The sequence below is a fragment of the Aeromonas sp. FL131 genome (genome assembly GCF_049860615.1).
GTDB classification, from domain to species: domain Bacteria; phylum Pseudomonadota; class Gammaproteobacteria; order Enterobacterales; family Aeromonadaceae; genus Aeromonas; species Aeromonas hydrophila.
In genome coordinates this window covers 3,382,036-3,439,519 of record NZ_CP187595.1, presented here as the reverse complement: position 1 = coordinate 3,439,519, position 57,484 = coordinate 3,382,036, and the positions used below count along the sequence as shown (strand labels likewise).

Below are 57,484 nucleotides of genomic sequence, written 5' to 3'. Positions count from 1 at the left end.
GATGCCCGCAATGAAACAAGGATGTTCATGAAAATTTCAAGCAAGTTGCTGCTCAGCTTCTGTTTTATCAATCTGCTGGTGATCCTCTCTTCCAGCCTCGTCTACCATCAGCTCGGCCGCATCGGACAGGCCGGCAGCGCCCTGCTGGAGCAGGCTCTGCCCGCCCTGCAACGGGATGAGGCCAGCCAGAAGGCGCTGGTGGCGACCATCTCCTCTCTGCGGGCCTATCTCATCCTGGGCAAGGATCCGGCGCAGGCCGCCCGCCTCAAACAGGAGTGGGAGGGGGCCTGGCAGGTGATCGAGCATCAGCAGTTCACCGCCGAGCTGACCCGCTCGCTCAAGGCCTTCAAGACCAGCCAGCAGAAGGTGTGGGACATCGCCCATACCGACGAGAACCTGCCCGCCCATACCCTGATGCTGCAGGAGGCCGGGCCGCTGGCGGAGTCGGCCCTCGATCAGCTGCAGTCCTTTGCCAACGAAGAGGTGGCTACCCCGCAGGATCAGCTGCCCGGCGATCGCCGCCTGCTGCTCAAGCAGGTGGGGGATGCCTACAACGGTCTCTCCAATGCGCTCTCCGCCCTGCGCGACTTCCTCATCTCCGGCGATCCGGACTATCGCACCAAATACCAGGATTATTACCAGTTCCACCAGCAGCGGGTGGCCGAGCTGAAGCAGCAGGAGGCCAACTTTACCGAGGCGCAGAAGGGGATCTGGTCGCTGTTCGAGGAGATGTCGGCCCCCTTCGCCGAGCTGGTGGGACAGGTGATCAGCAAGCGCCAGGCACCCGACTGGGATCAGGCCAACCATCTGATGGCGACCGAGATTGAGCCGGCTCTCGGTCAGCTGGCGACCCAGCTGGCCGGCCAGGTGACCCAGACCCGCGCCGAGGTGGAAAGCATGGGCCAGAAGATGACCAGCGCCGGTCAGGCCATCAATCGCACCCTGCTGCTGGCCACCCTGACCGTGATCGTGCTGGGCACCCTGGTGGCGCTGCTGTTCAGCCGCCGCCTGACCCGGGACATCGCCAGCCTGGTGCTGCGGGCCGATCTGGTGGCCAACGGCCGGCTGCCGGCCCGCCCTCTGCCGGTACAGAGCCAGGATGAGCTGGGTGGGCTGACGGGCTCCATCAACCAGATGTCCGGCCAACTGCGCCAGCTGGTGGGGGAGATCCAGGGGGCGGTGGGGCAGGTGGACGGGGCCTGCGGCGAGGTGGGCGGGACCACCCGCGCCATCGTCACCGATCTGGCGAGCCAGAATCAGCGGGTCGATACGGTGGCGGCGGCCATCGAGCAGATGTCGGTCAGTACCCGGGATGTGGCGGGCAATATCGCCGAAGCGGCGCGGGCCGCTCAGCAGGCCGAGCAGCAGACTCGCCAGGGCGGCCACGAGCTGGCCCGCATGACCGCCACCATGCAGCAGATCGCCGCCATGATTGCCGAGGCGAACGAGGCGATGGGCCAGCTCAGCAGCCAGAGCGAGCAGGTGGGACGCGTCACCGAGGTGATCGCCACCATCGCCGAGCAGACCAATCTGCTGGCGCTCAATGCCGCCATCGAGGCGGCGCGGGCCGGCGAGCAGGGGCGCGGGTTTGCCGTGGTGGCCGACGAGGTGCGGCTGCTGGCGAGCCGGACCAGCCAGTCCACCGAGGAGATCAGCCAGACCATCGCCAGCATCCAGCAGCAGACTCGCCAGACCGTCAACACGGTCGGCAGCGGCACCCGCTTGGTGGAGGAGGGGCGCGGCGCCGTCGACTCGGTGACCGGTACCCTGAATGCCATGTTGCAGCTGGTGCAGGATCTGTCGGGCCAGCTGGGGGCCATCGCCACCGCGACCGAGCAGCAGTCACGGGTGGCTCAGGAGGTGGCGGGAACGGTGGAGGAGATCGCCGGCCTGAGCCGGCAGTCGAGCCAGCGCAGCCAGCAGGGGGAGGAGATAGTGGCCAGGCTGGCGCAGGATACCGGCCGCTTGACGGCGGTGATCAGCCGCTTCGAACTGGATGCCTGAGGCTGACAAGGGCCATGAAGACGGGGCAGGCCGCTGGGCCTGCCCCGTTTTTTTAGCCTCGCTGGTGCAAGAGATGGCTGCTCTGGGCTGCCGTGGTTTATTACCGGGTCAGTCCAGCCGGCGGAAGGATTGGTTGTCGAAGCTGCTGCTGGTCTCCTGGTTGAGCAGGCTCACCAGCAGGATCGCCCGCTTGTCGCCGTCCGGCTCCAGATAGATGGCTTCGAAGCCGGCCAGCGGACCGGATTCTATCAGTACCTTGTCGCCCTGGGTCGGCAGGCTGGCGTAGCTGGCGCGCGCCTCGTCGCTGTCGTCCCGGCTCATCAGCTGATAGACCAGCTGGCTGCTGATGGAGGTCCACTCCCGACCGAAGTGGATGATCCGGCTGATGCCGCGGGTCGACTTCAGGGTGACCGGGGTGACCTCTTCCAGATCCACGTAGATGAACAGGTAGTTGGGGAACATGGGCTCCCGCACCGGGACACGCTTGCCCCGCCGCAGTTTTTCAATTTCCACCATGGGGTAATAGGACTCGATCCCCTGGGCTTCGAGATGGGCGCGGGCGCGGGCCTCTTCTTTTGGCTTGCAGTAGGCCAGATACCATTTTTTCATGTGCTGAATATGTTCGTGTTGCCGTGCTCGCCGATATGATAACGGCAGCAAAAAAAAAGGCCACGCATTGCGTGGCCTTTTTTGCCAAGTGAGTGATTACCAACCTTTCACCAGGCCGCCCTTGAACAGTTCCAGCCCTTTCTTGTAGACGTCGTCGGTCTGGAAAGCCTGTACGAACTGTTTGACCTTCTCGTCGTCCTTGTTGTTGTCGCGGGCGACGATCAGGTTGACATAGGGGGATTCTTTATCCTCAACAAACAGACCGTTCTCGGTCGGGGTCAGACCAATCTGACCGGCGAAGGTGTTGTTGATGATGGCCAAGTCCACGTCTTCCAGCGAGCGCGGCAACTGAGCCGCTTCCAGCTCGACGATCTTGAAGTTGCGCGGGTTGCTGGCGATGTCCAGCACGGTCGCTTCCAGACCGGCACCCTCTTTGAGCTTCAGCAGACCTTGCTTCTCCAGCAGGATCAGGGAGCGGCCCAGGTTGGTCGGATCGTTCGGCACCGCGATCTGGGCGCCATCTTTCAGCTCGCTCAGCGCCTTGATCTTCTTGGAATAACCGGCGATCGGGTAGACGAAGGTGTTGCCGACCGGCACCAGCTTAAAGCCGCGATCACGGATCTGGGCATCCAGATAGGGCTTGTGCTGGAAGGCGTTGACGTCGATGCTGCCATCGTTCAGCGCCACGTTCGGGGTGACGTAGTCGGAGAAGTTGACCACCTCGACGGTCAGGCCGTATTTCTCCTTGGCCACTTTGGCGGCCACTTCGACCAGTTCGGTCTCGGGGCCGGCGATGGCGCCTACTTTCAAGGTCTTGTTCTCTTCCTTTTGACCGCAACCGGCCAGTACCAGAGTGGCCAGCAGGGCTGCCGCAACGGATTTGATGCCAAATTTCATAAAACCTCCTGTCAGAAATCGACGATTAACGATGATCACATTTGTTGACCAGGCGCTCACCCGCGCTCTGGATGAGTTGAACCAGTACGACCAGAATAACCACGGTCACCAGCATGACGGTCGGGTCGAAGCGCTGATAGCCGTAACGAATACCCACATCGCCCAGACCACCGCCCCCGATGGCACCGGCCATGGCGGAGTAGTTCACCAGCGTGACGAGGGTGATGGTGACGCTGTTGAGGATGCCGGGCAGGGCCTCGGGCAGCAGCACCTTGGTGATTATTTGCAGGGGCTTGGCGCCCATGGCCTTGGCCGCTTCCAGCAGGCCGTCCGGCACCTCCATCAGGGCCCCTTCCACCAGACGGGCGATGAAGGGAATGCAGCCGACGGTCAGCGGCACGATGGCGGCGATGGTGCCGATGCTGGTGCCGACGATCAGCCGGGTCAGCGGGATGATGGCGACCAGCAGGATGATGAAGGGCACCGAGCGACCCACGTTGACCACCATGCCCAGGGTGCGGTTGAGCAGCGGGTTGGCCAGGATCTGGCCAGCCTTGGTCACGTGCAGCGCCACACCGAGCGGCAGACCGAGCAGGCAGCCGAACAGGGCGGAGGCAAACACCATGATGAGGGTGTCGCCCAGGGCCGTGAACAGCAGATTAATCATGGCTTCGGACATAACCCATTACCTCCAGCTGAATGCGATTGTGATCAGGGACTGCGTCTGGCAGCCCTTGAGGGCAGTGATGAGCAGGTCAGTCATTGCTGCGGACATAACCCATTACCTCCAGCTGAATATGGTTGTCGATGAGGAACTGCTGGGTCGCCTCGCACTGGGCTTCATCCCCGAACAGTTCTGCCAGCAGGAAGCCGAATTTGACGCCCCCGGCGTATTCGATGTCGGCGCTCAGGATGCTGATGTCGATGTTGAAACGGCGGCTCGCCTCGGAGATGAGCGGCGTGTCGACCGTGCTGCCGGTAAAGCCGAGCTTCACCAGTGGATAGCTGCCGGGGACCCGCTCCGCACTCATCCGATCCTGATACTCCTGCGGTACCTCCAGATGGATGGTGGAGTGGATGAAATCTCGCGCCAGCTGGGTCTTGGCATTGCTGAAGAACCAGGCCACTTCACCCTGTTCGATCAGCCGGCCGTCGCTGATGATGGCCACTTCGTCACAGATCCCCTTCACCACGTCCATCTCGTGGGTGATGAGCAGGATGGTGAGCCCCAGCTTGACGTTGATCTCCTTGAGCAGGGTCAGGATCGAGCGGGTGGTCTGCGGGTCGAGGGCCGAGGTGGCCTCGTCGCACAGCAGTACCTTGGGGGCCGGTGCCAGCGCCCGGGCGATGGCGACCCGCTGTTTCTGGCCACCGGAGAGCTCGGACGGATAGGCCTGGGCACGGGCTTCCAGCCCGACCAGCGCCAGCAGCTCTTCGACCCGTTGCTGGATCCTCTCTTTGCTCCAGCCCGCCAGCTCCAGCGGGAAGGCGATGTTGGCGGAGACGGTGCGGGAGGCGAGCAGGTTGAAGTGCTGGAAAATCATCCCGATCTGGCGGCGGGCCTGGGTCAGATCCCGTTCGCTCAGGGCGACCAGATCCTGGCCGTCGACGATGACCTGACCTTCCGTCGGGCGCTCCAGCAGGTTGACGCAGCGGATGAGGGTGCTCTTGCCGGCACCGGAGGCGCCGATCACCCCGAAAATTTTGCCTTGTGGCACATGCAGGCTCACGTCACGCAGGGCGTGCACGGCATCACTGCCTTTACCGTAGACTTTGTTGAGACCGATCAACTTAATCATGGATTCTTCCGTGCTAACAGCCTTAAAGCACAGGGCGCTACAGGCGGGTGAATTGGGCAGAGGTTTCACTGGGTTGCTCTGCCATCATGGAGGATGATGCTAAGATGTCTGGATGGCCGTGTCAACGCATGTTTATACATCTAGACGTCTAAAAAAGTGCTAAGGATTCCCGCCTGCCGACTAACGCCGACGGTGATCTCGCTCACATCAATATTGTATTTGGTGCTATGGCATGATTGCCGAATATCACATGGTAAATATCCGCTTACAACCTCCTTTATTAGCCACCAACCGGATTCACCTGCTCATCCTTTTATTGCCTCCGGGTTGGCACAAATCATTCCACTTTGTATCGATCGCTGCTTTCTTGGCCACTGGCTTGATGCAGCACAACAAGGGCCGCGCTTTGGCTTGGATTGCAATTGCCTGTTTTTTATACTTAAAGGGCACGATATACAGGAGGGCAACCTGATGCGATTTCAACAAATCAAAGACTTGCTGCTCTATCTGGAGCAGGTGCATCACCAGCTTGGACTCGGTTACGGGCGTCTCATGACTCAGGTGGATGGCGAGCGCAGCCGGCTGCTGCTGGCCTATCTGCAGCAGCGCGAGGAGGCGGCAAAGAGCCAGCTGGATGACTACCTGAGTGAACTTGGCGAAGGGGTGAAGGAGACCTGGCTGGAGCGAGGCTTCAGCGAGGATCTGCTGCCCGGGATCCGGCGCCTGAGCCTGCCCGCCACGGCCCAGACCCAGGACATAGTGCAGCTGGTGTGCCGTCAGGAGGAGAAGCTCATCGGCGAGCTCAGCCACCTGGCCCGGGAGTGTCCGACCGAGGAGACGGTGCGGCTGCTCGGCGGCCTGGCCGAGCAGGAGCAGACCCGCCTGACCCGCTTGGTGCACGGCGCCCATCGGCTCGACGACTTATAGGAAATAGCTGGCCGGGCGACATGTCCCCGGGTGACAAGTAGGGTGAAAAACGGGCGCTGAAAACAGCAGAGGCCCGGCAATGCCGGGCCTCTGCTGTTTGTTCACGACGGCATCATGCCGACTGGCGGGCGGCGGTCAGCTCGGCGGCGTGCAGGGCGGCGCCTATGATGCCGGCCTGATTGAGGTTGGCAGCCGCCACCAGCGGGGCCCGGGTCTCAATCTTGTCGATGAACTTGTCGAGCTTGGCAGCGCTGCCGCCGCCCAGAATGAAGAGGTCGGGGGAGAACAGAAACTCGAGGCGAGCCAGGTACTTGTTGAAGCGCTTGCCCCAGCGGCCCCAGGAGAGATCCTCGCGCTTGCGCACCGCGTCCGAGCAGTAGTGCTCCGCCACCATGCCTTCCAGCATCAGATGACCCAGTTCGGTGTTGGGCAGCAGCTGACCGTTGACGAATATGGCGGTGCCGATGCCGGTGCCGACCGTGATGAGGATGATGACCCCCTTGCTGCGATCCTTGCCGGTCCCGAAGCGCATCTCGGCCAGGCCGGCCGCATCGGCGTCGTTCAGCACATGGCAGGGTTGGCCGGTCACGTCGGCGAACAGGTGGGCGACGTCGGTCTCAATCCAGCTCTTGTCGATGTTGGCCGCGCTCTTGGCGATGCCGTTGTGGATGGTGGCGGGAAAGCCGCAGCCCACCGGGCCTTTCCAGTCGAAGTGTTCCACCAGCGCCTTGAGGGTATGAGCCACGGCGGCCGGGGTGGCCGGCTGCGGCGTCACCAGTCGGTGACGTTCGCCAATCAGCTCGCCCGTTGCGGTGTCGACCAGGCATCCCTTGATCCCCGAGCCACCGATATCCACTCCCAACATCTGCATCAGCTTGTTCCTTTTATAGTGCCGACGATCGACCGTCGACCGTCGGCAGAGCATGAAAAAATGGCTTCGATCCGGCAAGGGGCAGATCGTCTATGCGTGATCCGGCAGACCTTTTTCGATGCAGCGGATCAGCAAGCGCGTCTTTTTGTTGTCATCCTGCTGGCGTTTGGCCAGGGTGGCCAGCGCCCATTCGATATGTTCGGCCACCATGGGCTCGGCTGCTGCCAGCGCCTGCTGCAGGGCCGTCATGACCTGCGGGCTGGCCGGGCCGTTGCCAAGGGCCACCGCCAGGTTGCGGCGCCAGCGCTGATAGCCGATGCGGCGGATGGGGCTGCCTTCGGTGTGCTTGAGAAACTCGCTCTCGCTCCAGCCCCACAAGGTCAACAGCGGTGGGCGATGCAGATTGGGGCGCGGGCTGAAGTCGGGCTCCGGGCTGGCGTTGGCATAGCGGTTCCAGGGGCAGATGAGCTGGCAGTCGTCACAGCCATAGATGCGGTTGCCCATCAGCGGCCGGAACTCTTCGGGGATGGGGCCGTCGTTCTCGATGGTGAGATAGGAGATGCAGCGACGACCGTCCACCACGTAGGGGGCTATGATAGCGCCGGTGGGGCAGATGTTGATGCAGGCCACGCACTTGCCGCACTGCTCTTTCTCCACCGGCGCATCCAGCGGCAGCGGCAGGCTGAGCAGCAGCTCCCCCAGAAAGAAGAAGGAGCCCGCCGACTCGTTGAGCAGCAGCGAGTGCTTGCCTACCCAGCCGAGGCCTGCCTTGGCCGCCAGCGGCCGCTCCAGAATGGGGGCCGAGTCGACAAAGGGGCGCCAGCCCAGCGCCTCGCAGCGCTGCTCGATGCGCTCCCCCAACTGCTTGAGCCGGTTGCGCAGCAGCTTGTGGTAGTCGCGACCGAGGGCATAGCGGCTGATGTAGCCGAGGGTGGGATCGCGCAGGGTGGCGGCGAAGCCCGCCTCGAACGGCAGATAGTTCATCCGCACCGACAGCACCCGCAAGGTGCCCGGCAGCAGCTCGTGGGGGCGGGCCCGCATCATGCCGTGGCGTGCCATGTAATCCATGCTGCCGTGATGGCCCGCATCGAGCCAGGCCTGCAGCCTGGGCTCCTCGAGGGTGAGATCCGTGTCGGTGATACCGGCCTGGTCGAATCCTAGCTCGCTCGCCCAGAGCTTGATATCTTGGGCCAGTTGATGGAGTTCGGTGGTGGTCATGGGGCCGTCTGCCTGCCCGGGTGCTGACCGGGATGGAGGTGTACTGTCATGCTGTATCGCATCTCTGGGGTCTTGTTGCCAAGGTTGACCGACGGGCATGGCGGTTGCCGTCATACTGCATCATGTGCCCGGTGCCAGCTGGCCCGGATGAATGGATGAGAGCCAGGAGCCGTCATGGTACAGATCATCGGGGATGCTATCAGCGGGAAAGAGGTGCGCAGTTTACCACAATCACTGTGGCGGGCTGAACAGATCCGTGCCCTGGAGCGGGAGTGGGCCGAGCGCGAGGGGCTGGCACTCTATACCCTGATGGAGCGGGCCGGGGCGGCACTGCGCACCTACGCCACCCACCATTGGCCGCACAGCCGATGCTGGTGGATCTTCACCGGCCCCGGCAACAACGGTGGCGACGGCTATGTATTGGCCCGCCTTGCGAGGCAGTTGGGGCTGGAGCCCCAGGTGATAGCACTGAGGGATCCCGCCGAGCTGACGGGGGACGCCAGGCGGGCCGCCGACGAGTGGCTGGCGACGGGGGGCGCAGTGGTGGCGGCCGAGGTGGGCGAGCTCGACCGGCTGCCGGCGCCGGACTTGGTGGTCGACGCACTGCTCGGCACCGGTGTCCATACCCGGCTGTCACCGCTTATGACAAAGATCGTCGCAACAATCAATGGCTTGCAGGTGCCCGTACTATCGGTGGATCTCCCCTCCGGCCTCAATGCTGACACCGGCTGCGCCATGGGGGCCGTGGTGCACGCCAGCCGCACCCTCACCTTCATCGGCATCAAGCAGGGGATGCTCACCGCCGACGGAGTGGACTGCGTCGGTCACCTCGACTGCGACCCCCTCGGCGTCAGCGTCCCGCCCGGGTGGCAGGTGGCGGCCGAGCGCATCGATTATCCCTCCCTGCACCCCCGACTGACCCCGCGCCAGCGCTCGTCCCACAAGGGCTCCCACGGCAAGGTGCTGCTGGTGGGGGGCAATGTGGGGATGCAGGGGGCCATCGTGCTGGCCGCTCGTGCCTGCCTGCGGGCCGGCGCCGGTCTGGTGCGGGTGTGCCAGCATCCTGACCATCTGCCCGCCAGCCTCTACCAGGCCGAATTGATGGGCAGTCAGGGCGGGGGCGAGGAGAGCTGGGCCTCGGTGCGGGTGGTGGGACCCGGCCTGGGGCAGGATGAGTGGGGGCTGTGCCATTTTGAGTCTTTTGTTAACGAGCAGGTGCCGCTGGTATTGGATGCCGATGGATTGAATTGGCTGGCGCAATGTCCCCGTCATCAGGATAATTGGGTGCTCACGCCCCATCCGGGCGAGGCAGCCCGCCTGCTGGGCTGCACCATTGCCGAGATTGCCGCGGATCGTTTTGCCGCGGTGCAGCGTCTGCAGCAGCGTTTCGGCGGTGTGGTGCTGCTCAAGGGGGCGGGGACGCTGATCCACGATGGCAAGGGGATGGCGCTCTGCGACGAGGGCAATCCCGGCATGGCCAGTGGCGGCATGGGCGACCTGTTATCTGGTATAATCGCCGCCCTTTTGGCCCAGGGCTGGTCTGCCGCCGAGGCAACCCGACTGGGCGCCGTGATCCACGGCGAAGCGGCCGATCTGGCCGCTGCAGACGGAGAGCGGGGCATGCTGGCATCGGACCTGCTGCCCTTTATCCGTCGACTGGTAAATCCCGACACCATAACAAGCTAAAGAAGAACATGGCAAAACAGTTGATGATGACACTGCCGGACGAGGCAGCAACAGTGGCACTGGGTGGCCGACTGGCCCACGCCTGCCAGCAGGCAACCACGGTGTTCTTGCACGGCTCTCTCGGGGCCGGCAAAACCACCCTGACCCGGGGCTGGGTACAGGGGCTGGGGCATGAGGGCAAGGTCAAGAGCCCGACCTATACCCTGGTCGAGCCCTATGAGCTGGCCGACTGGCAGCTCTACCACTTCGATCTCTATCGATTGGCCGACCCGGAGGAGCTGGAGTTCATGGGGATCCGTGACTACTTCGGCGCCAATACCCTCTGTCTGGTGGAGTGGCCGGAGAAAGGGGAAGGCTGGCTGCCTGCTCCCGATCTCGACATTACCCTGAGTTATGCAAACGAGCAGCGCGAGGTCCTGATAGAGGCCCGCACCGCTATTGGCGAAGCCATTCTGGAACGGTTGTCATCTACGTGCGCTTGATCCTTGTTATTGCCCTCTCCCTGCTGGCCTTACCCTCCTGGGCGAATCAGCTCAAGAGCGTGCGGGTGTGGCCGTCGCCGGACAACACCCGGGTGGTGCTCGACATGAGCAGCGCCCCCAATTACAACTACTTCACCCTGACCGGCCCCGACCGGCTGGTCATCGACCTGAAAGGGGCGAGCAACGTCACCAATCTGGCCCGCATCGAGAACAAGAGCGAGCTGGTGCGCAAGATCCGCGAGAGCTCGCCGCTGGAGAAGGGCGGTCTGCGGCTGGTGCTGGATCTCAGCTCCACCATTAAGCCGGTGGTGTTCCCGCTGGCACCGGCGGGACCCTATGGCCACCGTCTGGTGATCGACCTGCCGTACGAAGAGAAGGCCTCCGCCGCGGTGCAAGCCACGCCGGTGGGGGGCAAGGGCAAGGGGGTGGTGATCGCCATCGACCCAGGCCACGGCGGCGAAGACCCTGGCTCCATCGGCCCGCGTCGCACCTACGAGAAGCGGGTAACCCTGGCGGTTTCCCAGAAGCTGGCCGCCCTCATCGACCGCGAGCCCGGCATGCGTGCCGTGCTGACCCGGCGCGGCGACTATTTCGTCGATCTAAACAAGCGCTCCGAGATTGCCCGCAAGGCCAAGGCCGACCTGCTGGTGTCGGTGCACGCCGACAGCTTCCACAACTCGACCCCGCGCGGTGCCTCCGTCTGGGTACTGTCGACCAACCGCGCCAACCGCGAGATGGGCAGCTGGCTGGAGAAACAGGAGAAGCAGGGCGAGCTGCTGGGGGGCGTCGGCAAGGTGTTGGCCGAATCGGACCCGAACCCCTATCTGGCGCAGACCTTCCTCGACCTCTCCATGGACAAGTCCCGTGCCGAGGGCTATGACGTCAGCCGCCAGATCCTGCGCTCGCTGGGCAGGGTGGCCAGGTTGCACAAGAAGGCACCGGAGCACGCCAGTCTGGCGGTGCTGAAGGCGCCGGATATCCCCTCCGTGCTGGTGGAGACGGGCTTTATCTCCAACCACGCCGAAGAGCAGTTGCTGGCCACCGCCAGCTATCAGGATCAGCTGGCCCGCGCCATCTTCGAGGGGATCCGCAACTATTACCGGGCCCATCCGACCAAGGGGGCCATGCTCACCGGCAAGGGGCAGGGCAGCAACAAGCAGGCGGCAGTCAGCCGACCCGCCCCTGCCAGCAAGCCGGTCGCCGTGAGCAAGCCGGCGGCGCAACCGGTACAGCAGGTGGTGACCAACCGGATGCCGGCCACCGAGCCGAATCGCAGCAGCGATGGCGGGGCGCCGGTCAGCAGCGTCGGCGGATCCTCGTCCGGCGCCGGGGTGATCAAGCCCTACGTGGTGGCAGCCAAGGAGCCGAGTGCTCCGGTCGCCAGCGTGCAGAGCAACGACAAGGCCAACATGCTCCGTCATGTGGTCACCCGCGGGCAGAGCCTCTCCCGGCTCGCCGAGAAATACGGGGTCAGCCAGGCGCGGCTGGTGGAGATCAACAAGCTCAAGTCGCGGGACATCCAGATAGGGCAGGTGCTCTATATTCCGCAAAAATAGCGCTGTATGAGACGCCGGGCTCGTCCCTGCCGGTGGCAGGGGCGGGCCCGGTGAACCGTCATCGAGCCCCGCCGATTACCCGCGCCTTCAACCATCAGGAGTCAGCGATGCCGATCCGTAACTTGTCCCCTGTGCTGGCCAGCCAGACGAGCGTGGGCTGTGATACGGCGGCGTGGCTCTCATCCGGGGCGGTGGCCACAGCCACCCCGTTCAACCAGCAGGAGTAAGCGATGCCAATCCGAACCTTGTCCCCTGTTCTGGCCAGCCAGACGAGCGTGGGCTGTGATGCGGCGGCACGGTTCTCATCCGGGGCGATTGCCACAGCCACCCCGTTCAACCAGCAGGAGTAAGCGATGCCAATCCGTATATTGCCGCCGATTCTGGCCAACCAGATTGCTGCCGGTGAGGTGGTTGAGCGGCCCTCCTCCGTGGTCAAGGAGCTGGTGGAAAACAGCCTGGATGCGGGCGCCGACCGGGTCGAAATAGATATCGACAAGGGCGGCTCCAAGCTCATTCGCATTCGCGACAACGGCGGTGGTGTCGCCAAGGATGAGCTGGTGCTGGCACTGTCGCGCCACGCCACCTCCAAGGTGGCGACCCTCGACGATCTGGAAGGGATCAACAGCCTGGGCTTTCGCGGCGAGGCGCTCGCCTCCATCAGTTCGGTCTCCCGGCTCACCTTCACCTCCCGCACTGCGGAGCAGAGTGAGGCCTGGCAGGCGCAGGCCGAGGGGCGCGAGATGAGCGTCACCGTCAAGCCGGCAGCCCACCCGGTGGGCACCACAGTAGAGGTGGTGGATCTCTTCTTCAACACTCCGGCACGGCGCAAGTTCATGCGCAGCGAAAAGACCGAGTTTGCCCACATCGACGAGCTGGTGCGCCGCATCGCGCTCTCCCGCTTCGACGTCACCCTGATCCTGCGCCACAACGGCAAGGTGGTGCGCCAGTACAAGGCCGCCAATACGGTGGCGGAGCAGGAGCGCCGGCTCGCCGCGGTGTGCGGCTCTCCCTTCATGCACCACGCGCTGGCGGTGGAGAGCGAGCACAGCGACGTGCGGCTGTGGGGCTGGCTGGCGACCCCGGAGGGCGCCAGGCCGCAGAACGATTTGCAATACACCTATGTCAACGGCCGCATGATGCGCGACAAGCTCATCAATCATGCCATCCGCCAGGCCTATGACGAGCTGCTGCCGGCCGACCGGTTCGCGGCCTACGTGCTCTACATCGAGCTGGATCCGCGCCAGGTGGACGTCAACGTCCATCCGGCCAAGCACGAGGTGCGCTTTCATCAGGCACGGCTCATCCACGACTTCATCTTCCAGGCGCTGTTTACTGCCCTGCGCCAACCAGGGGCGGCCAGCGACGAGCCCCTGGCCGAGACCCTGGTCGAGCTGCCGGTCAGTGCCCCCATCGAGTACCCGGGCCAGGCCCCCAGAGCCGAGTGGTATGGCGCCGAGCACAGCTACCGGGCGCCGGCCCGGGAAGTGCGGGAAGGCAGCAGTACCGGGCGGGCCGGCAACTACCAGCCGCCCGAGCCCCCCAGCCGGGAGGCGATGCGCGGCATGGGATCGCTGCTCACCACCCTGCCGGCGGTGCAGGGTACGCCGCTGGCAGAGGCTGAAACCGCGCCTGTTGCCGCTGTCGTGCCCGCCAAAGCGGGGACGTGGCGGGCATTGACTCTGGTGGAACAGGCCTATCTGCTGCTGGAGCGAGACAACCGGCTGGCCCTGCTGTCGCTGGTGCGGGCCGAGCGCTTGCTGCTGCGCCACTGGCTGCTGGAAACCTGGGGTCAGGGGCTGGCGGCCCAGCCACTGCTGCTGCCGGTCTCCTTCAAGCTGCCGAAAAATCTGGTCGCGCTGGTCGAACAGCAGGATCGTTTGCTCAAACGGATGGGGCTGGAGTTGAAAAGCGGCGGGCGCGACACCATGATCCTGACTCGGGTACCGGCGTTGCTGCGCCAGACCGATCTGGTGCGCTTATTACCCGAATTGTTGCAACTGATCGAGAGCGGATCTGACAGTGATGCCGGCCAGCAGGCTGAAGTACTATGCCAATGGCTGGTGGAGCAGGGGATAAGTCGCGAAAAAGTATACGATTTTGCCACGGCCAACCGCCTGTTGACGGAACTTGTTGCCGATTTCAGTGACCAACTGGCAGACGTTCGCATGGTGCGCCCGCTGGCGCTGGCGAGCGTGCTGGCCGAGTTCGCCGATGGCCATTGAGGGGAATGCCCCTCTTGAACCCATAAACCAGTTTTTTGCAGGTGCGCCGCACGGGCGGCAACCATGCAAGGGGAGTTTTTCACGTGGCTGACTTGCCGACTGCAATTTTTCTGATGGGGCCGACGGCCTCCGGCAAGACGGATCTCGCCATCGAACTGTGCCAGGCGCTGCCCTGCGACATCATCAGCGTGGATTCCGCGCTCATTTATCGCGGCATGGATATCGGCACCGCCAAGCCGACCGCCGATGAACTGGCACGAGCCCCGCACCGGCTGATCGACATCCTGGACCCCGCCGTGAGCTATTCGGCGGCCGATTTTTGCAAGGATGCGCTGCGGGAGATGAAAGAGATTGCCGACCGCGGCCGGATTCCGCTGCTGGTGGGCGGCACCATGCTCTATTTCAAGGCGCTGCTGGAGGGGCTCTCTCCGCTGCCCTCCGCCGACCCCGTCATTCGGGCCGGCATCGAGGAAGAGGCGGCTCGCCTTGGCTGGCAGGCTCTGCACGATGAACTGGTGCGCATCGACCCGGTGGCCGGTGCCCGCATCCATCCCAATGACCCGCAGCGGCTCAGCCGGGCGCTCGAAGTCTACCGCATCAGCGGCAAGACGCTCACCGAGCTGACTCTGGTGCAGGGGGAGGGGCTGCCCTATCGGGTGCTGCAGTTTGCCATCGCACCGAGCGATCGCGCCGTGCTGCACCAGCGCATCGAGCTGCGCTTTGACAAGATGCTGCAGGGCGGCTTTGAACAGGAAGTCAGGGCGCTCTACCAACGGGGCGATCTCACCCCGGATCTTCCCTCCATCCGCTGCGTGGGATACCGCCAAATGTGGGACTACCTGGCGGGGGAAGTGGAGTATGATGAGATGCGCTATCGCGGAATTGTTGCCACCCGCCAGTTGGCCAAGCGTCAAATGACCTGGTTGCGCGGTTGGTCTGATGTGACCTGGTTGGAATCTGGTGAGTCTGGCAATCTGGTAAGGGTCGTCGCCCGTGCCGGAGTGGCTTGACACTCCTGTATAATCAGGTTGTTATATTGATATCCGGTGTTTAAAAACAACAAACTATAAGGAAAAGAAGATGGCTAAGGGGCAATCTCTCCAAGACCCGTTTTTGAATGCGCTGCGCCGTGAGCGGATTCCTGTTTCTATCTATTTGGTGAACGGCATCAAACTGCAGGGTCAGATCGAATCGTTTGACCAGTTTGTCATTTTGCTGAAGAACACCGTGAGCCAGATGGTCTACAAGCACGCCATCTCTACCGTGGTGCCGGCCCGTGCCGTCAACCACCACCAGCATGCGCCGGGCGCGGCTGGCGAAGAGCAGGGTGAAGCCGAGGCGTGATATCCCAGGACGAGGCGACTCGTCAACCCAGATTCATCATGATTCCTGTCAAGGAGCAAGCGCTTGTTTGACCGTTATGAAGCCGGCGAACAGGCCGTTCTGGTACATGTCAACTTCAGTGATGAGGGTGAGCGGGAGGATCTGGAAGAGCTCAAGATGCTGGTGAGCTCGGCCGGGGTCAATGCGCTGGGGGTGATCACCACCAGCCGCAGTGCGCCCAGCGCCAAATTTTTTGTCGGCAGCGGCAAGGCTGAAGAGATAGCGTCCCAGGTCCAGATGCTGGATGCCGACGTCGTCATCTTCAACCATGCCCTGACCCCTGCCCAGGAGCGCAACCTGGAGCGTCTGTTCCAGTGCCGGGTAGTGGACAGGACCGGCCTGATCCTCGATATCTTTGCCCAGCGCGCCCGTACCCACGAAGGCAAGTTGCAGGTCGAACTGGCCCAGTTACGCCATCTTTCTACTCGCCTGGTGCGAGGCTGGACCCACCTTGAACGTCAGAAGGGCGGGATCGGCCTGCGCGGCCCGGGTGAAACTCAGCTGGAAACCGACCGTCGCCTGTTGCGTGAGCGCATCAAGGCGATTTTGCGTCGGCTCGACAAGGTGGCCAAACAGCGGGAGCAGGGGCGCCGTGCCCGCAACCGCAACGAGGTGCCGACCGTTTCTCTGGTGGGTTACACCAACGCCGGAAAGTCCACTTTGTTCAACCAACTTACAGCTGCCAGCGTGTATGCTGCCGACCAATTGTTCGCAACCCTGGATCCGACCCTGCGCAAATTGGTGATCCAGGATGTGGGTGATGTGATTCTGGCGGATACAGTTGGATTTATTCGACACTTGCCCCATGATCTGGTCGCGGCCTTCAAGGCGACGCTGCAGGAGACCCGCGAAGCGGACCTGCTGCTGCACGTGGTGGACTGTGCCGATGAGCAGATGCAGGAAAATATCGAGTCGGTGCAGCAGGTGCTGGCCGAGATCGAAGCCGATGACCGACCCCAGCTGATGATCTGCAACAAGATCGACAAGCTGGGTGAACATCCGGTCGGGCTGGAGCGTGACGAAGAGGGGCGCCCGGTGCGGGTCTGGCTGTCAGCCCAGACCGGGGAAGGATGTGCAGACCTGTTTACGGCCCTGACTGAATTGCTGGCCGGATCCATGGTGCACCACACCCTGCAGTTGCCGCCTTCGGCCGCCAGATTGCGCAGTGCGCTCTATCGCCTCAAGGGCATCGAGCAGGAAGGTTTCAGCGAGGAGGGGGATTTTGTGTTGGAAGTCCGCCTGCAACTGGCTGACTGGAACCGCCTCATGAAACAAGAAGGTGAGAGTTTACAACGCTTTATCAGGCATTGATTCGTCGATGAGATGAATGTTTGCTGGCTTCATCAACGGTTGATGGCCCGATAGAGATGATATCCATCCGCATGTATTAATGGAGACGCTGATGGCTTGGAATGAGCCTGGTAACAACGGCAAAGACCGTGACCCCTGGGGGAACAACGGCAAGAATCAGGGACCCCCTGATTTGGACGAGATGCTGCGCAAGGTGAGCCGCCGTTTTGGTGGTCTGCTCGGTGGCGGCAAGTCTGGTGGTGGCGATGTAGGCAAGTTTGGCCTCTCCATCGCTCTGGTGGTGGCGGTAGTGGTGTGGGTCGTCAGCGGCTTCTATACCATTCGTGAAGCCGAGCGGGGCGTGGTGCTGCGCTTTGGCGAATACTCCCACAACGTGGATCCCGGCCTGCGCTGGAAGCCGACCTTCATCGACCGGGTGATCCCGGTGGACGTGGAATCGGTCCGCTCCCTGCCGGCTTCCGGCTTCATGCTGACCCAGGACGAGAACGTGGTGCGGGTCGAGATGGACGTGCAGTATCGCGTGGTCGACCCGGAGCAGTATCTGTTCAGCGTGACCAATGCCGACGAGAGTCTGAGCCAGGCCACCGACAGCGCCCTGCGTTACGTGGTGGGCCACACCCGGATGGATGACGTGCTGACCACCGGTCGTGAGAAGGTGCGCCAGGAGACCTGGCAGGTGATCGACAGCATCATCGAGCCTTATCACATGGGTCTGCAGATCGTCGACGTCAACTTCCTGCCGGCACGTCCGCCGGAAGAGGTGAAAGACGCCTTCGATGACGCCATCTCCGCCCAGGAAGATGAACAGCGCTTCATTCGTGAAGCCGAAGCCTATGCCCGTGAAGTGGAACCGAAGGCCCGTGGCCAGGTCAAGCGTCTGGAGCAGGAGGCCGAAGCCTACAAGTCCCAGATTGTGCTGAAGGCCAAGGGTGAAGTCGCTCGCTTCAACGAGTTGCTGCCCCAGTATCAGGCTGCGCCCGAGCTGACCCGCGATCGTATCTACCTGGAGACCATGGAAGAGCTGTATCAGCAGGCCAACAAGGTGGTGGTCGACATGCCGGCTGGCAATAACAGCATGATCTATCTGCCGCTCGACAAGCTTTCCGGCAAGGCGACCGCAGTGCAACCGACCCGTCCGGCAGGTGCGCCGGTGGTGGAACAGACCCCGCCGTCCAACGAAGGGGCCAACTCCACTCCGACTCCGCTGCGTAGCGGCGACCGTTTCAGCTCAGGGAGAAACTAATAGATGAAAAAGATAGCTATTGGTGTCATCGCTGTGGCCGCCATGGTCTGCTTCTCATCGGTCTTCATCGTCGATGAAGGTCAGAAGGGCATCGTGGTGCAGTTCGGCAAGGTGAAGCGGGTCGACTCCGGTGAGCCGCGCCTGTACGAGCCGGGCCTGCACTTCAAAGTGCCGCTCATCGACCAGGTACGCAAGATGGATGCCCGCATCCAGACCCTGGAAGGCCAGGCGGATCGCTTCGTTACGTCCGAGAAGAAAGACCTCATCATCGACTCCTACGTGAAGTGGAAGATCGAGGACTTCTCCAAGTACTACCTGGCGACCGGTGGTGGCAACAAGATCCAGGCCGAAGACTTGCTCAAGCGCAAGATCAACAACGGTCTGCGTTCCGAGATCGGTAACCGTACCATCAAGGACATCGTCTCCGGTGAGCGCAGTACCGTGATGGAAGATGCCCTGATGAAGATGGCGCGCTCCTCCGAGCTCGGCATCAAGGTGGTGGATGTGCGTATCAAGCAGATCAACCTGCCGGTGGAAGTCTCCAGCTCCATCTATCAGCGGATGCGTGCCGAGCGGACTGCGGTAGCCCGTGAGCATCGCTCCCAGGGTCGCGAGCAGGCCGAGATCCTGCGCGCCGACATCGACCGCAAGGTGACCGTGATGATCGCCGATGCCGAGAGTAACGCCCGTCAGCTGCGTGGTGAAGGGGATGCCGAGGCCGCCAAGATCTATGCCGACAGCTACAAGAAAGACCCCGAGTTTTTCAGCTTCGTGCGCAGCATGGAGGCCTATCGCAAGAGCTTCGCCGGTGGCAATGACCTGATGGTCCTCAAGCCGGACAGCGAGTTCTTCCGCTACCTCAAGTCGCCGCACGGCAGCAAGCAGTAAGCGAGTCGCAATGATACCCAAGGGCCTGATGATTCAGGCCCTTTTGTTTGGCGGTCGGGGGCTTGCAGGTGTTCCGGCAGCTTGTGGACGTAGTGGTTGAGAGGAGAGGTGATGCTGACATCCATCTTGATGGGGCTGGGCTTACTGTTGCTGTTCGAGGGGCTGGGACCGCTGCTGATGCCGCGCGCCTGGCAACAGATGCTACGGCTGCTGAGCGAGCAGCCCACCGAGCAACTGCGCCGCATCGGCGGCTGTCTGGTGGTGGCCGGGGCCGTTATTCTGTGGGCGCTGGTACGTTAGAGGATGGTGCTGAGTGAGCCAGACTGTGTTTGCCAGACAATAAAAAAGAGGCCCTTTGGCCTCTTTTTTATTGTCTGGCGACTGGCATCAGGCGCTGCGCTGCACCGCCATGTGGGCCAGTGTTGCCAATGCCTGTTTGTGCTGAGAGTCCGGCAGGATGGCGAGGGCCGCGATGGCTTTGTCGGCCTCTTCCCGAGCCCGCATGCGGGAGTATTCCAGGGCGCCGGTACGGTCGAGGATGGCCAGGATCCGGTCGAGGTGTTCCATGCCGTTGCGGTGCTCGATGGCATCGCGCACCAGTTGGCGCTCTTCCGGGCTACCCACTTCCATGGCTCGCAGCAGCGGCAGGGTGGGTTTGCCTTCGGCCAGATCATCGCCGACGTTCTTGCCCATCTCGTCGCTCTGGGAGCAGTAGTCCATCACGTCGTCAATGATCTGGAAGGCGGTGCCCAGATACTTGCCATAGTCGGTCATGGCCTGCTCGACGGGCGCGGCCTGATGGGTCAGCACGGCAGCGAGTCGGGTGGCCGCCTCGAACAGCTTGGCGGTCTTGCAGTAGATGACCGTCATGTAGCTCTCTTCGGTGGTATCCGGATCGTTGCAGTTCATCAGCTGCAACACTTCCCCTTCGGCGATGGTATTGGTGGCATCGGAGAGGATCTCCATCACCCGCAGGTTGGAGAGCTCGCTCATCATCTGGAAGGAGCGGCTGTAGAGGTAGTCGCCCACCAGCACGCTGGCGGCATTGCCGAACAGGGCGTTGGCGGTTTCCCGGCCGCGACGCAGGTCGGATTCGTCGACCACGTCGTCGTGCAGCAGGGTGGAGGTATGAATGAATTCGATGATGGCAGCCAGTTTCAGGTGATCTTCACCTTCGTATCCCAGTGCGCGGGCGGCCATGACGGTCAGCATGGGGCGCATCCGTTTCCCGCCTGCACTGACAATATAGAAACCCAGCTGGTTGATCAGGCTGACATCGGACTGGAGTCTCGCCAGGATCAGTTCATTGACCGCCGTCATGTCGGCGGCACAGAGCGCACGGATAGTCTGTTGGTCCATAAGTCTCGTAACGTGACGGCAGTGATGACTGCGATTTTAGCAATGGCGGGGATTCTACACGATTTCACAATGGGTTACAGTTAAGCGTTTGTTCACGGCGGCAGATATGCGCACAAAATAAACTTTTTGCTAAATTGGCCTTGCCTGAGCAAATCGATTTGCGTAGAATGCCGGCCCATTGTTATAGGTTTTTGCGCGTGTCTGGCCTTGAGCAAAAGACACGCCTTTACGGAGTTAATCAAATGTACGCGGTATTCCAAAGCGGCGGAAAACAACACCGTGTGGCCGAAGGTCAAATCGTTCGTCTGGAAAAGCTGAACGTTGAGACTGGCGCTACCATCGACTTCAACGAAGTGCTGATGGTTGCTGCAGGCGACACTTTTAAAGTAGGTGCTCCTTTCGTTGAAGGTGGCAAGGTTGTAGCTGAAGTTGTGGCTCACGGCCGTGGCGAGAAAGTGACTATCGTCAAGTTCCGTCGTCGTAAGCACCACCGTAAGCAAGCGGGCCACCGTCAGTGGTTCACTGAAGTCAAAATCACTGGCATCAGCGCTTAATTAGAGGAGTACGATAGATGGCACACAAAAAAGCTGGCGGTTCATCCCGCAACGGCCGCGATTCAGAAGCTAAACGCCTGGGCGTGAAGCGTTTCGGCGGCGAAACAGTTCTGGCTGGCAGCATCATCGTTCGTCAGCGTGGCACCAAGTTCCACGCCGGTACCAACGTTGGTCTGGGCAAGGATCACACCCTGTTCGCTACTGCGACTGGTAAAATCCTGTTCGAAGTTAAAGGTCCGCTGAACCGTAAGTACGTTAGCATCGTTGCTGAGTAATTACGGACCGCAAGGATCCGAAGCCCCGCCAACAGGCGGGGCTTTTGTTTTTCTGCAGCAGTTTACGAAAAAACGGCACGCAGCTGACCCTGGCTCTGAAAGGGCATGCTTGGCAAGATGCGTATCGCCCGCAGGGGTCTGTACCACTATAATTGCGTATCGGTTTTTCGAATTAAGGTGACGGTTACCTATGAAGTTTGTTGATGAAGTCCAGATTCGAGTCGATGCCGGTGACGGTGGTAACGGTTGTGTGAGCTTTCGCCGTGAGAAGTACATTCCGAACGGCGGCCCGGACGGCGGTGACGGCGGTGACGGTGGCGACGTGTATCTGGTTGCCGATGAAAACCTGAACACCCTGATCGACTACCGTTTCGAGCGTTTTCACGCCGCCGAACGTGGCGAGAATGGCCAGAGCGCCAACTGTACCGGCCGTCGCGGCAAGGACAGGATCCTGCGCGTACCGGTCGGCACCCGCGCCAGCGATGAAGACACCGGCGAACTGCTGGGTGACCTGACCCACCACGAGCAGAAGCTGTTGGTCGCCAAGGGCGGCTTCCACGGTCTTGGCAACACCCGTTTCAAGAGCTCCGTCAACCGGGCTCCGCGCCAGAAGAGCAACGGTACCCCGGGTGAAGTGCGCACCCTGAAGTTGGAGCTGTTGCTGCTGGCCGACGTCGGCATGCTGGGTCTGCCCAACGCCGGCAAGTCCACCTTCATCCGTGCCGTCTCCGCGGCCCGTCCGAAAGTGGCCGATTACCCCTTCACCACCCTGGTACCGAACCTGGGTGTGGTGCGTGGTGAGAACTCCCGCTCCTTCGTCATCGCCGACATTCCCGGTCTGATCGAAGGTGCCGCCGAAGGCGCTGGCCTCGGTATCCGCTTCCTCAAGCACCTTGAGCGCTGCCGCGTGCTGATCCATCTGGTGGACATCTGCCCGGTCGATGGTTCTGATCCGGCCGAGAATGCGGTGACCATAGTCCGGGAGCTGGAAAAATACAGCCCTGAGCTGGCGAGCAAGCCGCGCTGGCTGGTGTTCAACAAGATGGACCTGATCCTGGAAGAAGAGGCGCAGGAAGTGATGGATCGCGTCAAGACCTCCCTCAATCATGAAGGCCCTGTCTACGCCATCACTGCTATCAGCAAGGAAGGGACCAAGAAGGTCTGCTACGACATCCTGGACCTGCTGGACACCATGCCCCGTCAGCTGGCGGAAGATGCCAAAGACGCCATCGAGAAGGTGGAGTTCAAGTGGGACGACTACCACAAGAACCAGCTGGCCAAGGCTGAAGCCGATGCGCTGGCCGCCTCCAAGGCGTTTGATGAATCGCTGGACGACGACGAGTGGGACGACGAAGACGATGATGGCGTAGAAGTCATCTATGTGCGTGACTGACCCACATCCCGTGCGCGGTCGTGATACCGCCACCCGGTGCTGAGAAACCGGAGCCTTCCCAGGCTCCGGTTTTTTTATAGCTCTGTCCCAGTTATGTGTTGAAAGGCTAACCTTGAAGTAGGTCATCACCTTGAGGGCCTCCACCATGGATACCCAAGCCTTTCAACAGCTACTGTCCCTCTTCCCATTACTCACTTTGCGTCAGCGTCGTCTCGCGCAACAGGAACTCACCACCCCTCACCCCATCACCTCGTTGGCCACTCAACTTCCCGCATGCCAATGCTGCCCTCACTGCCAGGCTGAGGCCACACTGCTGGCTCCCTGGGGCTGGTCTCGAGGGCTGCGCCGTTATCGCTGCAAGCAGTGCTTGCGCACCAGTTCCGTTCTCACTAACACGCCTCTCGCCCGACTTCGCAAGCCACAATGCTGGGAAGACTATGCACAGGCCCTCATCGACGGTCTGACCGTCCGGCAGGCGGCGCTCCACTGCGGGGTCGGTAAAAACACCGCCTTTTTGTGGCGTCACCGCTTCCTGAAGGCCATGGCTAGCCACCAGGCGGTACGGGAAGAGGGTATCATCGAGGTCGATGAGACCTTCTTCCTGGAGTCATTCAAAGGACAGCGCGGATTGCCCCGCCCGGCCCGCCATCGTGGAGGTAAAGGCCGTACCCGAGGCACAGGACCGGATTACATCCCGGTGATGGTGGTGCAAGACCGAGCAGGCCACCTGGCCGATTTCCAGTTGGAGCAGCTGAATGCCAGGGCAGTGAAGGCGGTGCTTGAGCCGCTTATCGCCCCGGATGCCGTCCTGTGCAGCGATGGTGCCGGGGTGTATGCGAGTTTCAGCGAGGGACTGGGGATAACACACCAAGTGGTGCGCAATCGAGCGGGAGAGCGGGTGGTGGGTGCATATCACATCCAACATGTGAACGGGTACCACAGGCGATTGAAGGAGTGGATGGAGCGGTTCCATGGGGTCGCGACCCACTATCTGAGGAATTATCTGGGTTGGAGGAGGATGTTGGAGCGCTATGGGCGGGAAGTGAATATCTCACGTTGCTTGCATGAGGCGCTGGGGCGCCCCATGCAACACGTAATTGGGACATAGCCTTTGTTTTTGGCCAAAGGCCTGTTTTGTGACATAAAACAGCGAGATAGCTGTGTCATTGCCGGTTAAATCGGCTAACTGCTTGAATTTTGACTAAACGCGCGAATCGGCGTTATTTTTGGGTTGACAGCAAAGCGGTCGGTGCCTATCATGCGCCTCCGTTGCCGGAGATAACTTTGGTAGCGCCGAGGTGAGTTGGGGTTATAGCTCAGCTGGGAGAGCGCTTGCATGGCATGCAAGAGGTCCGCGGTTCGATCCCGCGTAGCTCCACCAAATTCTCCTCGAACAATCTGGAATCCAAGGGGTTATAGCTCAGCTGGGAGAGCGCTTGCATGGCATGCAAGAGGTCCGCGGTTCGATCCCGCGTAGCTCCACCAGGTTCCTGATTGAAATGAAGTGCCCAGGGCAGTGCGGTGTGTATCACCCAGGCCGACCTTTGTGGGGTTATAGCTCAGCTGGGAGAGCGCTTGCATGGCATGCAAGAGGTCCGCGGTTCGATCCCGCGTAGCTCCACCATTATTGAGGATGAATGGCCGCCAGAACCATTCATTCAGTACCGAATTTGGGGTTATAGCTCAGCTGGGAGAGCGCTTGCATGGCATGCAAGAGGTCCGCGGTTCGATCCCGCGTAGCTCCACCAAATTCAGAGTGACTCAACATCACTCACACACATCGGGGTTATAGCTCAGCTGGGAGAGCGCTTGCATGGCATGCAAGAGGTCCGCGGTTCGATCCCGCGTAGCTCCACCATCTTTCGTAACGAAAGTAGAAAAGGCCACCGCACTGCGGTGGCCTTTTTGTTTTGTGCTCCGTTCACCGGTCGTGCCGGCTGGCCAATAAAAAGCCCGCATCGCTGCGGGCTTTTGGTTTGATGGCGGGTCATCAGCCGTGGCGACGACGCCAGGCCAGCGGCAGCAGCGCCAGCAGCAGGGCTCCTATGGCACCACCACCGCCGTTGCTCTCCTCTTTCAGCTTGAGGTCGACGATGATGGGATCGTGGTCGGAGGCGCTGAACGGGTTGTCCGACTTGATCATGTCGCCGGTGAAGTCCCGGCCGTACTCGAACAGGTTGCTCTCGAACGAGTTGATGTGCCAGTCGGCCACGGCGATCACCTTGCCGGCCAGCGCCGGGTTGGCGAGGGCATAATCCAGGGTGCCGAGTTCGGCCTCGTAGCTGTAGGAGATGGCCTTCTCCTTGTTGAACTTGACGTTCATGTCCACCAGGCCGTAGCTCTTGGCCACTTCGCTGCCGGTCTGCTCAAAGACCTGGTCGCCGAGGAAGGTCTGGGAGGCGGAGACTATCTTGCGCTGGCCGTCGGTCGGCACATAGTCGGTCAGCACCCGGATCGCATCTTCCCGGGCGTAGGAGTTGAAGTCGCCCACCAGCAGCACCTGACCGGGCAGCTTGCTCACCGCCTCGCCCAGCACCTTGGCGGCACTGACCCGGAACTCGGTGCACTTGCCCTGCAGATCGGCCGGCTCCTTGCCGTCCAGGTTCTCGAGGCAGCCTGAGCCCTTGGACTTCAGATGGTTGACCACCAGGGTCAGCGGATCCTTGCTGCCCTCGACGGTGAAGGTCTGCACCAGGGAGTCACGCTGGGAGGCCTGTTTCTCGACCCCTTTGGCATCCAGGTATTTCTGCACCGGCAGGGTGATGACGTTGGCGTCCCCTTGCGGTGCCAGCTTGGCCGGCCGGTAGATCATGGCCACCATGATGGCGTCGCCACCGAAGTAGTGCTCGCCCTGCAGCAGCGCCTTGGGCAGGGTGACGAAGGCGTACTGCTTGCCCGCCTCTTTCTGCTGGGCGTTGAGAGCCTGTACCAGGTCGCTGATGGCGGAGTGGCTGTCAAAGCCGTTGTTCTCCATCTCCATCAGGCCGAGCAGGTCGGCATCCATCTCGGTGATGGCGTTGACGATCTTGGCGCGCTGCTTCTGGAAATCTTCCAGGTTCTTGGCGCCGCGGTTGCAGCCCTTGGCGCTGTCCGCATCCGCCTGATCCTTGCACAGCACGTTGAGGGCACCGCCCACGCTGGAGTGGCTGGTGAAGTAGTTGAGCACGTTGAAGCTGCCGACGCGCAGATCGGTGCCGTCGGCACGGGCCGGGGCGCTCTGGCGGTCGTTGTCGCTGGTGCGCAGCAGATCGCCAGCGGTGATCACCTGATCCTGCGGCACGATCAGCCGGTACTCGTTGTAGCTGTAGCCCACCATGGCGTCCAGATTGACCGGGGCATCGCCGATGCGCAGGTAACCCTGCTCCGGCTCCCAGGCCGGCAGCCAGGGCAGTTTGCCGTCGGCGGCCTTGAAGTCCGATTCGAGGAACACCCGGTTGCCGGCGTTGGCCTTGGCCAGCGCCTTGGCTGCCTTGCTGTCGGCATCGTGCAGCTGGGTCGGTTTCATCAGCGGTGCCTGGTGGGAGAGCACCAGGTTGTTGCGCCGGGCGGCGTAGTCATAGCTGAAGTTGCGGCTGATTTTGAGCGCGCTGTCGGCATCGAGCCGTACCCGCATCCCTTCGTGGCGCTCCAGCGCCCGGGCCAGGGTTTCGTTTTCCAGCACCCGCAGCGGGATGGCGGCCGGGACGGAGCCCTGAGCGACGACCTGCAGGCGCGGAGTGCCGCTGTCAAACACCGGCTTGAGCTGGGTGTGGTTGTAATACTCCTCGACCTTGGCCTCCAGGCAGACTTCGGCACCCGGCTTGATGTCCGGGTACTTGCTGGCGAAGTTCTTGTCGTTCAGGAAGACGAAGATGCCGTCCGAGGTCTGGGGGTTGCCGTCGCCCTGCACATCCAGCAGGTAGAACCCCTTGTTGAGGCTCTCGCCAAGGCCAGAGACTACCGCCTTGACCATGACGCTCTGGGGGCTTTCGAACTTGTCGGCGGGAATGAGCGGGCTCTTGTCGCCGCTGCCCTGAATGACCGGGATCGGGGTGAGGGCACTGTCGGCCGGGCAGCTGAAGCCGGCGGCATAGACGGACGGGGAGGCGAGCGCAAGCCCCACGGCCAGCGACAGTAGGGTACGTGTTCCTTTCATAACTGTTCCTTTTTTATTTTTTGCCAGTGTTTCCATAGCCTTGGCGCATTGGCCAAGGGCGCGCATTGTCACATTTCTGGCATGTCATACCAGTGAGCCAACGCACATTACGGGGATACAAATGAGGGCAATGCCGGTTTTTTTGACTTGGCTAACAGTATGAAATTAATGACAAAACAGTTATTTCGTCACATCAGTGAAAATGTGATCTGGCTGGCATCCACATATTTTTCCTCGAGAATGAAGATTGAGACTCGGCTGGTTGATTCCTATACTCGGCTTGTTCCTCACGGAACCCAGGTAAAGGGCAAACCGGTCGAGATGCCGGGACGCAATGCCTCCGGTCTTCAGATCGTGCGATCCAGATAGCGGGGCTTCCCAGGGTGAGGGTGACGTTTGTGGCAGGTCCATTGCCAGTTGTCTGCGCCCATCACGCAGGTTGCGCTTGTTCTTTGCCTTGGTGACCAATGCCAAGACAAAACAAGGAAGATAACAATATGCAACAGATCCTAAGGCCCAGCAGGCTTGCCATGCTGGTGGCTTTGGCTGCCATGCCCGCCTGAGCACAGGCCGCCTATCCCGCCTATCAGGCCGGTACCGCCTACAAGGCCGGCGACATCGTCAGCAACGTCGGCAATCTCTATGAGTGCAAAGAATTTCCCTACTCCGGCTGGTGCGGGGCCTCGCCCTATCACTACGCCCCCGGGGTGGGTGTGGTCTGGGCCGATGCCTGGAAACTCTATGGCGGGGACGTGCCGCCTCCGGCGCTCGGCGTAGCCGTCAGCTCGCCGGCTGCCGGCGCAAGTTTCAACGAGGGGGCCAGCGTTGCACTGGCGGTGACCCTGAGCGGCCCGGTGACGGCGCTGGTTCGGGTGGAATACCTCATCGACGGCAAGCTGGTGGCCACGGCGAGCGCCTCGCCCTGGAACGGCAGCTGGAGTGCCGCCGGTGTCGGCGCCCACGCCCTCAAGGCTCGGGCACTGGATAAAGATGGCAAGGTGCTGAGCGAAGCGGATTCCAGCTTCAAGGTCGCCGCCGTGGTGGCGCCAGAGGCGCCCAAGGTGAGCATCGCGAGCCCGGCCGCTGGCGCCAAGGTGACCCTGGGTCGCAGCGTGGCAGTGAGCGGCAACGTCACCGATGCCAACAACGACGTCGCCAAGGTCGAGCTGTTCGTCGATGGCAAGAAAGTGGGTGAAGACACCAGTGCCCCCTGGCAGGTGAACTGGACGCCCCAGAGCAAGGGGCTGGCCGGCCTCAAGCTGGTGGCGACCGACAAGGAGAACCTGAGCGGCGAGTCGAGCCAGGTCGACGTGCAGGTGGAAGAGGCCGCCTTGCCGCCCACCGGTGGCAATCTCTCCTGCGACATTCGTCAGATCTACCGTCCGGATGGCTACGAGTGCATGGGGGATGACCACGCCCGCCGGGTCATCGGTTACTTCACCTCCTGGCGTACCGGCAAGAACGGCTTGCCCTCCTACCTGGTGAGCGACATCCCCTGGGACAAGATCACCCACATCAACTACGCCTTCGCGGCGGTGGACGAGCAGAGCCACACCATCAAGGTGGATGACTCGGCGACCAAGATGACCTGGGACGGCGTGCCGGGTGCCGAGATGGATCCGGAGTTCGCCTACCAGGGCCACTTCAACCTGCTGTCCAAGTACAAGAAGCAGTATCCGGACGTGAAGACCCTGATCTCGGTGGGGGGCTGGGCCGATACCCGCGGCTTCTATACCGCCACCACCAAGGGTGACTGCTCGGTCAACACCGACGGCATCAACGCCTTTGCCAACTCGGCGGTGAGCTTCATCCGTCAGTACGGCTTTGACGGGGTCGACGTCGACTACGAGTATCCCACCTCCATGAAGGATGCGGGCAACCCCAACGACTTCCCGCTCTCCAACCAGTGCCGCGGCAAGCTGTTTGCCAACTACAAGGTGCTGATGCAGACCCTGCGCAGCAAGCTCGACAGCGCCGGCAGCGAGGATGGTCGCAAGTACATGCTGACCATCGCCTCGCCGGCCTCGGCCTATCTGCTGCGCGGCATGGAGAACTTCCAGGTCACCCAGTACCTCGACTACGTCAACCTGATGACCTACGACTTCCACGGCGCCTGGAACAACTTCGTCGGTCACAACGCCGCCCTGTTCGACAACAAGGCGGATGCCGAACTTGCCCACTGGGGCGTCTATACCCAGAGCCAGTTTGGCGGCATTGGCTACCTCAACGCGGCCTGGTCTGCCCACTACTTCCGTGGCGCCCTGGCGGCCGGCAAGATCAACGTGGGCGTGCCTTACTACACCCGCGGCTGGCAAGGGGTCAGCGGTGGCACCCACGGCCTGGGCGGCAAGGCAGTACTGCCGAGCCAGAGCGATTGTCAGCCGGGTACCGGCGGCAGCACCATTCCGTGCGGCAACGGGGCGGTCGGCATCGACAACATCTGGCACGATCTCGACAAGAACGGCAAGGAGATCGGCGGCGGTGCCGTGCCCATGTGGCACGCCAAGAACCTGGAGAACGCCGCCAGCCTGGGTATCACCACCATGCCGAGCTACGGTCAGGCCTGGGGTCTGGATCCCAACAACCCGGCTCACGTGATGCAGGGCAAGTACGTGCGTTACTACGATGACAAGGCGCAGGCGCCTTGGCTGTGGAACGAAGAGAAGAAGGTGTTCCTCTCCACCGAAGATGAAGAGTCCATGGGCCACAAGCTCGACTACATCATCAAGCGGGGCCTGGGCGGGGTCATGTTCTGGGAGATGGCGGGTGACTACGCCTTCGATCCGGCCAAGAACGAGTACGGCATGGGGGATACCCTGACCACGCTCGCCTACGACAAGTTTGCCAAGGCGACCAAGTACGACACCAGGCAGAACGATCTGGCGGCGCCAACCGCCCAGCTCGACATCGCGGTGAGCCTCTCCGGCTTCAAGGAGGGGGATTCCAACTACCCGATCAACCCGACCCTGAAGCTCACCAACAACTCGACCCAGACCATTCCGGGCGGTACCCGCATCGAGTTCCTGGTGCCCACCTCCACCTCCGACACCATCACCGACCAGAGTGGGATGGGGCTGAAAGTGGTGGAGAGCGGCGGCAACCAGAACTCCGACGGCATCGCGGGCGAGAAGGATTTCCACAAGGCGGCCTTCACGCTGCCGACCTGGAAGGCGTGGGCGCCGGGCAGCGACGTGGAAGTGGCGATGACCTACTATCTGCCGGCCGCCGGTGTGCCGAGCGGTATCCGCATCATCAGCGGCACCCAGACTGCGGGTCTCAAGGCCGAGTTCCCGACCCTGCCGGAGGCCGTGCTGGGCAGCAGTGGTGGCGGTGAGAACCCGGGCGGTAGCACCTGCAGCAGCCAGAACGTCAATCCGGCCGCCTACAAGGCCTATCCGACCTGGCCGCAGGGGGATCACGCCAACGGTGGTGATCGTATGACCAACAACAAGGCGGTCTGGCAGGCCAACTGGTGGACCAGCAGCGAGCCTAAGGCGGGCGACGGCAGCTGGAAACTGGTATGCAGCTACTGAGTTGTCCAAGCTGCCGCACCAGCAGCGAGCTCAGAGCGGGCGATAGCAGCTGGAAACTGGTGTGTAGCTACTGATGACCGTTTGAGAGGCAGGCCGGCACTCTGCATGGCCTGTTCTCTCGCAAGGTAATGACCCAATCCGGAGCCCAGGCTCCGGATTTTTTTATGGCGGGGTAATAAAGGCAGGGGCATAAAAAAGACCGCTCCGGGGAGCGGCCAATTGCCACCAAGGCAATCTGCGGGGTAATCCCCTTGTTGTTGATCGGCAGGGCGGGAGCCCGTCCTGCCGGGTGTCATTGCGTGCCATGCCGGGAACAGATGCTCCGGGCTGGTACGCCAGGGTTGCTTATTGGGTGACGGCGCCGCCCTGCTGCTCTTTCAAGAAGCTGATCCAGGGGGAGGCGCGGCCGCTGACGTTGCCGTTCTGGGCAGCCTGGGTGAAGGCGGAGAGTGCCTCCTTCGGCTTTTGCTGCTCAAAATAGGCGACCCCGGTCAGGAACTTCAGATCCGCCCGCTGCTCGCCGCTGGCGTTGGCGGCGGGCTTGGCGGCGAAGGCCACCAGATCCTGGTAGCGCTTGCTCTGGATCATCATGCGCGCCATCTTCAACTGCAGATCGGCACTGGGGGCCAGCTTGTAGGACTTGGCCAGGGTGTCGATGGCCGGGTCCAGCTCCTTGGCCTGGTGCCAGTAGTTGGCCAGGGTCTTGTAGTTGGCTGCGTTGCTCTCGATGGTCCCTTCCTTCATCGCCTTCTCCATCACGCGGGCGGCGCGGTGGGGAATGCCGGCGAAGGCCAGGTAGTTGGTGAGGCGCTGCAGCTCGCTGGCTTCGGTCAGCATGCCGAGGTTGTAGGCGCCTTCCAGCGCCGCCAGGGCCTTGGCATCGTTGCCCGCCTGCATGTGCATGGCCGAGAGCTGGGTCCAGTACTTCTTCTTCTCCGGGTAGCGGTCGACCAGTGCGGTCAGCACCTCGGTGGCCGGCTTGTACTGCTTCAGCTCGTAGTGAGCTGCCATCTTCAGCAGGTACCAGGACTCCGGCGCCTTGCCCGCGGAGAGCTTGATCGCGTTGTCCACCGCCGGAATGGCTTCTCGATACTGCTTGAGCTGCACATGGGCGTTGGCCAGCGTGATGTAGGCGTGCGGGGTCGGTTTCTCGTCCTTGCCGAGGTTCGCGAACCACTGGTTCATGGTGCTGATGGAGGCCTTGAAGTTCCCCTCCGCCATGTAGAGCTGGGCCAGGTTGTAGCGCACCTGCTGGGCCACCGGCTGGGGCAGCCCGCCAGTGGCGATGGCATCGGCGAAGTACTTGGTCGCCTGACCGTACTTCTCTTGTTGCGCCGCCACGAAGCCCAGGGTCTGCAGAATGACCCCCTTGTCGTAAACCCGCTCGCCGGCGCCGGACAGCGCCTCCTGCAGCTTGGCATTGGCCTCGCCGTATTTCTTCTCGGTGATCAGTGCCTGCGCCTTGTTGACCGCACGATAGGCGCGATCAGAGAGGGCGGGCTGCTCGGCGGCCCAACCGGCGGTGCTGAGCAGCACCGCCATGGCGACCGGGGCGAGGATCAGGGTATGTAACTTTTTCATCGCCACCTTCCTTAGTTGACCGCAAACTCGATTTCTTGCTGCATGCGGGTGGCCTGCGGCTTGCCATCGACCATGGCCGGCTTGAACGTCCATTTGGCGATGGTCTTGCGGGCCTCCTTGCCGAGGTCGTAGCTGCGGGGATCCTCTTTGACGATCCGCACGTTGCTGACGGTGCCGCGCTCGGTGACGGTGAACTCCACCAGCACCTTGCCAGAGGCAAGGCCGGCCAGCGCCGCCTTGCGAGGCATCATGGGCTCGAAGGTCGCCAGCGGAATGGCGCCGTTGTTGCCACCCATGCCACCACCACCGCCGCCGGTGCTGTAGGCACCGAGGGCGTTGCCACCACCGATGTTGACCGGAATGTCGAGTTTGGGCATGTCCATCGGCGAGCTCTCCATCTGCGGCCGATCCGTGCTGGCCACTTCCATCTCGGGAGGGGGAGGGGGCCGGTTCGGGGGCGGCGGCTTGGGCAGCTCGCGTTGTCTCTCTTGCAGGGTCTCCTGAGGCTTGATGCGGATGAAGTCGGTCATGCTGACGTCCTCCTTCTCCACCAACTCCCGGTGATCCGGTGTGATGAGCTTGTTCATTCCCAGAAACAGGAAGAACACCACCACACAGGAGACCGCCAACGATATCAGGTATCTCATGGTGCTCGCTCCGGCATCAGCTGCTCTTGCTCGCCGCGATGGAGATGTTCTGGACACCGGCCATGCGGATCTGATCCATGACCTGGACCACCAGACCTGAACGGGATTCGGTATCGGCCTGGATCACCACGGCGCTCTCCGGGTTTTCGGCCCGCAGCCGCTCGATGTTGGCGCGCACGGCACCTACTTCGACGATGCGCTTGTCGACCCAGACCTGGCCGTTTTCACGGACCGCGACCATGATGTTCCCCTTCTTCACCGTCTCGGCCGTGCTGGCGCTCGGGCGGTTGATCTCCACACCGGACTCCTTGACGAACGAGGTGGTGACGATGAAGAAGATCAGCATGATGAACACTATGTCCAGCATGGGGGTCAAATCGATGGCCGCCTCATCAGCACTGCTGTCGCTGTGACGTTTTCTCATGGCAAAAACTCCTTGCTTGTTCTGTGCCCCCGCCAGAGTCGGGTCCGGCGGGGGAGTGCATCCTGCATCAACCGTGTTTCAGGTTGTCTTCCAGCTTCTCGACCGCCAGCTTGGCCTTGTGATCGAGCTGGTTGACAAAAAACAGGCCGGAAAGGGCGGCAATCATGCCTGCCATGGTCGGTACCGTCGCCTTGGAGATCCCCGAGGCCATCGCCCGCGGTGAGCCGGTGCCGGTGATGGCCAGGGTGTCGAACACCTGTACCATGCCGACCACGGTTCCGAGCAACCCCATCAGCGGGCAGAGGGCGATCAGCACTTTGATGACCGGCATCCCCTTGTCCACCGCCATGGCCACCCGGGAGACCAGCTCGCGCCGGATCTGCTTGGCGGACCAGGAGAGGTGATCGCTGCGGGCCAGCCAGGCGGCCTTGGTCTGCTTCACCTGCTTGGGGTAGACCGCCATGAAGTAGAACCAGCGCTCCAGCAGCAGGGCCCACATCATCAGGGTCAGGAAGAACAGGGCGACCAGTACGTCGCCCCCCAATCCCAGAAACCGGCGGACCGACTCGACTTCTTCAATCAACCAGAACCACATGGATGACTCCTTACGCTGCGGCTTTGGAGGCGTGCAGACGTTCCTGGTAGCGGGCGACAAAACCGGCGCTCTGCTCTTCCAGCACCTGGATCAGACGACGGCTCTGGGTCTGTACGATGGTGTAGAGGAACAGCATGGGCACGGCGACCACCAGACCCTGCATGGTGGTGACCAGGGCTTCGGAGATACCGCCTGCCATCAGCTTGGGATCGCCGGTACCGAACAGGGTGATGGCCTGGAAGGTGGCGATCATGCCGACCACGGTACCCAGCAGACCCAGCAGCGGCGCGACCGAGGCGATCAGCTTGATGATGCTGATGCCCTTCTCGAACTTGGGCACGTTGCGCAGGATGATCTCGTCGAGCTTGGACTCCAGATCCTCGATGTTGTCGCCACGATGGCTCTGGTAGGCCCCCAGCATCTCGCCGATGGGGTTGCCCTTGATAATCTGATCGGATTTCAGCTGCTTGCGCATGGATCCGCCGATGAGGGAGAGGCGAGCGCCGCAGAACAACGCCAGCAGGGTACCGAGCACACCGAGTACCATGATGACGTAACCCACTTCACCACCCTGATCGATCCGCTCCTTCAGGGTCGGCGACTGCACCAGCAGGGAGAGGATCACGCCGCGGGACGGGTCGACGAAGATCGGCTTGACGCCGCCGCCACCCTGTTCAAAGTAGGCGATGGGTTCCAGCACCCCCTTGTCGGGTTGGCGGGGCAGCTGTTCGAACTTGCCGGTCTCCGGCACGAAGGTCAGGTACTTGCCTTCGGAGACGGTGTTGAACTCGCCGATCTGGGTGACGGTCTTCTCGGCCTGGTTGCCCTCGCCATAGACCACGGTGGCCGGGATCTGGCTGACCTTGCCACCGTCGACCATGCGGCTGAGGGTGGTGGTCCAGAAGGCGGTCAGGTCATCGCTGGAGGGCAGCTCTTTGCTCTCGGCCAGGCGGGTCAGCAGGGCGGTCTGCTCCGGATGCTCGACCCGGCGGGCAGAGGCGTTGAAGATCCCCTTGAACTCGCCGGCGAACTGGCGCAGCACCCCGAACATCTCGCCCATGTTGCCGGCACGCTGGCGCAGGGTCTCTGTCAGCTCGGTCAGCTGCTTGTCGTTGGCATCGAAGGTGGCCTTGAGCCGCTCACCCTTGGCCGTTTCGGCGGCCAGTTCTGCCTTGGCCTTGACCAGCAGGGCGGCCTGCTCGTTCTTGTCGGCCAGGAAGCGGGCTTCCCGCTCCTTGTTGAGCTGGGATTCGGTGGTGCTGGCGGCTTTGACCTGATTGAGCAGGGCGTTCAGGTCCACCGGTTTCTCGGCGGCGGTCACCGGCAGGGTGAGCAGGGTCGCGCCCGCGATCAGCGAGGCGATGGCAAGTTTGATTCCTTTCATGATGCTTTCTCCGCAGTTTGAACCGGCAGCTTGATGAGGGCGGGGGGCGCCTGCTTCTTGGCGATGCGAAGGCCCTGTTCCACTGCACTGCGATACTCCTGGGGCAACTCTTCCCACTGACGGGTCTTCTTGTTCCACATGCCGGTCTCATTGCCGTCCGGGGACTGGTAGAGCAGGGCGATGCGGCCGACGCGCAGGAACTCGTAGGTCTTCTCGCCGCCATCCTTGGCCAGGCTGGCCTTGTAGGATTCGATGGTGCGGCTGAAGCCCTCCTCGATCTGGTAGGCCTCCAGGATCTTGCGGTACTTCTCGGAGATGGTGACGTCGGCCCGGTTCATCAGGTCGGTCAGGGCCGCGACGCGATCCTCCCGCTCGACCTTCTGGAACGGCAGATCCAGCGCCACGAACTGCTCGAGGGAGTCGATCATCTTGAGCATCAGCGGCACCACTTCGGTGCTGGTCTGATCGATCTGGGCGATCTGGCGCTGCATCGAGGCCAGTTCGCTGCTCTGGGAGTCGACCATCTTGCCCACCTGCTCGTTGTAGGTACGCAGGCTGTCGACCTGACGCAGGGCGGCCTTGTACTGGGCGAGGGCGGATTCGGCAGAGTCGGCGTAGCTGTCGATCTTCTGCTGGGACACTTTGGATGCATTGTCGGTGGCGGCTTGAGCGTCCACTGCCTGGCTGGCAGAGGCGGCACTCAGATTGAAGCTGGTCAGCAAGGCAGCAGAAACCAGGCTGCCGAGGAGCGCTTTCTTCATTGTAATTGTCCTTGTTTTCATAGGATTACCCTATCTCCGTAACTTCCTTGGACGTTGGGCAAAGCCGGCCCGACCGGGCCGGCTTGGGTTTATATCTCAACGGGAGTGGATTAAAACTTCTGGGTGTAGTCGAGGTAGTAGATACGACCATCGATGCTGTACACATCTTCGTCGTAGGTGAAACCATCGCTCTCAAGAGACGGACCTACGTTGAACATGTTCTTCACACCGACCTGGATCTTGCCGTCCCAGGGGGCATCCACACCGACGTTCAGGTTCCAGGTGGTCTGGGAGGCGATATGACCCACTTCCTCACCGGTATCGGCAATGTAGTCCTGGCTCTGGGAGTCGATGTAGCTGGCGCTCAGGTAGGTGTCCATGTTCCACCACTGCGGCACATTGACCCCGACACCGGAGTTGAAGCGCAGCTGCGGCTTGCCGTTCTGGCCAATCTTGTCTACAACCGGCCCACCGGCATAAAGACCTTCCTTGTATTCCAGGATGTAGGTACCACCGAAGTCATAACGAATGGTTGCCACGTTCAGGTCGTACTTGTAGTCAGCCTTGAAATCCAGGCCGCTGGTGTTCAGTTCACCCAAGTTGACCATGGGAGCGATAGCGCCCTTGATCTTGCCTTGGCTGTTACGAGTGATGTTGCTGGAGCTGCCGTTGTTCAGTTCGTCATAGATGATGGACTGCAGAGAGTTCAGCTGGATGACGTCGGTGATTTTGACCGTGTAGTAGTCCAGTGACAGGTTCAGGTCATCCAGCGGGCTGTAGGCCACGCCGAAGTTCCAGGTGTCTGCGGTCTCTTCCTTCAGCTTTTCGTTTGAAGTCCGCGTGGTATCGTACTGTTTGTTGGGGCAAGCAGCAGCCGAGATACCGTTTGCTTCGCAATAGACATAGTCCTTGGCCCAGTCGGCCGAGAAGGAGTCTGCAGAGTAGAGATCACTCAGACTGGGAGCCCGGAACGAACGAGACCAGGAAGTGCGCAGCATCAGGTTGTCCAGCGGCTGGTAGCGCAGACTGGTCTTGGGTGAGAAGGCACTGCCGAAGTCGCTGTATTTGTCGAAGCGACCGGCGACGTTGAGCTCAATCTGATCGGTGATGGGTACCAGGGACTCGATGTAGGCAGCAGTCACGTCACGAACACCACCAGAGGAGTTACCGGCGGAGCCTATGATGTTGCCAGCTTCCGATTGGGCATCGTATTTGTCGGCATAGACCCAGTCGTTGTATTCGGCACCTGCGTACCAGCTGACCGGCCCTGCCGGCAGTTCTCCCATGTCCCACTGGACACCGGCATACCACTGGTAGAAGTCCATGGTGGAACGGCGGCTGGTGTCGGCGGCCATGGAGGCCGTGGTGGAGGAATCAAATTCACCACCGACAAACTTGCCATCCTCAATAGCCTTTTGGGCGGCAGACTTCAGCACATAGCCAGTGCCGTTTTCCTTGTTGTCTGTCTTGGAGTACATGTAGCCGGCATTCCACTGCATGTCACCAACGCTTTCAGTTGTGATGGTGCCCTCAAAGCCGAGGTTCATACTGCCAGTAGTGTCTGTGACCAAGTTGTCACGGGTACCGACGTTGTTGAAACGGTAGTAGGCGTAAGCAGCTTCGCCCAGTCCTTGGGTTGCCGCGGCATCCAGGCCGTTGTCGGTGAAAAATTGCGCATTTTTCGGGTTGGCAGGATCTATGGCAAAGGCGCCTGCAGCAGGTGCAAAGCGGCTAAAGCTCTCGACCCGGGAACCAATGATCTGGGGTACGAAATCGACGTTGTCATTGATGTGATAGCGGCCATTTACATAGAGGGTGTCACGGCTGCGGGAGGCAGTCTTGGCAGCAACCTGGCCGTAGTTGAAGTTACAGCCACCATCAGCGTTTACAAAGGGGTCTTTACAGGTGCCATCAGGATTGGTGGAACCTGCCAGCGGGCCATATGTCCAGATAGGATCGCCATTGCCGTCCAGGCCTGTGATGCCTTCCACGTTGCGACCGTAAACGCTGGGTGATTCGTTACCTTGTTTGGCGAGGTAGTCACGGTCACGGCTGTAGATGATGTCCTTCTTGTCGTGCTCATAGACAGTCATCAGGGAGCCTTTTTCACCGGTAATACCGGCTACGATGGAACCGCTCTTTTCGTCACCGCCGTTTTCGCTTGGGCTACCAATTCGCCCTTGGAAGGTCAGACCTTCGTAACCCTCTTTCAGCACCACGTTGATGACGCCACCGATGGCGTCAGAACCATAGATGGCTGAGCCGCCATCCAGGTTCACTTCCACCCGCTCAACAGCCGCCATGGGGATGGTGTTGAGGTTGATGGAGGTACCACCCATGGTAGGAGAACCGGCGACGCGCTTGCCGTTGAGCAACACCAGAGTGCGCTCTGAGCCGAGACCGCGCAGACCAACAGTAGACTGGGACTGGAAGGAGCTGCCGGAGGAGGGGGATACGCCGCCGAAGGAGTTGTAGGAGGCCTGTTTCAGGTAATCTGCCACGGTCTGCTGACCGGATTGTTCGATCTTGGCTTTGGTGACAGAGACAACCGGGGTGGCACCTTCCACGTCGACGCGCGAGATACGGGAGCCGGTGACCTTGATCTTCTGGAGTTTTTCGACGTTTTGACCCTCTTCGGCCAAAACAGGGGTGGCTACTACTGCCGCGCTCGCCAAGGCAAACGCTACGGCAGCAGAGAGTCTGCTTTTCCTAAGCATCGCTTATATCCTTCCTGGTTGTTTTTTTGTTTGCTTCCATACCGCCCTCGTTGGAGCGATGCGTAAGGCTTATCAAGCTTTGACGGTTGACGTCAATTGAGGCGGTGTGGATGGGGAGGGGGGGCGCAATAAGCTGACTATGTTTTAATACTTCCGGTTTCGCAGCGGTTTATTCTGACTTGATGATATTTTACGATGTGAAATCGATGTTAAAATGAGTGGTTTCCATTTTATTGATTAATTTTGAACTTATCGATAAGGGGGATGTCCCGCTAGTTTTTATATTGCTAACCAAGACTTTTTTAGCATTATTTTCTGTTTTGGTAGCGTGTTCGGCTGAGGTTCAGATTGCATTGTCGAGCCGGATTTCAGCTTGCCCATTATAGAGATGGGTGATTTAATTCTGATTTATCATATCCTGTTGTTTTATATGTAAAAGATGTTTTAGTGAGGCTGTTTTTGTAGGTTTGATTGAAAATTTAAACGTTATTTAAATTGTTCATCTCGCAGTTTTTTATCTTGAAGTTGGCTTTTTCATAAAAAACTCACAGTAAATTCCACAGTTTGCCAAAGGGGCATGTCATGCCCTTCGTTCTACTTGATTTTTGTTGCAGAGCTTTTACAGTGACCGAGCGGATAGTCTGTCAATAACTGGCTATCCAGTGAGTAATGCCAGGAAGGACAGGCCTGTCACCGGATGTGACTGGCCATAAAAGAACAACAAGGACGAGGTTCCACCATGCTGTCGTATTTCTTACGTCGGATGCTTTTGATCATCCCGACGTTTCTCGGTATCACCCTGCTCGTCTTCACCATCACCCGTTTCGTGCCGGGCGGCCCGGTCGAACGCATGCTGCTGCAAGCCCAGGTTTCTCAGAACGAATCTGGCCGCTCCAGCGGCAGCAAGGGGGCGCAGGCGCTCTCCGACGAGCAGATCGAGGAGCTCAAGGCCTTTTACGGGCTCGACAAGCCCATGCTGGTCGCCTATTGGGAGTGGCTGCAGAAGCTGGCGGTGCTGGATCTTGGCGAATCGACCCGCTATTACGAACCGGTGTGGGGCCTCATCAAGGACAGGTTGCCGGTGACCGCCTTCTTCGGGCTGGCGACCTTTCTGCTCAGTTATGCCGTTTCCATTCCGCTCGGGGTGGCCAAGGCGCTCAGGCACAACAGCCGCTTCGACTCGCTCAGCTCCATGCTCATCTACATGGCCTATGCGCTGCCCGCCTACGTGGTGGGCATCTTCCTCATCACAGTGTTCGCGTTTCATCTGGAGTGGCTGCCCATGGGGGGCTTCCCAGGGGACGAGTTTGACGGCATGGAGAGCAGCTGGGATCAGATCCGTACCGTGTTCGCCCATGCCCTGCTGCCGCTCATCGCCTACGCCATCGGTGATTTCGCCATCCTCACCATGACCATGAAGAACAGCCTGATGGAGAACCTGTCGGCGGATTACGTGCGCACCGCCGTGGCCAAGGGGCTGCCGTTTCGCAAGGCGGTGACCGATCATGCGATGCGCAACAGCCTGATCCCCATCGCCAGTCACCTAGGGTCGGTGCTCACCGTCTTCTTCGGCGGCTCCTTTCTCATCGAGACCATCTTCAACATCGACGGCATCGGTCTGCTCGGTTACGAGGCCATCGTCGAGCGGGATTACCCCACCGTGATGGGCATTCTGGCCATCACCTCCATGCTGATGCTGGTGGGCAATATCGTCTCCGACATCTGCGTTGCCCTGGTCGATCCCCGCGTGCGGTTCGGAGAGTGAACATGAACCCTGTCACCTTAAAAAAACTCAAGCGTTTCAAATCGATCAAGCGCGGTTACTACTCCTTCATCATCTTCACCACCCTGGTGCTGCTCTCCCTGCTGGCGGAGCTCTTGGTCAACAGTCGGGCACTGATGGTGAGCTATCAGGGGGAGCTCTATTTTCCCACCTATGGCGACGTGATCCCGGGTCAGCAGTTCGGGCTCGATTACGAGTACGAGACCAATTATCGCCAGCTCAAAGACAAATTCGCTGCCGATGGCAAGGGGGATTGGGTGGTGTTGCCGCCGGTGCCCTGGAACCCCTATGAGCAGGATTTCAAGCAGGATGCCTACCCACCCTATGCGCCGAGCCTGGCCGAGCGCCACCTGCTTGGCACCGACACCAGCGGCCGCGACGTGCTGGCGCGTCTGGTCTACGGCTTTCGCATCGCCATCGGCTTTGCCTTCATCGCGCTGGTGGCCAGCTATGCCATCGGGGTCACCATCGGCTGCATGATGGGCTTCCTCGGTGGGCGGTTTGACCTGGTGCTGCAGCGCTTTATCGAGATCTGGTCCCAGGTGCCGTTTCTCTACGTCATCATGATCCTGGTGTCGCTGGCCAAGCCCAACTTCGGCCTGTTCGTGGCCATCAACGTGCTGTTTGGCTGGATGGGCATCACCTGGTACATGCGCACCCTCACCTACAAGGAGCGGGCGCGGGACTACGTGATGGCGGCGCGGGCCCAGGGGGCCGGCACCGGGCGGATCATCTTCCACCACATTCTGCCCAACACCCTGATGATGATCGTCACCCTGGCGCCGTTTGCCGTGGTGGGCAACATCTCCACCCTGACGGCACTGGACTATCTGGGCTTCGGCCTGGCTCCGCCCACCCCGAGCTGGGGGGAGCTGCTCTCCCAGGGCATCAACAACCTGGATGCCATCTGGATCGTGAGCTCTGTGGTGGCAGCGGTGAGTCTGGTGCTGATCATGGTCTCCTTCATCGGCGAGGCGATCCGCGAGGCGTTCGATCCGCGCAAATTTACCCGTTATCAGTGACCTGGGGCGGGCTTGTGGCCCCGGTTGCTCACCCTTGAATCGACAAGCCCCCAGTGCAGGGGTATGACCTGGAAGTCAAACATGAAAAATAAAATGAAATGGATAGGTGCTCTCTTTGTGCTGGTGAACGGATCCTGGGTGTGGGCGGCCAGCCTGCCTGCAGATCTCAAATGGGAGACCAACGACACCGACCCCGTGTTCGCCTCGCCCAAGGCGCTGCCGGGTGGCAGCATCACCATGTTCGTGGACAGTTTCCCACTGACGTTTCGCACTGTGGGGCCGGACTCCAACGGCGCGTTCCGCTCCTTCATCATGGATAACCAGCTGAGGCTCATCAGCTTCCACCCCAATACCGGCAACCCCATTCCGTCGCTCGCGACCCACTGGGCCATCGCGCCGGACAACCAGACCGTCTACTTCAAGCTGGATCCGCGCGCCAAGTGGTCGGACGGCAAGCCGGTGGTTGCCGATGACTACACCTTCGGCTACGAGATGATGCGCTCCAAGGACATCAAGGGGCCCTGGTTCAACAACTACTACACCACCGAAGTGGTGGCAGTGGAGAAGGTTGACGACCACACCATTCTGGTCAAGGCAGGTACCCGCAAGGCCAAGCTGGACCTGCTCAACACCACCGAGCTGTGGCCCCAGCCCAAGCACTACTACAAGCTCACCCCCAACTGGGTGAAGCAGTACAACTGGGCCGTGGTGCCCACCACCGGCCCCTACGTGATGAGCGACGTGAAGAAGGGCAAGTCCATCACCTTCAGCAAGCAGAAGGAGTGGTGGGCAAAGGACGATCGCTACAACCAGCACAGGTTCAACCTCGACACCATCAAGGTGCAGGTGATCCGCGATCACAACATCGCTTTTCGTCACTTCCTGAAAGGGGAGCTGGATACCTTCGAGATGATCCTGCCCAACTGGTGGCATGAAAAAGCGGTTACCCCCGAATACAAGCAGGGATATGTGCAGAAGGTGATGGCCATGACCGACACCAAGCAGGGCGGTCAAGGGCTGCATCTCAATATCGCCACTCCCAAGCTGGCGGACCTCAACGTGCGGCTCGGCATCCAGTATGCCCTCAACATCGACAAGATGATTAAAACCGTGCTGCGTGGCGACTACGACAGAGCCACCACCTTCGGCTCGGGTTTTGGCGAGTTCACCGACATGCAGCTGCCGGAGCGGGCCTACGACATCGCCAAGGCGCGCGACTACTTTGCCAAGGCGGGTTACAGCAAACCGGGGCCGGACGGCATCCTGCAGAACGACAAGGGGGAGCGGCTGACCCTGGCGCTCACCTACACCAGCCAGGAGCACTCCAAGCGGTTGACCGTGCTCAAAGAAGAGGCCAAGAAGGCGGGGCTGGATCTGGAGCTCAACCTGGTGGACGGCGCCACCGGCTTCAAGGCGATGCTGGAGAAGAAACACGAGGCTGCCTGGATGGGCTGGGCCGGCGGCGGCCTCTATCCGCAGTATTGGGAGTCGTTCCACTCGGCCAACGCCAACAAGCCGCAGACCAACAATTTGTTCAACGTGGCTGACAAAGAGCTCGATGGGCTGATCGACGCCTACAACGTCGAGTTCGACATGGCCAAGCGGGCCGAGCTCTCTCGCCAGATCCAGCAGCGTATCTATGATCTCGCCATCTTCGTGCCCGGGGTGCAGCTCAACTACGTGCGGGCCAGCAGCTGGCGCTACGTGATGCTGCCCGAGGTGCCCGCCACCAAGAACACGCCGGATCTGCTCTACTGGCCCATGGATGGCTACCCTCACAGCAGCGGCGGCTTGCTCTGGCTCGATCCCAAGGTGAAGGAAGAGACCCTGAAGGCCAAGGAGGCAGGGGAGGCGCTGACGCCCATCAACCTGCTCGACAAGACTTATGCGCGTCATTGATATGGCACAGAAGGGAGCAGCAGTCATGTCCAACACACAGGCTCCTCACCCCGAAACCCGGGATCATGGGGGCGATGACAAGAGCAAGGCCCCCATTCTGGAGGTGAGCGATCTGGCGGTGGAGTTTGCCGTCGACGACGGCAAGATCAAGGTGCTCGACGGGGTCAGCTTCAAGGTGGCCCCGGGTCAGACACTGGGGGTGGTCGGTGAGTCCGGCTGTGGCAAGAGCGTCACCTCGCTTGCCATCATGGGGCTGTTGCCCAAGCCCCATGGTCAGGTGGTGGCGGGCTCCATCCGCTTTCAGGGGGAGGAGCTGCTGTCGCTTGCGCCGGATCAGATGTACAAGGTGCGCGGCAACCGCATCTCGATGATCTTTCAGGAGCCGATGACGGCGCTCAACCCGGTGCAGACAGTCGGTGATCAGCTGATGGAGGTGTTCCGCCTCCACCGTCCCGACTACAGCAAGGCCCAGCGCAGGGAGGCAGCCATCGCCATGCTGCAGAAGGTGGGGATCCCCGAACCTGCCCAGCGTTTTGCCGTTTATCCCCACAACCTCTCCGGCGGCATGCGCCAGCGGGTGATGATCGCCATGGCGCTTGCCTGCGAGCCGGCGCTGCTCATCTGCGACGAGCCGACCACGGCGCTCGATGTGACCATTCAGGCCCAGATCCTGGAGTTGATGAAGGAGCTGCAGGCCCAGACCGGCATGGCCATCATCTTCATCACCCATGATCTCGGGGTGGTGGCGGAGCTGTGCGACGAGGTGGTGGTGATGTATGCCGGCCGGGCGGTGGAGCAGGCCGACGTGTTCGAGCTGTTTGACCACCCGCGCCATCCCTATACTCATGGTCTGATGAGCTCGATCCCACGGCTCGAAGATGAGCCCAAGAGCCTGCTCAAGACCATCAAGGGGCAGGTGCCCGCCCTGCACGAGATGCCGGCCGGATGCCGTTTCTCCAACCGTTGTCCCCATGCCACCGAGATCTGCGTGAGCGCCATTCCGGCCACCGAGCAGCTCGCCGAGCGGCATGGAGTGGCCTGCCACCACTGGAGGGAGCTAGCCGTATGAAGACGCTTTTATCGGTGCGCGACGTGAAGCAGCACTTCCAGCTGGGCGGCGGCTTGTTGCGCAAGAAGTATCATGTCTACGCGGTGGACGGCATCAGCTTCGATCTCAAGCAGGGGGAGACGCTGGGGCTGGTGGGCGAGTCCGGCTGCGGCAAGTCGACCCTGGGGCGCACCCTGCTCAAGTTGTTCGAGCCGACCGCCGGCACCATCACCTTCGAGGGGCGTGACATCACCCACCTCCCGCCCAAGGAGATGCGATCTTTGCGCCAGGAGATGCAGATCGTGTTTCAGGATCCTGCGGAATCCCTCAACAGCCGCCACACGGTGGGGCAGATCCTGGAGGAGCCCTTCGTCATCCACGGCAAGGGCAACGCCGAACAGCGGCGGGTCTGGGTGCAGGAGCTGCTGGAGAAGGTGGGGCTGCCGGGCAGCGCGGTGGATCGCTATCCCCATGAGTTTTCGGGCGGCCAGCGCCAGCGCATCGGCATTGCCCGGGCCATCGCCCTCAAGCCCAAGCTGCTGGTCTGTGACGAGGCGGTGTCGGCACTGGATGTGTCGGTGCAGTCCCAAATAGTCAACCTGCTGCTCACTCTGCAGCGGGAGATGAACCTCGCCATCATCTTCATCGCCCACGATCTGTCGGTGGTCAAGCACATCTCGGATCGGATTGCGGTCATGTATCTGGGCCGGATCGTCGAGCTGGCCGAGGCCCAGTCGCTCTATCTGGCACCCCGCCACCCCTATACCCAGGCGCTTATTTCGGCCATTCCGGTGCCGGACCCGCGTCGGCGCAGCCAGCGCATCCTGCTGACGGGGGATGTGCCGTCTCCCATCTCGCCGCCGAGCGGCTGCCACTTTCATCAACGCTGCCCTTATGCCGGCGAGCTGTGCCGCACCAAGTCGCCGAGCCTGCAGCCGTGCGACGGGGCCGATCATCAGGTGGCCTGCCACACGCCGTTGCCGCTGGCCGAGGCGATCCCCCTGGGAAAGGCGGTATGATGCCGGTGCCCGCATCGCAGCAAGATGGCACGGGAAACAGCGAATAAAAAATGGGGCCTGCGGGCCCCATCTTCATGGTTGGAGTTCAGGTTTGGCCGTGGAACATCTGGCCAGGGCAGGACAGCTCCCCCGCAAGGGGATGGCTGCTGTGTGGATTGCTGTTTTTGTAATTTTATTACTTAAATGTTCGATCACGCTTTCACGAAATTGCCCGCTGGCGGCATCAGGCGCCATAGCGGAAGTAGTAGTTGCGGGTTGCCGGCGCATAGGTATCTTTCTCTACGACGCCTTTCTTGCTGGTTACACCCTTCAGGTGGAACAGAACTGCCAGATTCTCAAACATATATTCACCTCATTGCTCTGTCGTTGATTTGTTATCTGTGACCTGGGTCACGCTTTGATCCTATGGTCTTCTGTGAGCTGGATCAACTTTTTGTGTTGTAAATTTACATAAATCATAGAAAGGGTTTTCAAATCCAAGGTTGCTTATGGAGACGGTTTCAGCAGGCTCTCAGATTGACACCTGATGGTCTGGCTGACGGGTCTGGATGAGCCACGGATGGGGGCGGCAGAGCCGTCCGGCGGTTTCGAGGGGAAACATGCCAAGGGTGGGAGCAGGCAAAAAAATACCCCGCACCTGGCGGGGTATGTGGTGTGGCCGGTCGGCCTTGGCCTGCGGGTTTATTTGGCCGGGATCTGTTCCAGCACGTGAACCAGCAGTTGCCAGAACCGCTCGACCGCCGGAATGTGCACCTTCTCACCCGGGGCGTGGGCGCCGCGGATGGTCGGGCCGAAGGAGACCATGTCCCACTCCGGGTAGGCGCTCTTGAACAGACCGCACTCGAGGCCGGCGTGGATCACCATGACGTTCGGCATCTCGCCAAACAGGGTCTGGTAGCTGTTGCGTACCAGCGCCATTACCGGGGAGTCCACGTTCGGTGCCCAGCCCGGGTAGGCGCCGGTAAACTCGCAGCTGGCGCCAGCCAGATTGAACAGGGAGCGGGTCATCTGTTCGACGCTCTCGCGACCGGAGTCGATGAGGGAGCGGATCAGGCACTGTACGTACACTTCGCCATCCTGGGTCTTGATGACGCCCAAGTTGGTGGAGGTCTCGGTCACGCCCGGGATGGCATCGCTCATGCGGATGACGCCGTTCGGGCAGGCCATCAGGGAGTCCAGCAGGCGGGCCTGCAGGGACTCGCTCATCAGCTGGGCCGGTTTTTCCTGGGATGTGAGCAGCACGGTCAGGTTGGCTTCGGTGGCGGCCAGCTCGCTCTGGTAGATGCCGGTATAACGGTCAACCAGGGCCTTGAATTCGTTGACGCTGGCGGCGGGCACCAGCAGCTTGGCCCGGGCCTCGCGCGGGATGGCGTTGCGCAGGGTGCCGCCATGGATCTCGGCCAGACGCAGGCCCAGCGGCTCGGCGGCCTTGAGCAGACGCACCAGCAGCTTGTTGGCGTTGCCGCGGCCGCGATGAATGTCGACCCCGGAGTGGCCGCCGCGCAGGCCCTTGACCAGCAGCTCGAAACCTTCACCCTCGGTGGCGGCGACCAGCTCCAGCGGGAAGCGGATATTGGCATCCACCCCGCCGGCGCAGCCCATGTAGACCTCGCCATCCTCTTCGGAGTCGGTGTTGAGCAGGATCTCGCCCTCCAGCCAGCCCGCTTCAAGGCCGAAGGCACCGGTCATGCCGGTCTCTTCGTCGGTGGTCAGCAGCACTTCCAGCGGACCGTGCTTGATGGTCTTGTCGGCCAGCACGGCCAGGCAGCCCGCCATGCCCATGCCGTTGTCGGCGCCCAGGGTGGTGCCGCGGGCAGTGACCCATTCACCGTCGATGTAGGCATCGATGGGATCCTTGGTGAAGTCGTGCTGGGTGTCGGCGTTGGCCTGCGGCACCATGTCGATGTGCGCCTGCAGCACCACGGCCTTGCGGTTTTCCATCCCCGGCGTGGCCGGTTTCTTGATGATGATGTTGCCGACGGCATCTTGCTTGACCGCCAGACCTTCCCCTTGTGCCCATTGGACGATCCAGGCGCTCAGCTGGGCTTCGTGCTTGGAAGGGTGGGGGATGGAGCAGATCTGTTCGAAGAAATGCCAAATCAGTTTGGGAGAGAGAGAACTAAGCTGTGCCACGTCGGGACTCCTTACCAGCACGGAAGATGACAGGGCCCCGGTAGCGGGGCGAGCAAGAGGATAACGATAATACAGTCAATCACACAAAAATGTGAGCGATCAGCGCAAATTGCGGGCGGCTTGTGCTGGCAAGCGGGGGAATGGCAGCGTACAGCTCCGGTATGGACGAAGCGAACCAGCACAAAAGAAAATTTGTGACTCGCATCACAAAAATATTGAGTTTATGGCGCCGGCTGGTAAATTAACGACCGTGGTTCGCCACCCGTCAGGATGACGATGAATGCCTCCAGGGAACCGAAGCAAAGCAAGTGCGCCTCCATGGAACCGAGTGTCCGTTCAAGGATCTGAACCCGCATTAAGGTACGTAACTTGTTAAGCAATCAGGAGTTTATGATGTCAGGCAGCAATTCAACCTATTGGTTCGCCCAGTCTCTTTATACCCAGGGTTTCAACTATCCGAACCCCTACGCCAGCCGCCGTTAAGGCCGGTTGCCGGCCAGGCTGACAGGCGGATCGAAAACAGCAGGCGAGTGAGGAATCCATCCTCCCCCTGCTATTTTTTTATCTGCTGCTCGGCGAGCGTCGCCCGGGAGAGGGAAAAGAGGGAGTCAGCCGGACTTGCTTCGATTTTTTTCCTGCATTTCGCATACGTTTGCCAGTCAATTTATCCGCAAACGATGGTATCATGCCCGCCCAACAGCCTGTCTGCGGTCCTGCCCCCTCTGTGACATGACCGCCAGCTCTGCCCATCCTGCTTCCATTGCATCTGTTTTCGCTGCCGAGGGTCTTCTCCCGAGGCGGTCGTGGTGCAAGCCGAATTTGGGAAAAAGGGCCGTCAGCATTAACGAAATCACGTGCGTCTGCACGGGTTTTCAAGTCTTAAGTGATTGTTTTTATAACTCGTTGAGATCGATTGTATGCCGAAAAAGTTTTATGTGTCGTGGGACAACCTGCAACGTGAAGCGCGCCGTCTGGCCCGTCGTCAACTGCCCGTCAGCCAATGGAAAGGGATCATCGCGGTCAGCCGCGGCGGCTTGGTTCCGGCTGCACTGATGGCGCGTGAACTTGGCATCCGCAACGTCGAAACCCTGTGCATCTCCAGCTATGACCACAACAGCCAGCGTGATCTGGTGGTCGTGAAGGCCGCCACCACCGCGGGTGACGGCGAAGGCTGGCTGGTGGTGGAAGATCTGGTGGACACTGGCACCACCGCCAAGGCGATCCGCGAGCTCTACCCCAAGGCCAAGTTCATCGCGATCTTCGCCAAGCCGATGGGTGAGCAACTGCTGGATGACTTCGAAGTCGCCATCCCGCAAGACACCTGGATCGAACAGCCGTGGGATATGGCGCTGGAGTTTGCCACGCCGATCTGCGACGAAGAGTAAGCAGCGAATCAGCTTCACAGGGCTCCTATATGGAGCCCTGTTTTTTTGTGGTGCAACTGGCTGCCGGGCGGGAAAAGTGGTTAAGATGGAGCCATTGCATGACAGTATGAGTAATAGCTTTGGACTTGAACGACGACCTTAACCTGACCGAGAAGCTCTTTACCCGGGTAAAAAAGGTGCTGGAGACCTCGGAAGTCTCCAACTCCAACTCCAGCCCGGTCGCGGAGCAGGATGACAATGTCGATGAGACCTTCATCGACGGTTCCATGTCATCGCGCTGGTATCGTCTGCTGCGCCGGCCGACCTGGGCCTGGCAGGGGGCGGACCCGGTCGAGGTGGAGCAGACCCTGGCCTGCATCGCCATGGGAGAGGGCGAGCGTACCCACGAGCGCTTCCTGGATACCATCAAGGGTTATGTGCCCGGCAACTGGGTCTATGAGTGGAGCCAGCTGGCCGGCCGCTACTTCAACCGGGGTCGCGAGCTGGTGGCACAGGGCGAACGAGCCGCGGCCCTGAAAAGTCTGCTCAAGGCGGTGCGCTACTACTCCATCGCCAGCTACCCCCATCTGAAGAATGACGAGCTGGCGGATCAGGCCCAGCTGCTCGGCAACATGGCCTACCGCGAGGCGGGACGCCTGTTCAAGGTGCCGCTCAAGGAGCTGCAGGTGCCGTTTCGCGGCAAGCACATTCAGGGCTACCTGCACCTGCCGACCACCGACAAGCCGGTGCCTCTGGTCATCGTCAGCGGCGGCATCGACTCGCTGCAGGTCGACTTTCTCAATTTCTATCTCAAGTGCCTGGAGCCCAACGGCATCGGCATGTTGTCGCTCGATATGCCGGGCATTGGCTATGCCGAGCATTGGCCGCTGGTGCAGGACACCAGCCGGCTGCACCAGGCGGTATTGAATCATCTGTCTGAAGTGGCCTGGGTCGATCACCAGCGCATCGCCATGGTGGGTTTTCGCCTGGCGGGCAATGTGGCGGCACGGCTCGCCTTCATCGAGCCGTTCAAGCTCAGGACCGTGGTTTGCATCGGCGCTGGCGTCAATCAGGTGTTTACCAATCAAGAGATGTTTGCCCGCTGCCCGCGCATGATGCGGGACGGGCTGGCCAACCGGCTGGGGGCTGATGCGGCCCAGTGGGAGTCGCTGCGTACCAAGTGCCAGGTATTTTCACTCAAGACGCAAGGATTGCTGGGGACTCGCACTTCCGTGCCGATATTGAGTATTGGACACAAGAAAGATTTTATTTGTCCCGAGCAGGATGTCCGGGCATTGGCGTCCGCCAGCCGCAACGGCAAGGCGGTGGTGTTCGACAAACAACCCTTGCTGGAGGTATACGACGAGGCGTTGAAAGAGATGGTCGACTGGCTCAAGAAGCACCTATGTACATGATATAGCGCTAAAATATAACGTCATCCCAGGGTGATGTGGCTTGTTCAACAGGGAGGTTAACATGTCAGAAAGAGTGACCTACAAGCGACTGCTGAGGCAGTTTGCCGCGATTGGCCCCTATTTACGTGAGGACCTGTGTGAAGAGGGGCGTTACCGTTTCGACTGCCTTTCCGTCTGTGTCAGCGCCAAGCCGGCGCCGGACAAACGGGAATTCTGGGGCTGGTGGCTGGTGGCTGGTGCTGGAGCAGCAGGATCACAGCTTCAGCTATCACTATCAGGTCGGCTTCTACAACGCCGAAGGGGAGTGGCTCAACAAGCCGCTGCCCAAGAAGCATCAGGCTGAAGTCGAACGTACCCTCAACCACTTCTACAAGCTCATCAGTGACAAGCTGCACCAGCTTGGTTGCCAGCTCGCTCCCGCCGAGCAGGTCACCAACGAGCTGACCGTCACCGCCGCCTGATGACCCGCCGCCCCGCCAGCCACCCATCGGCTGGCGGGGCGTTTCTTTGCCGCTTGCTCCGCTTTGCCTGCACCCGCCGCTGCCCTGGTGTTAATTGCCTTGCAGGGCAACAGGGCCGTGGGTATAAAGGGATTCCTTATATTTCAGCCTTTTTGCTCCCATGGAAAACAGAACCATAGTCGTCAAACTGGGCACCAGCGTGCTCACCGGGGGATCTTCCCAGCTCAATCGTGCCCACATGGTCGAGCTGGTCAGACAGTGTGCAGCCTTGCACCGTCACGGCCACAGGGTCGTGGTGGTCACCTCGGGGGCCATCGCCGCCGGCCGTGAGCATCTGGGCCACCCCCCATTGGCGCCAACCCTGCCCAACAAGCAGATGCTGGCGGCCGTCGGCCAGACCCAGCTGATCCGGGTATGGCAGGATCTGTTCAACCTCTATGGGTTGCACATCGGTCAGATGCTGCTGACCCGCGCCGATCTGGAGGACAGGGAGCGTTACCTCAATGCCCGCGACACCCTGCGCACCCTGCTCGATCACCGCATCATCCCGGTCATCAACGAGAACGACGCGGTGGCGACTGCCGAGATCAAGGTGGGGGACAACGACAACCTCTCCGCTCGCGCCGCCATCCTGGCCGATGCGGATCTGCTGATCCTGCTGACCGATCAGAAGGGGCTGTTTACCGCCGATCCCCGTACCAACCCGGATGCCCAGCTCATCGAAGAGGTGCAGACCATCGACGACACCCTGCGCAAGCTGGCGGGTGACAGCGTCAGCGGGCTCGGTACCGGCGGCATGGCCACCAAGTTGCAGGCCGCTGACGTGGCGCGCCGCGCCGGCGTCAACGTGGTGATCGCCACCGGCCAGATGCCGGAAGTGGTCGGCCGTCTCGCCAAGGGCGAGCGCATCGGCACCCTGTTCCCGGCGCTGGCTTCGCCGCTGGAAGGGCGCAAGAGCTGGATCCTGGCAGGCCCGCCCCCCCACGGCGAAGTGCAGGTGGATCAGGGCGCCGTGGCTGCCATGCAGGAGAAGGGCTCCAGCCTGCTGCCCAAGGGCATAGTGGCGGTGAAGGGCGATTTCGTGCGTGGCGACGTGGTGCGCATTCTCGATCCCAAGGGGGCCGAGCTGGCGCGCGGCATCTGCCGTTACAATCATCTGGAGCTGGACAAGCTGCGCGGCGTCCATTCGGACAACATCGAACAGGTGCTGGGTTACGGCTATGGCGCCGTGGCCATCCACCGCGACGACATGGTGCTGCTGTGAGTCGCCAGCCGCTGCCACGCAAGGGCAGCGACACATCAAGATAAGGGGGGACGCCGCCATCGGGCGGCCCCGCAAGAACCAAAGGGAAGAGAGATGAGTCTGGAGAAAATGGGGCAGGCGGCCCGTGAAGCCGCCTATCAGCTGGCCACCGTCAGCACGGCGCAGAAGAACCGGGCGCTGGCCGCCATCGCCGACGAGCTGGAGGCGCGCAGCCACCAGATCCTGGCCGCCAACGAGAAAGACATCGCCGCCGGCCGTGCGGCGGGCTTGTCAGACGCCATGCTGGATCGGCTGTTGCTCAACCCGGCCCGGCTGGCCGGTATCGTGGCGGACGTGCGCAAGGTGATCTCTCTGGACGATCCGGTCGGGGCCGAAATCGACAGCCGGATGCTGGAGAACGGCCTGCGCCTCTCCCGCCGCCGGGTGCCCATCGGGGTCATCGGCGTCATCTACGAGGCGCGTCCCAACGTCACCATCGATATCGCCAGCCTCTGCCTCAAGACCGGCAACGCCAGCATACTGCGCGGAGGCCGCGAGACCTTCCACTCCAACCTGGAGCTGGTACGGGTGATCCAGAGTGCGCTGGCGGCCTCCGGCCTGCCGCGCGATGCGGTGCAATACATCGACAACCCGGATCGGGCGCTGGTGGGCGAGCTGCTGCGCCTCGACCGCTACGTGGACATGATCATCCCCCGCGGCGGCGCCGGGCTGCACAAGATGTGCAAGGAGAACAGCTCCATTCCGGTGATCATCGGCGGTTTTGGCATCAGCCACATCTTCGTGGACGAGAGCGCCGATCTGGCGCGCTCCCTGGCGGTCATCGACAACGCCAAGGTGCAGCGCCCCTCCGCCTGTAATGCCCTCGACAGCCTGCTGGTGCACGAGAAGGTCGCCGCGACCTTGCTGCCGCAGCTGGTGGACTTAATGAACGAGCGCAAGGTGGCCCTGGTCGCTACTTCCGAAGCCATGCCGCTGCTTACGGGCGCCGACAGCCTGCGTGCCGCCGGCCCGGAAGACTTCGATACCGAGTGGCTCTCGCTGACCCTGGGAGTCAAGCTGGTGGCGGATGTGAACGAGGCACTGGCCCATATGCGCGAGCACAACGCCGGTCACTCCGATGCCATCCTCACCAACGATCTGGCCAATGCCGAGCGTTTCGTCAACGGGGCCGGTTCGGCGGCGGTCTACGTCAACGCCTCCACCCGCTTCACCGACGGTGGCCAGTTCGGGCTGGGCGCCGAGGTGGCGGTCTCGACCCAGATGCTGCATGCCCGTGGCCCCATGGGGCTGACCGAGCTCACCAGCTACAAGTGGGTGGGATTGGCGGACTATCTGAGTCGCGCCTGACGCCTTTTGGGGCCTGTGTGAAGATGCCGACTCAGGTCGGCATTTTTTTGCTTTTTTCTTGCCTGCTATCAGGGGCTTGCATATAACTATCCAGCGAGGTGTGGCGATATTTTGAGCGCTGCGCTAGCCACAAAAACGGGAGCAGATTCAAGGATGAAGCAAACAGATTGGATGAAGCGCTGGGGCGCGCTCTGGCTGGGGTTGCCGCTGCTGCTGGGGGCGCTCTGCTTTAGCAGCAACAGCCACGCCAGCTGGGATCAGGATCTCTACCGCCAGTTGGGGCTGGCCGGCAAGCTCGACAAACAGGTATTTCGCAAGGCCATCACCAGTTACCAGAGCGTGCGCCACAAGCGCAAACCCATTCTCACCATTATCGACTACAGCAAACCCTCGACCATGCGCCGGCTGTTCGTCATCGACGTGAAGCGCCACAAGCTGCTCTACCACACCTGGGTCAGCCATGGTCGCAACTCGGGCGAGTTGGCTGCCAACCAGTTTTCCAACCAGTTCAATTCCATGAAGAGCTCGCTCGGGGTCTATCGCACCGCCGAGACCTATCAGGGCAAGCACGGCTATTCGCTGCGCCTCGACGGCCTGAGCCCAGGCCAGAACAGCAATGCCCGCAAGCGGGCCATCGTGGTGCACGGCGCCGACTATGCCAGCCCGCGCCATTTGCGCAAATATGACAAACTGGGCCGCAGCTGGGGCTGTCCCGCACTGCCCAAGGAGCAGTCCAGGGCCATCATCGACATCATCAAGGGGGGCAGCGTCATCTACGCCCACGGCTGAGGCCGGCCCGCGAGCCCAAATAGAAAAGGCCAGCGAATGCTGGCCTTTTGCAGTGAGTCTAGCGTGGCGGCTACTTGCGTACCACCAGCACGGGGCAGGGGGCATGGCGCACCACGGATTCGGCCACGCTGCCTACCAGCAGATGGCTGATGCCGGAGCGGCCGTGGCTGCCCATCACCACCAGGTCGGCTTTCTCTTCCTTGGCCTGCACGACGATCTCGTCGGCGGCGCGACCGAAGCGCACCTCGAAGGTGGCAGGAATGGGCAGACTGGCGATCAGCTCCTTCATCTGGCTCTTGGCCTGACGCTCCATCTCATGGGTGATCTCGATGGCAGTCATGTGCAGGATCTTGTAGCTGTCGAAGCCATGCAGTTGATCCACCACGTGGACCAGTTTGAGTTCGGCCTTGTGGCTCTGGGCCATGAATACGGCATAGTCGAGCACGGCCTGTGACATCTGGGAAAAATCGACCGGACAGAGCAGGGTTTTAATGGATGGCATATGAAGGCTCCCCTATGTTGGGTTACTAATGAATCTTATTGTCAATAATACCGATTCAGCGGGCAATAACCCTCGACTCGCTCGCAAAACCGGGAAAAAGAGGTGCGTTGCCGGCAGATCTTCATATCATGGGGAATGGCTTGGGCGCGGCTGCAAATGGCATCGCCTGCGGAGAAACGGTAAGACATGATTCGTTTGTTGCTTTCATTGACGTTGCTGATTTGCTGGCCCGGTCGGGCCGATCCCCTCTATGTCTATTGCGATGACTGGCCGGGCTTCTGCCAGCCGGATGGCAGGGGCGTCTATCTGGACATAGTGCGGGCCATCTATCAGCCCAACGGTTACCAGGTCATGCCGCGCATCGTGCCCTACAAGCGGGCCCTGGCGGTGATCGCCCAGAAAGGGGGCGACATGGCGATGGGGGTCTATCGGGATGAGGTGAGCGGCGTGCTGCAACCCCGCCATCCCGCCTCGGCCGATGATCTGACGGTGCTGATGCTCAAGAAGTGGCGGCCCCAGTGGCAAGGGGAGCACAGTCTGAGCGGGCAGGGGGTGGTGTGGTTGCGGGGCTGGGCCTTTGACAAGTACATACCGGTCTCCATGCGCTGGCACGAGATCGACAGCCACGACATGGCGCTGCAGCTGCTGGCCAAGGAGCGCTATCGCTACTATCTGACCGCCGGGGTGCTCTACTCGGCGGATTCCATTCCCGCCAACATGCAGCGCATCTTCCTGCGCTGGGTCCCGACCTATCCCATCTTTGCCGATACCGAGAAGGGGCGCAGCCTGCAACAGCTCTGGGATCAAGGCATGGTCAATCTGGTGCGACACGGTACCCTGGCCGAGATCTACCGGCGCTACCAGCTCTACGACTATTACCGCGATTTCATCAAACAGCAGGAGCAGAGGCTAGCCCCTGGCAACTAAAGCGCCCTGCGCCGGGGGCTGGTTACCTGTTCAGGCGCTTTTTTGTCAGCGTCTCAGCTGCTTGGCCAGCCGGTCATAGAGGATCACGTTGACCGAAGCGGCGAGATTCATGCAACCGTGCGTCGGGACGTAGATCACCTCCTGCACCGCCTTGAAGCGGGCGGGATCCAGGGTACCGTCCTCCGGGCCGAAGATGTAGAAGGCGCGCGCCGGGTGCACATAGTCCGGCAGGGAAGTGGCCCCCTCGATCAGATCCACCAGCACCGGCGTGCAGCCGGCCGGCACCATCTCCATCAGATCGTCGACCCCGAGCAGGGGGATCTTCTCCACCATCTGCTTGGTATCGGTGGCGAAGCGGCGCGCCAGCTCGAAGCGGTTGCCGGTGTAGTAGACCTCGTCCGCCCCGTAGCAGCCGGCGGCCCGCATCACGGCCCCCACGTTCTCCGGTGACTTGGGGTTGACCAGCCCGATGCAGCAATAGCCTGCGTCGCCGTGCGGTGCTGACTCATCCCCCTGTGGTGGCAGGCATTCGTGGTCTGACTCTCTCATCTCGCTCTCCTCTGTGGCGGCCGCATTATACTCCCGCGCCGCCCCTTGCCCAGCCTGGGTATGCACTCCCGCCTGACGGGCCCAACAAGGGGGCGCTTGCACCGTCCCAGCGCAGCCGCTCGGTGCCGATCGCCGTCCAGGCGCACCTTGCATACTGGCGCGGGGTTTGCAGTTATCCCAGGAGAGAGTAAATGCGGCTTATCCGGACAAAGGCGTCCGTCCCCAGCGGGGGCGGGCGCTTTTTTTATGGGCCATGGCAGCGGCGACCCAGGGATGGGGAGTCGGACGACGAGGAGCAAGGGAATGAACACCACCTGTGCCTATTGTGGAGTGGGCTGCGGCATCCGGCTGAGCCGGGAGGGGGATGACTGGCAGTTGCAGGGGGATGAGGGGCACCCGGCCAACGCGGGGGCTCTGTGCGTCAAGGGGGCCAGCCTGCTGGAGAGTCTGGATTTCCCCGATCGCCTGCTCTATCCGCGCTGGCTGGGGCAGCGTATCGGCTGGGAGCAGGCTCTGGATACCCTGGCGGAGCGTTTCACCGCCATTCTGGCCGAATCCGGGCCACAGGCCATCGGCATCTACCTGTCGGGCCAGCTCACCACCGAGGATTACTACGTTGCCAACAAGCTGATGAAGGGGTATCTCGGCAGTGCCAACGTGGATACCAACTCCCGGCTCTGCATGTCGTCGTCGGTGGCGGCCCATCAGCGCGCCTTCGGCGAGGATCTGGTGCCCGCCTGCTACGAGGATCTGGAGCTCGCGGATCTGGTGGTGATCACCGGTGCCAACACCGCCTGGACCCACCCCGTGCTGTTTCGTCGTCTGCAGCAGGCGCGGGCGCGGCGCCCCGAGCTCAGGCTGGTGGTGCTGGACCCGCGCCGCACCATGACGGCGGAGCAGGGGGACCTGCACCTGGCCCTCAGGCCCGGCAGCGACGTGGCGCTGTGGAACGGGCTGTGCCGCTACCTGCTCGATCACGACGGCTGGGACAAGGATTATGTGGCGCGCCATGTGAGCGGCTTCGAGGCGCTGGCGGCGGCGCTGGACGATCCGGCCTGGCAGCTGGAGGCGGTGGCCCAATGTTGCGATCTGGCGCCGGGGGATCTGCTCGGCTTCTACCGGCTGTTTGCCCGCACCCCCAAAACCGTCAGCCTGTTCTGCCAGGGGATCAACCAGTCCAACCAGGGGGTGGACAAGGCCAACGCCATCATCAACGCCCATCTGCTGTGCGGGCGCATCGGCAAGCCGGGGGCGGCCCCCTTCTCCATGACGGGGCAACCCAACGCCATGGGCGGGCGCGAGGTGGGGGGGCTGGCGACCCAGCTGGCGGCCCACATGGGCTTTGGCGAGGCTGAGCGCGATCGGGTGCAGCGTTTCTGGCAGAGCCCGACCATGGTGGGTGGCCCTGGCCACAAGGCGGTCGAGCTGTTCGAGGCGGTGCACCGGGGGGAGATCCGCGCACTCTGGGTGCTCGGCACCAACCCGGCAGTCTCCCTGCCCGACGGCAA

Annotated in this window: 46 protein-coding genes, 5 tRNA genes, 3 pseudogenes and 1 riboswitch (1 of these 55 cut by a window edge); of the genes and pseudogenes, 36 read left to right on the top strand and 18 right to left on the bottom strand. The window is 61.5% G+C overall.

Annotation, left to right across the window (positions count from 1 at the left end; translation table 11 throughout):
* Positions 1-27 precede the first annotated feature (27 nt).
* Positions 28-2,004 (top strand): HAMP domain-containing methyl-accepting chemotaxis protein, encoded by a 1,977-nt coding sequence (locus ACPW75_RS15910; RefSeq protein WP_190283858.1) that lies wholly within the window; start codon positions 28-30, stop codon positions 2,002-2,004.
* Between the two features lie 108 nt (positions 2,005-2,112).
* Here ACPW75_RS15910 and rfaH read toward each other — a convergent pair whose 3' ends face one another.
* The 4 genes from rfaH to metN form a co-directional block, all read right to left on the bottom strand.
* Complete coding sequence (rfaH, locus tag ACPW75_RS15905) at positions 2,113-2,613, bottom strand: transcription/translation regulatory transformer protein RfaH (protein ID WP_016349600.1); 501 nt, start codon at positions 2,611-2,613, stop codon at positions 2,113-2,115.
* 96 nt (positions 2,614-2,709) lie between these two features.
* A complete protein-coding gene (metQ, locus tag ACPW75_RS15900; RefSeq protein ID WP_011704853.1) occupies positions 2,710-3,510 on the bottom strand; it encodes a methionine ABC transporter substrate-binding lipoprotein MetQ in 801 nt (266 codons plus the stop codon).
* Between the two features lie 25 nt (positions 3,511-3,535).
* Positions 3,536-4,189, bottom strand: a complete 654-nt coding sequence (locus tag ACPW75_RS15895; protein WP_011704854.1) for a methionine ABC transporter permease — start codon at positions 4,187-4,189, stop codon at positions 3,536-3,538.
* A 76-nt stretch (positions 4,190-4,265) separates the two neighbouring features.
* Positions 4,266-5,309, bottom strand: a complete 1,044-nt coding sequence (gene metN, locus ACPW75_RS15890; RefSeq protein WP_077097457.1) for a methionine ABC transporter ATP-binding protein MetN — start codon at positions 5,307-5,309, stop codon at positions 4,266-4,268.
* 232 nt (positions 5,310-5,541) lie between these two features.
* Here metN and ACPW75_RS15885 point away from each other — a divergent pair, with 232 nt between their 5' ends.
* Together ACPW75_RS15885 and ACPW75_RS15880 are read left to right on the top strand one after the other, a co-directional pair.
* Positions 5,542-5,781, top strand: coding sequence for a hypothetical protein (locus ACPW75_RS15885; RefSeq protein WP_161785101.1), 240 nt, complete (start codon positions 5,542-5,544; stop codon positions 5,779-5,781).
* Positions 5,781-6,236, top strand: coding sequence for a hypothetical protein (locus ACPW75_RS15880; RefSeq protein ID WP_041217540.1), 456 nt, complete (start codon positions 5,781-5,783; stop codon positions 6,234-6,236). Before ACPW75_RS15885 ends, ACPW75_RS15880 begins: the two co-directional genes overlap by 1 nt.
* Before the next feature lie 112 nt (positions 6,237-6,348).
* Here the strand turns inward: ACPW75_RS15880 and ppgK are convergent, their stop codons facing one another.
* Positions 6,349-7,107, bottom strand: a complete 759-nt coding sequence (gene ppgK, locus ACPW75_RS15875) for a polyphosphate--glucose phosphotransferase (protein ID WP_029303843.1) — start codon at positions 7,105-7,107, stop codon at positions 6,349-6,351.
* A 90-nt stretch (positions 7,108-7,197) separates the two neighbouring features.
* On the bottom strand, positions 7,198-8,325 hold the full coding sequence (queG, locus tag ACPW75_RS15870; protein WP_024944326.1) for a tRNA epoxyqueuosine(34) reductase QueG: 1,128 nt from the start codon (positions 8,323-8,325) through the stop codon (positions 7,198-7,200).
* A gap of 174 nt (positions 8,326-8,499) precedes the next feature.
* On the opposite strand from queG, the gene ACPW75_RS15865 reads away from it, so the two are divergent.
* The 10 genes from ACPW75_RS15865 to ACPW75_RS15820 all read left to right on the top strand — a co-directional run bounded on the left by ACPW75_RS15865 (position 8,500) and on the right by ACPW75_RS15820 (position 19,396).
* Positions 8,500-10,011 (top strand): bifunctional ADP-dependent NAD(P)H-hydrate dehydratase/NAD(P)H-hydrate epimerase, encoded by a 1,512-nt coding sequence (locus tag ACPW75_RS15865; protein ID WP_077097463.1) that lies wholly within the window; start codon positions 8,500-8,502, stop codon positions 10,009-10,011.
* An 8-nt stretch (positions 10,012-10,019) separates the two neighbouring features.
* Entirely contained in the window at positions 10,020-10,493 is a 474-nt protein-coding gene (gene tsaE / locus ACPW75_RS15860) for a tRNA (adenosine(37)-N6)-threonylcarbamoyltransferase complex ATPase subunit type 1 TsaE (protein ID WP_011704860.1), read from the top strand.
* Complete coding sequence (locus ACPW75_RS15855; RefSeq protein ID WP_017410300.1) at positions 10,484-12,049, top strand: N-acetylmuramoyl-L-alanine amidase; 1,566 nt, start codon at positions 10,484-10,486, stop codon at positions 12,047-12,049. The genes tsaE and ACPW75_RS15855 overlap by 10 nt, the downstream gene beginning before the upstream one ends.
* Before the next feature lie 353 nt (positions 12,050-12,402).
* The gene (mutL, locus tag ACPW75_RS15850) at positions 12,403-14,271 is read left to right on the top strand and encodes a DNA mismatch repair endonuclease MutL (protein ID WP_077097467.1); all 1,869 of its coding nucleotides are present in this window, start codon (positions 12,403-12,405) and stop codon (positions 14,269-14,271) included.
* Between the two features lie 92 nt (positions 14,272-14,363).
* Positions 14,364-15,281, top strand: a complete 918-nt coding sequence (gene miaA / locus ACPW75_RS15845; RefSeq protein ID WP_077097469.1) for a tRNA (adenosine(37)-N6)-dimethylallyltransferase MiaA — start codon at positions 14,364-14,366, stop codon at positions 15,279-15,281.
* A 70-nt stretch (positions 15,282-15,351) separates the two neighbouring features.
* A complete protein-coding gene (gene hfq, locus ACPW75_RS15840) occupies positions 15,352-15,615 on the top strand; it encodes an RNA chaperone Hfq (RefSeq protein ID WP_011704864.1) in 264 nt (87 codons plus the stop codon).
* Between the two features lie 63 nt (positions 15,616-15,678).
* Positions 15,679-16,965 carry a ribosome rescue GTPase HflX gene (gene hflX / locus ACPW75_RS15835; protein WP_011704865.1) on the top strand — a complete coding sequence of 429 codons (1,287 nt, stop codon included), beginning with the start codon at positions 15,679-15,681 and terminating at the stop codon, positions 16,963-16,965.
* Positions 16,966-17,056: 91 nt separating this feature from the next.
* A complete protein-coding gene (gene hflK, locus ACPW75_RS15830; RefSeq protein ID WP_077097471.1) occupies positions 17,057-18,208 on the top strand; it encodes an FtsH protease activity modulator HflK in 1,152 nt (383 codons plus the stop codon).
* Positions 18,209-18,211: 3 nt separating this feature from the next.
* On the top strand, positions 18,212-19,096 hold the full coding sequence (hflC, locus tag ACPW75_RS15825) for a protease modulator HflC (RefSeq protein WP_011704867.1): 885 nt from the start codon (positions 18,212-18,214) through the stop codon (positions 19,094-19,096).
* A gap of 111 nt (positions 19,097-19,207) precedes the next feature.
* Positions 19,208-19,396: a DUF2065 domain-containing protein gene (locus tag ACPW75_RS15820; protein WP_077097473.1), complete on the top strand. Its 189-nt coding sequence runs from the start codon at positions 19,208-19,210 to the stop codon at positions 19,394-19,396.
* An 87-nt stretch (positions 19,397-19,483) separates the two neighbouring features.
* Here ACPW75_RS15820 and ispB read toward each other — a convergent pair whose 3' ends face one another.
* A complete protein-coding gene (ispB, locus tag ACPW75_RS15815) occupies positions 19,484-20,455 on the bottom strand; it encodes an octaprenyl diphosphate synthase (protein WP_077097476.1) in 972 nt (323 codons plus the stop codon).
* Positions 20,456-20,697: 242 nt separating this feature from the next.
* Here ispB and rplU point away from each other — a divergent pair, with 242 nt between their 5' ends.
* The 9 genes from rplU to ACPW75_RS15770 all read left to right on the top strand — a co-directional run bounded on the left by rplU (position 20,698) and on the right by ACPW75_RS15770 (position 24,535).
* Positions 20,698-21,009 carry a 50S ribosomal protein L21 gene (gene rplU / locus ACPW75_RS15810; RefSeq protein WP_005304210.1) on the top strand — a complete coding sequence of 104 codons (312 nt, stop codon included), beginning with the start codon at positions 20,698-20,700 and terminating at the stop codon, positions 21,007-21,009.
* Positions 21,010-21,026: 17 nt separating this feature from the next.
* Positions 21,027-21,284 (top strand): 50S ribosomal protein L27, encoded by a 258-nt coding sequence (rpmA, locus tag ACPW75_RS15805; RefSeq protein ID WP_005339028.1) that lies wholly within the window; start codon positions 21,027-21,029, stop codon positions 21,282-21,284.
* A gap of 190 nt (positions 21,285-21,474) precedes the next feature.
* Positions 21,475-22,677: an Obg family GTPase CgtA gene (cgtA, locus tag ACPW75_RS15800; RefSeq protein ID WP_077097477.1), complete on the top strand. Its 1,203-nt coding sequence runs from the start codon at positions 21,475-21,477 to the stop codon at positions 22,675-22,677.
* Between the two features lie 145 nt (positions 22,678-22,822).
* The gene (locus ACPW75_RS15795; protein WP_077097479.1) at positions 22,823-23,785 is read left to right on the top strand and encodes an IS1595 family transposase; all 963 of its coding nucleotides are present in this window, start codon (positions 22,823-22,825) and stop codon (positions 23,783-23,785) included.
* A gap of 197 nt (positions 23,786-23,982) precedes the next feature.
* Positions 23,983-24,058: transfer RNA gene (locus ACPW75_RS15790), tRNA-Ala, on the top strand.
* Positions 24,059-24,086: 28 nt separating this feature from the next.
* Positions 24,087-24,162, top strand: a tRNA-Ala gene (locus tag ACPW75_RS15785).
* A gap of 63 nt (positions 24,163-24,225) precedes the next feature.
* Positions 24,226-24,301, top strand: a tRNA-Ala gene (locus ACPW75_RS15780).
* 48 nt (positions 24,302-24,349) lie between these two features.
* A tRNA-Ala gene (locus ACPW75_RS15775) sits at positions 24,350-24,425 on the top strand.
* A 34-nt stretch (positions 24,426-24,459) separates the two neighbouring features.
* Positions 24,460-24,535: transfer RNA gene (locus ACPW75_RS15770), tRNA-Ala, on the top strand.
* 132 nt (positions 24,536-24,667) lie between these two features.
* On the opposite strand, the gene ACPW75_RS15765 is transcribed toward ACPW75_RS15770, so the two are convergent.
* Positions 24,668-26,812, bottom strand: a complete 2,145-nt coding sequence (locus tag ACPW75_RS15765; RefSeq protein ID WP_077098230.1) for an ExeM/NucH family extracellular endonuclease — start codon at positions 26,810-26,812, stop codon at positions 24,668-24,670.
* A gap of 296 nt (positions 26,813-27,108) precedes the next feature.
* A riboswitch (cyclic di-GMP riboswitch) is annotated at positions 27,109-27,194 on the top strand.
* Between the two features lie 148 nt (positions 27,195-27,342).
* On the opposite strand from ACPW75_RS15765, the pseudogene ACPW75_RS15760 reads away from it, so the two are divergent.
* Positions 27,343-30,345, top strand: a pseudogene (locus ACPW75_RS15760) (glycosyl hydrolase family 18 protein).
* A gap of 345 nt (positions 30,346-30,690) precedes the next feature.
* Here ACPW75_RS15760 and ACPW75_RS15755 read toward each other — a convergent pair.
* The 7 genes from ACPW75_RS15755 to ACPW75_RS15725 form a co-directional block, all read right to left on the bottom strand.
* The gene (locus ACPW75_RS15755) at positions 30,691-31,926 is read right to left on the bottom strand and encodes a tetratricopeptide repeat protein (protein ID WP_077098227.1); all 1,236 of its coding nucleotides are present in this window, start codon (positions 31,924-31,926) and stop codon (positions 30,691-30,693) included.
* Positions 31,927-31,937: 11 nt separating this feature from the next.
* Positions 31,938-32,573: an energy transducer TonB gene (locus ACPW75_RS15750; RefSeq protein WP_024943514.1), complete on the bottom strand. Its 636-nt coding sequence runs from the start codon at positions 32,571-32,573 to the stop codon at positions 31,938-31,940.
* 16 nt (positions 32,574-32,589) lie between these two features.
* Positions 32,590-32,997: an ExbD/TolR family protein gene (locus tag ACPW75_RS15745; protein WP_010633018.1), complete on the bottom strand. Its 408-nt coding sequence runs from the start codon at positions 32,995-32,997 to the stop codon at positions 32,590-32,592.
* A 67-nt stretch (positions 32,998-33,064) separates the two neighbouring features.
* Entirely contained in the window at positions 33,065-33,592 is a 528-nt protein-coding gene (locus ACPW75_RS15740; RefSeq protein ID WP_010633019.1) for a MotA/TolQ/ExbB proton channel family protein, read from the bottom strand.
* A gap of 10 nt (positions 33,593-33,602) precedes the next feature.
* Positions 33,603-34,976 carry a MotA/TolQ/ExbB proton channel family protein gene (locus ACPW75_RS15735; protein ID WP_190283861.1) on the bottom strand — a complete coding sequence of 458 codons (1,374 nt, stop codon included), beginning with the start codon at positions 34,974-34,976 and terminating at the stop codon, positions 33,603-33,605.
* Positions 34,973-35,737 carry a DUF3450 domain-containing protein gene (locus ACPW75_RS15730; RefSeq protein WP_011707199.1) on the bottom strand — a complete coding sequence of 255 codons (765 nt, stop codon included), beginning with the start codon at positions 35,735-35,737 and terminating at the stop codon, positions 34,973-34,975. Before ACPW75_RS15730 ends, ACPW75_RS15735 begins: the two co-directional genes overlap by 4 nt.
* Before the next feature lie 110 nt (positions 35,738-35,847).
* Complete coding sequence (locus ACPW75_RS15725; protein WP_077095680.1) at positions 35,848-38,454, bottom strand: TonB-dependent receptor plug domain-containing protein; 2,607 nt, start codon at positions 38,452-38,454, stop codon at positions 35,848-35,850.
* Positions 38,455-39,193: 739 nt separating this feature from the next.
* Between ACPW75_RS15725 and ACPW75_RS15720 the strand changes: the two genes are divergently transcribed.
* The 5 genes from ACPW75_RS15720 to ACPW75_RS15700 all read left to right on the top strand — a co-directional run bounded on the left by ACPW75_RS15720 (position 39,194) and on the right by ACPW75_RS15700 (position 45,225).
* Positions 39,194-40,219 carry an ABC transporter permease subunit gene (locus ACPW75_RS15720; RefSeq protein ID WP_011707197.1) on the top strand — a complete coding sequence of 342 codons (1,026 nt, stop codon included), beginning with the start codon at positions 39,194-39,196 and terminating at the stop codon, positions 40,217-40,219.
* Positions 40,216-41,259, top strand: coding sequence for an ABC transporter permease (locus ACPW75_RS15715; protein ID WP_026080473.1), 1,044 nt, complete (start codon positions 40,216-40,218; stop codon positions 41,257-41,259). The genes ACPW75_RS15720 and ACPW75_RS15715 overlap by 4 nt, the downstream gene beginning before the upstream one ends.
* An 81-nt stretch (positions 41,260-41,340) precedes the next feature.
* Positions 41,341-43,158 carry an extracellular solute-binding protein gene (locus ACPW75_RS15710; protein ID WP_077095679.1) on the top strand — a complete coding sequence of 606 codons (1,818 nt, stop codon included), beginning with the start codon at positions 41,341-41,343 and terminating at the stop codon, positions 43,156-43,158.
* 25 nt (positions 43,159-43,183) lie between these two features.
* Positions 43,184-44,227 carry an ABC transporter ATP-binding protein gene (locus tag ACPW75_RS15705; protein ID WP_077095678.1) on the top strand — a complete coding sequence of 348 codons (1,044 nt, stop codon included), beginning with the start codon at positions 43,184-43,186 and terminating at the stop codon, positions 44,225-44,227.
* Positions 44,224-45,225, top strand: a complete 1,002-nt coding sequence (locus ACPW75_RS15700) for an ABC transporter ATP-binding protein (RefSeq protein WP_077095677.1) — start codon at positions 44,224-44,226, stop codon at positions 45,223-45,225. Before ACPW75_RS15705 ends, ACPW75_RS15700 begins: the two co-directional genes overlap by 4 nt.
* Positions 45,226-45,906: 681 nt before the next feature.
* Here ACPW75_RS15700 and ACPW75_RS15695 read toward each other — a convergent pair.
* Entirely contained in the window at positions 45,907-47,358 is a 1,452-nt protein-coding gene (locus ACPW75_RS15695) for an aminoacyl-histidine dipeptidase (RefSeq protein WP_039214716.1), read from the bottom strand.
* A gap of 917 nt (positions 47,359-48,275) precedes the next feature.
* On the opposite strand from ACPW75_RS15695, the gene gpt reads away from it, so the two are divergent.
* From gpt to ACPW75_RS15665, 6 genes and pseudogenes are all read left to right on the top strand, one after another.
* Positions 48,276-48,743 (top strand): xanthine phosphoribosyltransferase, encoded by a 468-nt coding sequence (gene gpt / locus ACPW75_RS15690; protein WP_016351815.1) that lies wholly within the window; start codon positions 48,276-48,278, stop codon positions 48,741-48,743.
* A gap of 119 nt (positions 48,744-48,862) precedes the next feature.
* Positions 48,863-50,137: an esterase FrsA gene (gene frsA, locus ACPW75_RS15685; RefSeq protein ID WP_077095676.1), complete on the top strand. Its 1,275-nt coding sequence runs from the start codon at positions 48,863-48,865 to the stop codon at positions 50,135-50,137.
* Between the two features lie 61 nt (positions 50,138-50,198).
* Positions 50,199-50,598, top strand: a pseudogene (gene crl / locus ACPW75_RS15680) (sigma factor-binding protein Crl).
* A gap of 160 nt (positions 50,599-50,758) precedes the next feature.
* A complete protein-coding gene (proB, locus tag ACPW75_RS15675; protein WP_011707186.1) occupies positions 50,759-51,862 on the top strand; it encodes a glutamate 5-kinase in 1,104 nt (367 codons plus the stop codon).
* Positions 51,863-51,943: 81 nt separating this feature from the next.
* Positions 51,944-53,209, top strand: a pseudogene (locus ACPW75_RS15670) (glutamate-5-semialdehyde dehydrogenase); the annotation flags it as partial.
* Positions 53,210-53,362: 153 nt separating this feature from the next.
* A complete protein-coding gene (locus ACPW75_RS15665; RefSeq protein ID WP_076360490.1) occupies positions 53,363-53,998 on the top strand; it encodes a murein L,D-transpeptidase catalytic domain family protein in 636 nt (211 codons plus the stop codon).
* A 70-nt stretch (positions 53,999-54,068) separates the two neighbouring features.
* Here ACPW75_RS15665 and ACPW75_RS15660 read toward each other — a convergent pair whose 3' ends face one another.
* The gene (locus tag ACPW75_RS15660; protein ID WP_011707183.1) at positions 54,069-54,500 is read right to left on the bottom strand and encodes a universal stress protein; all 432 of its coding nucleotides are present in this window, start codon (positions 54,498-54,500) and stop codon (positions 54,069-54,071) included.
* Positions 54,501-54,686: 186 nt separating this feature from the next.
* Between ACPW75_RS15660 and ACPW75_RS15655 the strand changes: the two genes are divergently transcribed.
* Entirely contained in the window at positions 54,687-55,427 is a 741-nt protein-coding gene (locus ACPW75_RS15655) for a hypothetical protein (protein WP_077095674.1), read from the top strand.
* Between the two features lie 45 nt (positions 55,428-55,472).
* Here the strand turns inward: ACPW75_RS15655 and ACPW75_RS15650 are convergent, their stop codons facing one another.
* Positions 55,473-55,976 (bottom strand): RNA methyltransferase, encoded by a 504-nt coding sequence (locus ACPW75_RS15650; RefSeq protein WP_016351811.1) that lies wholly within the window; start codon positions 55,974-55,976, stop codon positions 55,473-55,475.
* Between the two features lie 303 nt (positions 55,977-56,279).
* Here ACPW75_RS15650 and ACPW75_RS15645 point away from each other — a divergent pair, with 303 nt between their 5' ends.
* Positions 56,280-57,484, top strand: partial view of a nitrate reductase gene (locus ACPW75_RS15645; protein WP_077095673.1) — the 5' portion only. Its footprint extends 1,420 nt past the window's final position; the window shows 1,205 of its 2,625 coding nt (coding positions 1-1,205); the start codon lies at positions 56,280-56,282; its stop codon lies beyond the right edge, outside the window.

Coding starts and splice junctions, on each gene's coding strand:
- ACPW75_RS15665 (WP_076360490.1), top strand. CDS start 53,363: ATGAAGCAAACAGATTGGATGAAGCGCTGGGGCGCGCTCTGGCTGGGG.
- rfaH (WP_016349600.1), bottom strand. CDS start 2,613: ATGAAAAAATGGTATCTGGCCTACTGCAAGCCAAAAGAAGAGGCCCGC.
- proB (WP_011707186.1), top strand. CDS start 50,759: ATGGAAAACAGAACCATAGTCGTCAAACTGGGCACCAGCGTGCTCACC.
- hfq (WP_011704864.1), top strand. CDS start 15,352: ATGGCTAAGGGGCAATCTCTCCAAGACCCGTTTTTGAATGCGCTGCGC.
- ACPW75_RS15795 (WP_077097479.1), top strand. CDS start 22,823: ATGGATACCCAAGCCTTTCAACAGCTACTGTCCCTCTTCCCATTACTC.
- ACPW75_RS15710 (WP_077095679.1), top strand. CDS start 41,341: ATGAAAAATAAAATGAAATGGATAGGTGCTCTCTTTGTGCTGGTGAAC.
- ACPW75_RS15725 (WP_077095680.1), bottom strand. CDS start 38,454: ATGCTTAGGAAAAGCAGACTCTCTGCTGCCGTAGCGTTTGCCTTGGCG.
- ACPW75_RS15895 (WP_011704854.1), bottom strand. CDS start 4,189: ATGTCCGAAGCCATGATTAATCTGCTGTTCACGGCCCTGGGCGACACC.
- ACPW75_RS15700 (WP_077095677.1), top strand. CDS start 44,224: ATGAAGACGCTTTTATCGGTGCGCGACGTGAAGCAGCACTTCCAGCTG.
- hflC (WP_011704867.1), top strand. CDS start 18,212: ATGAAAAAGATAGCTATTGGTGTCATCGCTGTGGCCGCCATGGTCTGC.
- ACPW75_RS15755 (WP_077098227.1), bottom strand. CDS start 31,926: ATGAAAAAGTTACATACCCTGATCCTCGCCCCGGTCGCCATGGCGGTG.
- ACPW75_RS15705 (WP_077095678.1), top strand. CDS start 43,184: ATGTCCAACACACAGGCTCCTCACCCCGAAACCCGGGATCATGGGGGC.
- metQ (WP_011704853.1), bottom strand. CDS start 3,510: ATGAAATTTGGCATCAAATCCGTTGCGGCAGCCCTGCTGGCCACTCTG.
- ACPW75_RS15660 (WP_011707183.1), bottom strand. CDS start 54,500: ATGCCATCCATTAAAACCCTGCTCTGTCCGGTCGATTTTTCCCAGATG.
- ACPW75_RS15735 (WP_190283861.1), bottom strand. CDS start 34,976: ATGAAAGGAATCAAACTTGCCATCGCCTCGCTGATCGCGGGCGCGACC.
- ACPW75_RS15745 (WP_010633018.1), bottom strand. CDS start 32,997: ATGAGAAAACGTCACAGCGACAGCAGTGCTGATGAGGCGGCCATCGAT.
- gpt (WP_016351815.1), top strand. CDS start 48,276: ATGCCGAAAAAGTTTTATGTGTCGTGGGACAACCTGCAACGTGAAGCG.
- ACPW75_RS15880 (WP_041217540.1), top strand. CDS start 5,781: ATGCGATTTCAACAAATCAAAGACTTGCTGCTCTATCTGGAGCAGGTG.
- cgtA (WP_077097477.1), top strand. CDS start 21,475: ATGAAGTTTGTTGATGAAGTCCAGATTCGAGTCGATGCCGGTGACGGT.
- tsaE (WP_011704860.1), top strand. CDS start 10,020: ATGGCAAAACAGTTGATGATGACACTGCCGGACGAGGCAGCAACAGTG.
- mutL (WP_077097467.1), top strand. CDS start 12,403: ATGCCAATCCGTATATTGCCGCCGATTCTGGCCAACCAGATTGCTGCC.
- ACPW75_RS15820 (WP_077097473.1), top strand. CDS start 19,208: ATGCTGACATCCATCTTGATGGGGCTGGGCTTACTGTTGCTGTTCGAG.
- ACPW75_RS15885 (WP_161785101.1), top strand. CDS start 5,542: ATGATTGCCGAATATCACATGGTAAATATCCGCTTACAACCTCCTTTA.
- ACPW75_RS15750 (WP_024943514.1), bottom strand. CDS start 32,573: ATGAGATACCTGATATCGTTGGCGGTCTCCTGTGTGGTGGTGTTCTTC.
- ppgK (WP_029303843.1), bottom strand. CDS start 7,107: ATGCAGATGTTGGGAGTGGATATCGGTGGCTCGGGGATCAAGGGATGC.
- metN (WP_077097457.1), bottom strand. CDS start 5,309: ATGATTAAGTTGATCGGTCTCAACAAAGTCTACGGTAAAGGCAGTGAT.
- ACPW75_RS15765 (WP_077098230.1), bottom strand. CDS start 26,812: ATGAAAGGAACACGTACCCTACTGTCGCTGGCCGTGGGGCTTGCGCTC.
- ACPW75_RS15655 (WP_077095674.1), top strand. CDS start 54,687: ATGATTCGTTTGTTGCTTTCATTGACGTTGCTGATTTGCTGGCCCGGT.
- rplU (WP_005304210.1), top strand. CDS start 20,698: ATGTACGCGGTATTCCAAAGCGGCGGAAAACAACACCGTGTGGCCGAA.
- ACPW75_RS15720 (WP_011707197.1), top strand. CDS start 39,194: ATGCTGTCGTATTTCTTACGTCGGATGCTTTTGATCATCCCGACGTTT.
- ACPW75_RS15730 (WP_011707199.1), bottom strand. CDS start 35,737: ATGAAGAAAGCGCTCCTCGGCAGCCTGGTTTCTGCTGCCTTGCTGACC.
- hflK (WP_077097471.1), top strand. CDS start 17,057: ATGGCTTGGAATGAGCCTGGTAACAACGGCAAAGACCGTGACCCCTGG.
- ispB (WP_077097476.1), bottom strand. CDS start 20,455: ATGGACCAACAGACTATCCGTGCGCTCTGTGCCGCCGACATGACGGCG.
- ACPW75_RS15910 (WP_190283858.1), top strand. CDS start 28: ATGAAAATTTCAAGCAAGTTGCTGCTCAGCTTCTGTTTTATCAATCTG.
- queG (WP_024944326.1), bottom strand. CDS start 8,325: ATGACCACCACCGAACTCCATCAACTGGCCCAAGATATCAAGCTCTGG.
- rpmA (WP_005339028.1), top strand. CDS start 21,027: ATGGCACACAAAAAAGCTGGCGGTTCATCCCGCAACGGCCGCGATTCA.
- ACPW75_RS15740 (WP_010633019.1), bottom strand. CDS start 33,592: ATGTGGTTCTGGTTGATTGAAGAAGTCGAGTCGGTCCGCCGGTTTCTG.
- ACPW75_RS15650 (WP_016351811.1), bottom strand. CDS start 55,976: ATGAGAGAGTCAGACCACGAATGCCTGCCACCACAGGGGGATGAGTCA.
- ACPW75_RS15865 (WP_077097463.1), top strand. CDS start 8,500: ATGGTACAGATCATCGGGGATGCTATCAGCGGGAAAGAGGTGCGCAGT.